Source organism: Acidovorax sp. FJL06 (assembly GCF_003852545.1).
In the GTDB taxonomy this organism is placed as follows: Bacteria; Pseudomonadota; Gammaproteobacteria; order Burkholderiales; family Burkholderiaceae_C; genus Acidovorax.
Genome location: NZ_QAJR01000019.1, coordinates 56,849 through 113,852, shown reverse-complemented (window position 1 = coordinate 113,852; position 57,004 = coordinate 56,849). Strand labels below are relative to the sequence as shown.

The 57,004-nt window shown below is 67.2% G+C and carries 49 protein-coding genes (2 of these 49 cut by a window edge); 33 read left to right on the top strand and 16 right to left on the bottom strand.

The annotated features are described in order from the left end of the window. Positions 1–1,220, top strand: the 3' portion of a protein-coding gene (locus DBV10_RS12555; protein ID WP_124513982.1) for an ATP-binding protein. It extends 688 nt beyond the left edge of the window; 1,220 of the gene's 1,908 nt are visible here — the last part of the coding sequence; its start codon lies off the left edge, out of view; the stop codon is at positions 1,218–1,220. Beyond that, on the top strand, positions 1,217–2,563 hold the full coding sequence (locus DBV10_RS12550; protein WP_124513981.1) for a sigma-54 dependent transcriptional regulator: 1,347 nt from the start codon (positions 1,217–1,219) through the stop codon (positions 2,561–2,563). The genes DBV10_RS12555 and DBV10_RS12550 overlap by 4 nt, the downstream gene beginning before the upstream one ends. A 91-nt stretch (positions 2,564–2,654) precedes the next feature. Here DBV10_RS12550 and DBV10_RS12545 read toward each other — a convergent pair whose 3' ends face one another. Continuing rightward, on the bottom strand, positions 2,655–3,983 hold the full coding sequence (locus DBV10_RS12545) for a lytic murein transglycosylase (RefSeq protein ID WP_124513980.1): 1,329 nt from the start codon (positions 3,981–3,983) through the stop codon (positions 2,655–2,657). A 184-nt stretch (positions 3,984–4,167) separates the two neighbouring features. Here DBV10_RS12545 and sbcB point away from each other — a divergent pair, with 184 nt between their 5' ends. From sbcB to DBV10_RS12525, 3 genes are all read left to right on the top strand, one after another. Continuing rightward, positions 4,168–5,613 (top strand): exodeoxyribonuclease I, encoded by a 1,446-nt coding sequence (gene sbcB, locus DBV10_RS12540; RefSeq protein ID WP_124513979.1) that lies wholly within the window; start codon positions 4,168–4,170, stop codon positions 5,611–5,613. Positions 5,614–5,766: 153 nt separating this feature from the next. After that, positions 5,767–7,014 (top strand): cystathionine gamma-synthase family protein, encoded by a 1,248-nt coding sequence (locus DBV10_RS12530; RefSeq protein ID WP_124513977.1) that lies wholly within the window; start codon positions 5,767–5,769, stop codon positions 7,012–7,014. Between the two features lie 39 nt (positions 7,015–7,053). After that, positions 7,054–8,397, top strand: coding sequence for a protein kinase (locus tag DBV10_RS12525; RefSeq protein WP_124513976.1), 1,344 nt, complete (start codon positions 7,054–7,056; stop codon positions 8,395–8,397). Positions 8,398–8,443: 46 nt separating this feature from the next. On the opposite strand, the gene DBV10_RS12520 is transcribed toward DBV10_RS12525, so the two are convergent. Further along, positions 8,444–8,914 carry a hypothetical protein gene (locus DBV10_RS12520; protein WP_124513975.1) on the bottom strand — a complete coding sequence of 157 codons (471 nt, stop codon included), beginning with the start codon at positions 8,912–8,914 and terminating at the stop codon, positions 8,444–8,446. 439 nt (positions 8,915–9,353) lie between these two features. Between DBV10_RS12520 and DBV10_RS12515 the strand changes: the two genes are divergently transcribed. From DBV10_RS12515 to DBV10_RS12505, 3 genes are all read left to right on the top strand, one after another. Continuing rightward, positions 9,354–9,860, top strand: a complete 507-nt coding sequence (locus DBV10_RS12515; protein WP_124513974.1) for a hypothetical protein — start codon at positions 9,354–9,356, stop codon at positions 9,858–9,860. A gap of 124 nt (positions 9,861–9,984) precedes the next feature. Further along, positions 9,985–10,608: a superoxide dismutase gene (locus DBV10_RS12510; protein WP_124513973.1), complete on the top strand. Its 624-nt coding sequence runs from the start codon at positions 9,985–9,987 to the stop codon at positions 10,606–10,608. A 61-nt stretch (positions 10,609–10,669) separates the two neighbouring features. Beyond that, complete coding sequence (locus DBV10_RS12505; protein WP_124513972.1) at positions 10,670–11,626, top strand: ZIP family metal transporter; 957 nt, start codon at positions 10,670–10,672, stop codon at positions 11,624–11,626. 203 nt (positions 11,627–11,829) lie between these two features. Here the strand turns inward: DBV10_RS12505 and DBV10_RS12500 are convergent, their stop codons facing one another. Beyond that, positions 11,830–14,055, bottom strand: a complete 2,226-nt coding sequence (locus DBV10_RS12500) for an EAL domain-containing protein (RefSeq protein WP_124513971.1) — start codon at positions 14,053–14,055, stop codon at positions 11,830–11,832. A gap of 325 nt (positions 14,056–14,380) precedes the next feature. Next, positions 14,381–15,610 carry a nucleoside recognition domain-containing protein gene (locus DBV10_RS12495; RefSeq protein WP_124513970.1) on the bottom strand — a complete coding sequence of 410 codons (1,230 nt, stop codon included), beginning with the start codon at positions 15,608–15,610 and terminating at the stop codon, positions 14,381–14,383. Between the two features lie 219 nt (positions 15,611–15,829). Between DBV10_RS12495 and DBV10_RS12490 the strand changes: the two genes are divergently transcribed. The 10 genes from DBV10_RS12490 (at position 15,830) to DBV10_RS12445 (ending at position 27,145) form a co-directional block, all read left to right on the top strand. After that, positions 15,830–16,543, top strand: a complete 714-nt coding sequence (locus DBV10_RS12490; RefSeq protein ID WP_124513969.1) for a YebC/PmpR family DNA-binding transcriptional regulator — start codon at positions 15,830–15,832, stop codon at positions 16,541–16,543. A gap of 75 nt (positions 16,544–16,618) precedes the next feature. Then, on the top strand, positions 16,619–16,906 hold the full coding sequence (locus DBV10_RS12485; protein WP_063460432.1) for a DnaJ domain-containing protein: 288 nt from the start codon (positions 16,619–16,621) through the stop codon (positions 16,904–16,906). Between the two features lie 8 nt (positions 16,907–16,914). Continuing rightward, positions 16,915–17,490 (top strand): hypothetical protein, encoded by a 576-nt coding sequence (locus DBV10_RS12480; protein ID WP_124513968.1) that lies wholly within the window; start codon positions 16,915–16,917, stop codon positions 17,488–17,490. Between the two features lie 2 nt (positions 17,491–17,492). Next, complete coding sequence (locus DBV10_RS12475) at positions 17,493–18,257, top strand: hypothetical protein (protein ID WP_124513967.1); 765 nt, start codon at positions 17,493–17,495, stop codon at positions 18,255–18,257. Positions 18,258–18,422: 165 nt separating this feature from the next. Continuing rightward, the gene (locus DBV10_RS12470) at positions 18,423–19,709 is read left to right on the top strand and encodes a hypothetical protein (RefSeq protein WP_124513966.1); all 1,287 of its coding nucleotides are present in this window, start codon (positions 18,423–18,425) and stop codon (positions 19,707–19,709) included. A 213-nt stretch (positions 19,710–19,922) separates the two neighbouring features. Then, positions 19,923–21,110, top strand: a complete 1,188-nt coding sequence (locus DBV10_RS12465) for a GGDEF domain-containing protein (protein WP_124513965.1) — start codon at positions 19,923–19,925, stop codon at positions 21,108–21,110. Positions 21,111–21,290: 180 nt separating this feature from the next. After that, positions 21,291–21,950: a DUF1569 domain-containing protein gene (locus DBV10_RS12460; RefSeq protein ID WP_124513964.1), complete on the top strand. Its 660-nt coding sequence runs from the start codon at positions 21,291–21,293 to the stop codon at positions 21,948–21,950. Between the two features lie 200 nt (positions 21,951–22,150). Next, positions 22,151–23,233, top strand: coding sequence for an HlyD family secretion protein (locus DBV10_RS12455; protein WP_124513963.1), 1,083 nt, complete (start codon positions 22,151–22,153; stop codon positions 23,231–23,233). After that, on the top strand, positions 23,185–26,010 hold the full coding sequence (gene rbbA, locus DBV10_RS12450; protein ID WP_370451162.1) for a ribosome-associated ATPase/putative transporter RbbA: 2,826 nt from the start codon (positions 23,185–23,187) through the stop codon (positions 26,008–26,010). The genes DBV10_RS12455 and rbbA overlap by 49 nt, the downstream gene beginning before the upstream one ends. Before the next feature lies 1 nt (position 26,011). Then, positions 26,012–27,145 carry an ABC transporter permease gene (locus tag DBV10_RS12445; protein ID WP_124513961.1) on the top strand — a complete coding sequence of 378 codons (1,134 nt, stop codon included), beginning with the start codon at positions 26,012–26,014 and terminating at the stop codon, positions 27,143–27,145. Positions 27,146–27,214: 69 nt separating this feature from the next. Here DBV10_RS12445 and DBV10_RS12440 read toward each other — a convergent pair whose 3' ends face one another. Then, a complete protein-coding gene (locus DBV10_RS12440) occupies positions 27,215–28,483 on the bottom strand; it encodes an amidohydrolase family protein (RefSeq protein ID WP_124513960.1) in 1,269 nt (422 codons plus the stop codon). 71 nt (positions 28,484–28,554) lie between these two features. Between DBV10_RS12440 and DBV10_RS12435 the strand changes: the two genes are divergently transcribed. Then, on the top strand, positions 28,555–28,914 hold the full coding sequence (locus DBV10_RS12435) for a VOC family protein (RefSeq protein ID WP_124513959.1): 360 nt from the start codon (positions 28,555–28,557) through the stop codon (positions 28,912–28,914). A gap of 48 nt (positions 28,915–28,962) precedes the next feature. Here DBV10_RS12435 and DBV10_RS12430 read toward each other — a convergent pair whose 3' ends face one another. After that, a complete protein-coding gene (locus DBV10_RS12430; protein WP_124513958.1) occupies positions 28,963–29,886 on the bottom strand; it encodes an ABC transporter permease in 924 nt (307 codons plus the stop codon). Between the two features lie 114 nt (positions 29,887–30,000). Then, the gene (locus DBV10_RS12425) at positions 30,001–31,062 is read right to left on the bottom strand and encodes an ABC transporter permease (RefSeq protein ID WP_124513957.1); all 1,062 of its coding nucleotides are present in this window, start codon (positions 31,060–31,062) and stop codon (positions 30,001–30,003) included. A 92-nt stretch (positions 31,063–31,154) separates the two neighbouring features. Here DBV10_RS12425 and DBV10_RS12420 point away from each other — a divergent pair, with 92 nt between their 5' ends. Continuing rightward, complete coding sequence (locus tag DBV10_RS12420) at positions 31,155–31,664, top strand: hypothetical protein (protein WP_124513956.1); 510 nt, start codon at positions 31,155–31,157, stop codon at positions 31,662–31,664. 31 nt (positions 31,665–31,695) lie between these two features. Here the strand turns inward: DBV10_RS12420 and DBV10_RS12415 are convergent, their stop codons facing one another. From DBV10_RS12415 to DBV10_RS12380, 8 genes are all read right to left on the bottom strand, one after another. Continuing rightward, entirely contained in the window at positions 31,696–33,270 is a 1,575-nt protein-coding gene (locus DBV10_RS12415; RefSeq protein ID WP_124513955.1) for an ABC transporter ATP-binding protein, read from the bottom strand. Further along, the gene (locus DBV10_RS12410) at positions 33,271–34,236 is read right to left on the bottom strand and encodes a 5'-methylthioadenosine/S-adenosylhomocysteine nucleosidase (RefSeq protein ID WP_124513954.1); all 966 of its coding nucleotides are present in this window, start codon (positions 34,234–34,236) and stop codon (positions 33,271–33,273) included. Positions 34,237–34,355: 119 nt separating this feature from the next. Continuing rightward, on the bottom strand, positions 34,356–35,366 hold the full coding sequence (locus tag DBV10_RS12405) for a BMP family protein (protein WP_124513953.1): 1,011 nt from the start codon (positions 35,364–35,366) through the stop codon (positions 34,356–34,358). Positions 35,367–35,611: 245 nt separating this feature from the next. Beyond that, positions 35,612–36,241 carry a uracil phosphoribosyltransferase gene (gene upp, locus DBV10_RS12400; RefSeq protein WP_124513952.1) on the bottom strand — a complete coding sequence of 210 codons (630 nt, stop codon included), beginning with the start codon at positions 36,239–36,241 and terminating at the stop codon, positions 35,612–35,614. A gap of 76 nt (positions 36,242–36,317) precedes the next feature. Next, positions 36,318–37,322, bottom strand: coding sequence for a threo-3-hydroxy-L-aspartate ammonia-lyase (locus DBV10_RS12395; RefSeq protein ID WP_124513951.1), 1,005 nt, complete (start codon positions 37,320–37,322; stop codon positions 36,318–36,320). Positions 37,323–37,471: 149 nt separating this feature from the next. Beyond that, positions 37,472–38,317, bottom strand: a complete 846-nt coding sequence (locus DBV10_RS12390; protein ID WP_124513950.1) for an enoyl-CoA hydratase-related protein — start codon at positions 38,315–38,317, stop codon at positions 37,472–37,474. Between the two features lie 167 nt (positions 38,318–38,484). Then, positions 38,485–39,309 (bottom strand): hypothetical protein, encoded by an 825-nt coding sequence (locus tag DBV10_RS12385; protein ID WP_199740094.1) that lies wholly within the window; start codon positions 39,307–39,309, stop codon positions 38,485–38,487. 170 nt (positions 39,310–39,479) lie between these two features. After that, the gene (locus DBV10_RS12380; RefSeq protein WP_124513949.1) at positions 39,480–41,027 is read right to left on the bottom strand and encodes a helicase HerA-like C-terminal domain-containing protein; all 1,548 of its coding nucleotides are present in this window, start codon (positions 41,025–41,027) and stop codon (positions 39,480–39,482) included. Positions 41,028–41,107: 80 nt separating this feature from the next. Between DBV10_RS12380 and DBV10_RS12375 the strand changes: the two genes are divergently transcribed. The 7 genes from DBV10_RS12375 (at position 41,108) to rng (ending at position 48,316) form a co-directional block, all read left to right on the top strand. Next, positions 41,108–41,827, top strand: a complete 720-nt coding sequence (locus DBV10_RS12375; protein WP_124513948.1) for a YebC/PmpR family DNA-binding transcriptional regulator — start codon at positions 41,108–41,110, stop codon at positions 41,825–41,827. Positions 41,828–42,081: 254 nt separating this feature from the next. Then, positions 42,082–43,362, top strand: a complete 1,281-nt coding sequence (gene purD, locus DBV10_RS12370; protein WP_124513947.1) for a phosphoribosylamine--glycine ligase — start codon at positions 42,082–42,084, stop codon at positions 43,360–43,362. Then, on the top strand, positions 43,362–44,333 hold the full coding sequence (hemF, locus tag DBV10_RS12365; RefSeq protein WP_124513946.1) for an oxygen-dependent coproporphyrinogen oxidase: 972 nt from the start codon (positions 43,362–43,364) through the stop codon (positions 44,331–44,333). The genes purD and hemF overlap by 1 nt, the downstream gene beginning before the upstream one ends. A 204-nt stretch (positions 44,334–44,537) precedes the next feature. Continuing rightward, the gene (gene rsfS / locus DBV10_RS12360; protein ID WP_124513945.1) at positions 44,538–45,425 is read left to right on the top strand and encodes a ribosome silencing factor; all 888 of its coding nucleotides are present in this window, start codon (positions 44,538–44,540) and stop codon (positions 45,423–45,425) included. 87 nt (positions 45,426–45,512) lie between these two features. Further along, positions 45,513–45,980, top strand: a complete 468-nt coding sequence (gene rlmH, locus DBV10_RS12355) for a 23S rRNA (pseudouridine(1915)-N(3))-methyltransferase RlmH (protein ID WP_007858784.1) — start codon at positions 45,513–45,515, stop codon at positions 45,978–45,980. Between the two features lie 84 nt (positions 45,981–46,064). Further along, positions 46,065–46,679: a nucleoside triphosphate pyrophosphatase gene (locus tag DBV10_RS12350; RefSeq protein ID WP_124513944.1), complete on the top strand. Its 615-nt coding sequence runs from the start codon at positions 46,065–46,067 to the stop codon at positions 46,677–46,679. Positions 46,680–46,825: 146 nt separating this feature from the next. Then, on the top strand, positions 46,826–48,316 hold the full coding sequence (gene rng, locus DBV10_RS12345; RefSeq protein ID WP_124513943.1) for a ribonuclease G: 1,491 nt from the start codon (positions 46,826–46,828) through the stop codon (positions 48,314–48,316). 151 nt (positions 48,317–48,467) lie between these two features. Here the strand turns inward: rng and DBV10_RS12340 are convergent, their stop codons facing one another. Then, positions 48,468–49,175 carry a TorF family putative porin gene (locus DBV10_RS12340; protein ID WP_124513942.1) on the bottom strand — a complete coding sequence of 236 codons (708 nt, stop codon included), beginning with the start codon at positions 49,173–49,175 and terminating at the stop codon, positions 48,468–48,470. A 362-nt stretch (positions 49,176–49,537) separates the two neighbouring features. Here DBV10_RS12340 and DBV10_RS12335 point away from each other — a divergent pair, with 362 nt between their 5' ends. The 6 genes in view from DBV10_RS12335 to kdpE are tightly spaced (at most 36 nt apart) and all read left to right on the top strand, a layout consistent with a single transcriptional unit that may run on beyond the window. Next, positions 49,538–49,636: a potassium-transporting ATPase subunit F gene (locus DBV10_RS12335; protein WP_124513941.1), complete on the top strand. Its 99-nt coding sequence runs from the start codon at positions 49,538–49,540 to the stop codon at positions 49,634–49,636. A gap of 1 nt (position 49,637) precedes the next feature. Then, positions 49,638–51,443, top strand: coding sequence for a potassium-transporting ATPase subunit KdpA (gene kdpA / locus DBV10_RS12330; RefSeq protein ID WP_124513940.1), 1,806 nt, complete (start codon positions 49,638–49,640; stop codon positions 51,441–51,443). A 9-nt stretch (positions 51,444–51,452) separates the two neighbouring features. Next, positions 51,453–53,555, top strand: coding sequence for a potassium-transporting ATPase subunit KdpB (kdpB, locus tag DBV10_RS12325; RefSeq protein ID WP_124513939.1), 2,103 nt, complete (start codon positions 51,453–51,455; stop codon positions 53,553–53,555). Positions 53,556–53,565: 10 nt separating this feature from the next. After that, positions 53,566–54,138, top strand: a complete 573-nt coding sequence (kdpC, locus tag DBV10_RS12320; protein ID WP_124513938.1) for a potassium-transporting ATPase subunit KdpC — start codon at positions 53,566–53,568, stop codon at positions 54,136–54,138. Between the two features lie 36 nt (positions 54,139–54,174). Continuing rightward, positions 54,175–56,943, top strand: a complete 2,769-nt coding sequence (locus DBV10_RS12315; protein ID WP_124513937.1) for a DUF4118 domain-containing protein — start codon at positions 54,175–54,177, stop codon at positions 56,941–56,943. 8 nt (positions 56,944–56,951) lie between these two features. Next, positions 56,952–57,004, top strand: the beginning of a protein-coding gene (gene kdpE, locus DBV10_RS12310; protein ID WP_124513936.1) for a two-component system response regulator KdpE. 652 nt of this gene lie beyond the right edge of the window; 53 of the gene's 705 nt are visible here — the first part of the coding sequence; it begins with the start codon at positions 56,952–56,954; its stop codon lies beyond the right edge, outside the window.

Sequence of the window (57,004 nt, the reverse complement as noted above, 5' to 3'; positions counted from 1 at the left end):
ACCAGACCCTGCAATACAACCGCCGCGCGCTCACCCCCCTGGGCATCAAGGTGCTGAGCGACCTGGACCAGGGCGCGCGGCTGGTGCGCGTGGCGCGCGAGGGCACCGAGATGGCATCCGTCTACCCCGTGACGGGCCGTTTTTTGACCCAATCGCGCGCGTTGCCGGGCACGCCCTGGACGCTGACGGTGTTCTCGCACCTGGCGCGGGTCGATGAGGCGGCGCAAAGCGATGCCTTGATTGCCACCATCGGTGCGGCCTTTGTGGCGCTGCTGGGCTTCATGCTCAACCAGCGCCGTCGCCACGAGCGTGACCGTTTGCGCGACCGCCTGGCCGCCCGCGAGGCGCTGCAGGCCGCACACGACGAGCTGGAGCGCAAGGTGCAGCAGCGCACGGCCGATTTGTCGTGCACCAACGAGCGCCTGCAGTCTGAAGTGCAAGAACGCATTCGTGCCGAAGGCACGCTGCGCGCCGCGCAGAACGAGCTGGTGCAGGCGGGCAAGCTGGCGGTGATTGGCCAGCTCTCCACCGGCGTGGCACACGAGCTGAACCAGCCGCTCACGGCGCTGCGTACCCTGTCGGGCAACAGCGTGCGGTTTTTGGATCGGGGCGATTTGCCCACGGTGCGCGTCAACCTGGAGCGCATTGCCCAGCTGGCCGACCGCATGGGCCGCATCACGGGCGAACTGCGGGCCTTTGCCCGCAAATCAACCGGCGAGCCACGGCCCGTGCCGCTGCGCGCCGCGCTGGCCAACGCGCTGGCGGTGCTGGAGCCGCGCATCCAGCAGACGGGGGCCCAGGTGCTGCTGGACATGGCCGAGCCCGAGCCCGTGGCCTGGTGCGATGGCAACCGCTTGGAGCAGGTGCTGGTCAACCTCATCAACAATGCGCTGGATGCGATGGCTGGGAGCAGCGCCTTGCGCGTTGAGATCCGCTGCGAGCAATTGGCCACAGCGGGGGCCGAGCAGGTGCATGTGCAGGTGCGCGATCTGGGCCCGGGCCTCACGGGCGAAGCGCTGGCCCATCTGTTTGAGCCGTTTTTCACCACCAAGGGTTCGGGCGACGGACTGGGCCTGGGGCTGGCGTTGTCGGCCGGCATCGTGCGTGAATCGGGCGGCACCCTCAGTGGCGCTAACCACCCTGACGGCGGCGCTGTGTTCCACTTGGCCTTGCCCGCAGCCCCCCGCCCAGATTCGGAATCAGCCCCAGACCGCCCATGACCCCCGACCTCAAGGTCCTCATCGTCGAAGACGACCCCGACATCGTGCTGGGCTGCGAGCAGGCCCTGCAGCTTGAAGGCATTGCTACCGAAAGCGCCCCCAGTGCCGAGCTGGCCCGGTTGCGCCTGGGGCGTGACTACCCCGGCGTGGTGGTCAGCGACATCCGCTTGCCCCAGATGGATGGCATGGCCTTTTTGCAAGAGCTCATGGGCATGGACCCAGAGCTGCCCGTGGTGCTCATCACCGGCCATGGCGATGTCTCGATGGCCGTGCAGGCCATGAAGGACGGCGCGCACGATTTCATCCAGAAGCCCTTTGCCCCCGAGCAACTGGTGGGCGCCGTGCGCCGCGCGCTCGACAAGCGCCGACTGGTGCTGGAGGTGCGCCAGCTGCGCAGCCAGCTCGCACAGCGCGATGCGATCGAGCGCCTGGTGATGGGCCGCGCGCCCAACATGCAGCGCCTGCGCGAGGTGCTGGCGGGCCTGGCGGCGAGCGCGGTGGATGTGCTCATCCATGGCGAAACCGGCACCGGCAAAGAGCTGGCCGCCCGCTGCCTGCACGAGGCCAGCCCGCGCAGCAAAGGCCACTTTGTGGCCATCAACTGCGGCGGCCTGCCCGATACGCTGTTTGACAGCGAAATGTTTGGCAACGAGGCCGGGGCCTTCACCGGTGCGGGCAAGCGCCGCATCGGCAAGATCGAGTATGCCAGCGGCGGCACGCTGTTTCTCGATGAAATCGAGAGCATGCCCTTGGCCATGCAGATCAAGCTGCTGCGCGTGCTGCAAGAGCGCGTGCTGGAGCGCCTGGGCTCCAACACGCTCATCCCCATCGACTGCCGCGTGGTGGCCGCCACCAAGGTGGATTTGCTGGAGCTGTGCCGCCAGGGCAAGTTCCGCGAAGACCTGTACTACCGCCTGAGCGTCGCCACGGTGGACCTGCCCCCGCTGCGTGATCGGCGCGAAGATGTGCCGCTGCTGCTGGAGCATTTTGTGATGGCTGCCGCCGCCCGCCACCAGCGCCCCGTGCCCGAGCTGCCCGCTGGCCAGTTGCACCAACTGCTGGGCTACCACTGGCCCGGCAATGTGCGCGAGCTGCGCAACGTGGCCGAGCGCGTGGTGCTGGGCATTGCCGCAGGCGCTGCGCCCTTTGTGGGGGCGGCGGGCGATGCCGGGGACGCAGCACAGCCCCAGGCCTTGGCGGCCACGGTGGAGGCGTTTGAGCGCACCCTGATCGCAGAAGCCCTGCGCCAGCAAGGCGGCAGCCTGGCCCGCACGGCCGAAGCGCTGCGGGTGGCCAAGACCACTTTGCACGACAAGATCCGCAAGTACGGCCTGGGCTCTTGATGGCCGCCGTGCCCGCTGCCCTGGCGCCAGCCTGCCTGGTAGATCAAGCCGGAGACGGGCAGGGCGCTGCGGCTGCTCCTGAAACCTGTTCTTACTTTGCAGGCGCGCCGCCCACCAGGCCCTGCAGCACCTCCAGCGTGGGGTAGCCATCGGCCACCAGGCCCCGGCTTTGCTGGTACTGGCGCAGCCCGGCGCGGGTGGCGGGGCCCAGCACGCCGTCGGGGGTGCCGGTGGCAAAGCCGCGCGCGTTCAGCGCCGCTTGCAGCTGGCGGGTTTGCTCGCGCGACAGGGGTTGCAGGCCACGCGGCCAGTCGGCCACCACGCCCGGGCCACCGTCCAGGCGCTGGGCCAGCAGGGCCACGGCCAGCGCGTAGCTGGTGGAGTTGTTGTAGCGCAGGATGGTGCGGAAGTTCTGCCCCACCAAGAACGCCGGGCCGCGTGCGCCTGCGGGCTCCAGCACGGCGGCCGAGGCCAGCGCAGGCAGCGGCTGGCCGTCCACCGTGCGCAGACCTTCGTCGGCCCACTGGGCGGCGCTTTGGCGCACATTCAGCTCGGCGCGTGCATGGCCAAAGCCTGGGGGCAGGCGCACTTCGGTGCCCCAGGGTTCCTGCGGCTGCCAGCCTGCATCGGCCAGAAAGCGGGCGGTCGAGGCCGCCACATCGGGGATGCTGCCCCAGATGTCACGGCGCCCGTCGCCGTCGGCATCCACCGCATGGGCCAGGAACACCGATGGCAAAAACTGCGTGTGGCCCATGGCCCCGGCCCAGGAGCCCACCATGGCTTCGGGGGCAATATCCCCCAGGTCGATGATGCGCAGGGCCGCCAGTAACTCGGCGCGCGCCCAGTCGCGGCGGCGGCCTTCGTAGGCCAGGGTGGCCAGCGCATCCACGGTGCGGAAGCTGCCGAAATTGCTGCCGTAGTTGCTCTCCATGCCCCAGATGGCGGTGATGACGGATGCGGGCACGCCATAGCGCGTAGCCGCCGCCTGGAGCGCGCCCTGGTGCTCGGCCCGCTTGGCCTGGCCCTGGGCGATGCGCTGCGCGGACACTGCGCCGTCGAGGTAGGCCCAGGGCGTGCGGGTGAATTCGGGCTGGTCGCGGTCCAGCTCCACCACGCGCGGTTGCAGCTGCGCCTGGGCGAGCACATGGCGCACGGTGTCGGGCCGGATGCCTGCGGCCAGCGCCTGGGGGGCAAAGGCGGCCAGCCAGGCGGCAAATCCGGCCTGTTCTGCCGTGGCGCCGGGCTGGCCTGCACCGGCGGTGCTGGCTGGGGCGGTTGCGGGGGGCGCAGTGGCCGAAGGGGCTGCCGGCGGCGCGGACGTGCAGCCTGCCACGGTGGCTGAGACGGTGATGGTGAGGGCGATGGGCAGCCACCATGCGCTGCGCGCGCGGTGGACGGGGAAGAGGTCGGTTGTCTGCATGCGCCATTGTCGTGCGATGGGCCGCGCTGAGGGCGCTCACCCCAGGGTATCCAGATGTATTACTTTGATGCTACAGAGTTGATAGCTTGTAGCGCTTGTCGCATATGCCCTGGAGGCCAAATGGACTGCAATACCGGTTACAGTTGCTGCCTCGCTTTCGCTTGAAGCCCATCGCCTGACAGCCATGCCTGCCCACACCTTCCTCTGGCACGACTACGAAACCTTTGGTGCCAACACGCGCCGAGACCGCCCGGCGCAGTTCGCCGCCATCCGCACCGATGCCGACCTCAACGAGATCGGTGAGCCGCTGATGATTTACTGCCAGCCGGCCAACGACTATCTGCCCGACCCACAGTCCTGCCTCATCACCGGCATCACCCCCCAGCTCTGCCTGGAAAAGGGCCTGCCCGAGCGTGAATTCGCGAACCGCATCGAGGCCGAGTTTGCCCAGCCCGGCACCATTGGCGTGGGCTACAACACCATCCGGTTCGACGACGAGATCACGCGCTTCATGTTCTGGCGCAACCTCATCGACCCCTATGCGCGCGAATGGCAAAACCAGTGCGGCCGGTGGGACTTGCTGGACGTGGTGCGCATGACCTACGCGTTGCGGCCCGATGGCATCCAGTGGCCCAAAAAGGAAGACGGCGCGCCCAGCTTCAAGCTCGAACACCTCTCCAAAGCCAACGGCCTGTTGCACGAGGCCGCACACGATGCGCTGTCGGACGTGCGCGCCACCATTGCCCTCGCACGCCTCATTCGCCAGCACAACGCCAAGCTGTTTGACTTTGCGCTGGCGCTGCACAAAAAAGACCGCGTGGCCGCCGAGCTGCGCCTGCCTGCCACGGCCATCACGGCGCGGCCGTTTTTGCATGTGTCGGGCATGTTTCCGGTGGAGCGTGGTTGCCTGGGCGTGATGTGGCCGCTGGCCAGCCACCCCACCAACAAGAACGAGCTGATCGCCTGGGACCTGGCCCACGACCCGCGCGAGCTGGCCACGCTGAATGTGGACGACATCCGCCTGCGCATGTTCACCCGCGCGGCCGACCTGCCCGAGGGCGTGGCGCGCCTGCCCATCAAAACCATCCACCTCAACAAGTCGCCCATGGTGGTGGGCAATGTGAACACCCTCACGCCCGCACTGGCGCAGCGCTGGGGCATCGACCTGGCCCAGGCCGCGCAGCACGCCGAGGTGGCGCGCAGCCTGCCCGACATGAGCGGCATCTGGCCCGCCGTGTTCGCCCGGCCCGCCGAGCCCGCGCCCGATGTGGACCAGGACCTGTATGGCGGCTTTGTCGGCAACAACGACCGGCGCTATTTGAACGACCTGCGCAGCATGTCGGGCGCCAAGCTGGCCACCGCCCGCACGGGCTTTGACGACCCGCGCCTGACCGAGCTGGTGTGGCGCTACCGGGCGCGCAACTTTCCGCAAACCCTCACGCCCGAAGAGCAGCAGCGCTGGGAGGCGCATCGCGCCGCCTGCCTGTTTGACGGGCAGGGCGGGGCGCGCACGGTGGAGCAGCTGTTCACCGAAATCGATACCCTGTCAGAGACTGCCGATGACGACCGCACGCAGGACATCCTGGGTGCCTTGTACGATTACGCCGAACACATCGCTCCGGAGAGGTGACTCCCCCCTGAGGCGCTGCGCGCCTTCCCCCCTGAGGGGGGACGCACCCGGTGGCCTGGCAAAGCCAGTTCCACGGGTGCGCTGGCGTAGAGGTCGCGCCAGTGTTCGTCGCCCCGCCTTGCACGTAGACCAGCAGAAACAGCGCAGATTTTTATGACGACACCGCAGAACCAAAGCTTCACCACCCAGATCGTGCATGCCGACCGCCTGGGCGGCGCCGAGCAGGGCGCTATTCACCAGCCCATCCACACCTCGGTGCAATACGGCTACGAAAAGGTCGAAGACCTGATCGCCGTGTTCCAGGGCACGGCCAAGGGCGGCTTCAACTACGCGCGCCAGGGCACGCCCACCACGGCGGCGCTGGAGGCCAAGATTACCAAGATGGAGCGCGGCCACGGCACCATCGTGTTTGCCACCGGCATGGCGGGCATCTGCGCAGTGTTCCTCACGCTGCTCAAGGCGGGCGACCACCTGGTGGCCAGCCAGTTTGTGTTTGGCAACACCAACAGCGTGCTGGGCACCCTGGCCGACCTGGGCGTGGAAGTCACCACGGTGGACGTGACCGACGCCGCCAACGTGGCCGCCGCGCTGCGCCCCAACACCCGCATGGTGTTTGTCGAAACCATTGCCAACCCCGGCACCCAGATCCCCGACCTGGAAGGCATTGGTGCGCTGTGCAAGGCGCATGGCGCGCTCTACGTGGTGGACAACACCGTGGCTTCGCCCTACCTGTTCCGCGCCTCTACGGTGGGCGCGGGGCTGGTGGTCAACTCGCTTACCAAAAGCATTGGCGGCCTGGGCGACGCGCTGGGTGGGGCCATCACCGACACCGGCCTGTACGACTGGTCGCGCTACCCCAACATCTTTGCCGCCTACCGCAAGGGCGACGCCAAGGGCTGGGGCCTGCAGCAGCTGCGCAAAAAGGGCCTGCGCGACATGGGCGGCACGTTGTCGTCCCACGCCGCCCACCAGTTGGCCCTGGGCGCCGAAACCCTGGCCCTGCGCATGGACCGCACCAGCGCCACGGCCCTGGCGCTGGCGCAGTGGCTGGAGGCCCACCCGGCCATCGCGCGCGTGCACTACCCCTTGCTGCCATCACATCCCCAGCATGCCATTGCCAGCAAGCACTTCAAGGCAGGTTCGTGGCTGCTGTCGTTCGAGCTGCGCAACCCCGACCAATGCCTGCCCGTGTGCAACCGCCTGCAGCTGCCCATCAAGGCCACAGGCCTGGCTGACACCCGCACGCTCATCATCCCGGTGGCCCACACCATCTTCTGGGAGGCCGGCCCCGCTGTGCGCGCCACCATGGGCATTGCCGACAGCATGATTCGCCTGTCGGTGGGCCTGGAAGAGGTGGAAGACCTGCTGGCCGACTTTGAGCAGGCGCTTGCCGGAGCCTGACCCGCCGCCTTCACTGCCCACCCTCGCCGGGAGCCCGCCATGGCCACAGCCACCTCCGCACCGCCCGCCAGCATCGGCAAATACCGCATCGAGCGCGAACTGGGGCGGGGCGCCAGTGGCATTGTTTACCTGGGGCTCGACGGCTTCCGGGGCCGCAAGGTCGCCATCAAGCAGACCCACGCCCACCTGCTCAAGGTGCCTGAGCAGGCCGAGCGCTACCGCAAGCTGCTGCGCAACGAGGCCGCGCTGTCAGGCCGCCTGCGCCACCCCAACATCGTGCGCCTGCTCGACGCCGACGAAGAGGCTCTGCCCCCGTACCTGGTGCTCGAATACGTGGACGGCCAGCCCCTGTCGGACTTTGCAACGCCCGATGCGCTGCTGCCCATGCCCCAGGTGCTGGACATCGCCTTCAAATGCTGCAACGCGCTGGACTACGCCTGCCGCGAAGGCCTGGTGCACCGCGACATCAAGCCCGCCAACCTCATGCTGGCGCGCGATGGGAATGTGAAGCTGACCGACTTTGGCGCCGCCCTGTCGCTGCGCAGCGATGCCACGCAGCTGGCGGGCCTGGTCGGCTCGCCGTCGTACATGTCGCCCGAGCAGGTGCGCGAGCAGGACCTCACGCACCATAGCGATATGTTCTCGCTGGCCGTGGTGGTGTGCGAGCTGCTCACCGGCCGCCGCCCGTTTGATGGCGACACCGACTTCGCCACCCTCTACAAGATCAGCCACGAAGCCCCCACGCCCCCCAGCCTGCTGCGCGCCGCGCTGCCGCCGCATGTAGACGAGGTGCTGCTGCGCGCCCTGGCCAAAGACCCCGCAGACCGCTTTGCCACTTGGCCCGACTTTGCCCAGGCCCTGCTCGCTGCCCACCGGGGTCTGCCCCGCCAGCGCTCGCAAGACACCGAGGCCGAACGTTTTGCCCGCCTGCGCGCACTGCCGTTTTTTGCCGACTTTCACGACGTGGCCCTGTGGGAGCTGATGCGCCTGGGCAGCTGGCGCCGCCTGGAGCAGGGCACCGTGCTCATGCGCGAGAACACCCCGGGCGACTCGTTCTGCATCCTCATCGAAGGCCAGGTCGCCATCAGCCGCCAGGGCTGGAACCTCAGCACCCTGGGCCCCGGCGTCACCCTGGGCGAAATGACCTACCTGCGCCCCGACAACAAGATGCGCACCGCCACCGCCGTGGCCGAAACCGAGGTGCTGGTCCTCAAGGTGCGCAACCCCGCGCTGCGCGAGGCGTCGGAGGATTTGCAGTCGCGGTTTGACAAGGCCTTTATCAAGCTGCTGGTGGGGCGGCTGATTGCGACCAACGAGCAGCTGGCGGAGTGGGAGTTGGTGGCTGCGCCCGGTGGGGGGATGCAGGAGGGGGTGGGGGATTGAGAGGGGGAGCGGCCGGTGGAGGTCCGCTCAAGCGAAGGGTCCGCCTTCAATAGCACTCAGGTGCGACACCGTCTCCGATGTAGATAAGCTGGCCGCTCTTGGTCAGCAACTGCGCACACTTCTTGTCGTATGTGGACTCGTGGTCGACAAGAAAGAACTCAACCCGTCGGTCCCTCACATCACGATACCTTACGGTATAGACGTGACCGGCTAGAAGCGTCACGGCCAGTTTGGCGTCAGCCCGGTCATGCTGTAGCCAACCGTCGTTGCGGGTGTGCAAGAGAGTCAGTTCGTGCGAACCGGGCGCAAGTAGAAGTTCCGACTTGTCGAGAAGGCCGCCTTGCCCATCTCTCGTGCTCTTGCCATCGACGGCAACCACCCAGATCTTGACATTTGGCATTCGAACTCGAGCGAGTTTCTCGGTCGGGAGAGTCGGTCCGTCATAGAACTTCGCGGGCTTCGGCGCTGCGCAGCCGGCAAGGAGCGAGAGTGTCAAGATTGCGATCAGTGGCTTCATTGGTGAACGAGGTGTGGATGATTTTGACTTGAAGGCTAACGTAACGCATCCCGCAGAACCCGCGGGTAAAACTGGACCGTGCTGGATATTCAGGATATTGATTCTTCCTGGAAGTGGCTTGCAGCCTGGGTTTGCAGGCGCGGGGCTGTTCAAACACCCAGGTATAAAAATTCCGACAAACCCGGCAAGTTTCAACCGCACAAACTATAGCTTGCGAACGGGTGGGGCCTGAGCCTTCCACGGGGCAGCTTTCGGCAGAGAGCAAGCCGGGTTGCGAGTCAATGTGGACTTCCGCCGTTTCCGAATTTGTGCGCCTATCCACCAAACCCCTGGTGCGCGACCTCCTTGGTTGGACATTGCAAATGCAAATGGTTATCATTTGATCGCCTGAGTACGCCACACCCCGTCCACCGCAAAAGGCTCCTCCAGGAGTTTTGCGATGGACCTGATGGGCACCCCCACCCACCCCCACACCCCTGACTGCGCCTCCACCTCTGTAGGCCTGCCGCCAGTCCCCGCCACCTTGCCCCAGTGGGAGCGCGCTATGCAGCGCGCCCGCGCCGCCGGGCAGATGGGCCAGATGGCCATGGCGCTGGCGTTTGAACAGCAGGCGTTGGCGCTGGCCTTGCGCCTGGTGCAGCAAACGCCCCCGGCGGGGCGTGAGGACGATTGCATTGCGGCCCTGGTGGTGTCGCACCTGAACGTGGCCGACTTGCAGGTGCAGGCGGCCGAGCCCGATGCGGCGGCGCGCTTGCTGGGCCGGGCCCATGGGCTGCTGCAGAGCCTAGTGGCGGATGGCCGGTGTGGCGCCGCGCTGCGCCAGGCGGCGTGGCGGCATGGGCGCGAAACGCATGCGGCCTTGCTCGCCCATGTGCGCAGCCATGGTCCCCATCCTGCCATTGCCCAGGCGCTTGCCGGGGGCGGGCTGGCTGGCCTGTCGTCCTGACGGCGAACCGGCCACCTCGCCGCTGTGGCCCGGCTGGCGTTGTGGCCCCTTCTTCTCGCACCGGCCAGCGTTGCCCGCGCCGGATGTTGTCCTTGCTTCCTTCTCTCAACCCGACTGAAAAACCATGCCTTACACGCTGCCTGCCTTGCCCTATGCCTACGACGCGCTGGAGCCGCACATTGATGCGCGCACGATGGAGATCCACCATTCCAAACACCACCAGACCTACATCAACAACCTGAACGCCGCGCTGGAGGGCACGCCCCATGCCGATCTGCCCATTGATGAGCTGGTGGCGCGGTTGGTGCTGCTGCCCGAAAACCTGCAGGGCGCCGTGCGCAACAACGGCGGCGGGCACGCCAACCACAGCCTGTTCTGGCGCGTGATGTCGCCCCAGGGCGGCGGGCAGCCAGAGGGCGCGCTGGCGCGTGCCATCGATACCGACCTGGGCGGATTTGCCGCGTTCAAGGATGCGTTCACCAAGGCGGCGCTCACGCGGTTTGGCAGCGGGTGGGCCTGGCTGTGTGTGGGCGCGGCGGGCCAGCTGGTGGTGGAGAGCACGGGCAACCAGGACAGCCCGCTGATGGCGGGGGCGATGTCGGGCAACACGCCCATCCTGGGGCTGGATGTGTGGGAACACGCCTATTACCTGCATTACCAGAACCGCCGCCCCGAGTACATCGCGGCGTTCTACAACGTGATCGACTGGGCCGAGGTGGCCCGCCGCTTTGCGCTCGCGCGGGCGTGACCGCCTTGCACAGTGATTCCTGTTCCTAGACCCACCTGTTGCCCACACCGGAGCCGCCGCCATGCAGATGCCGCCCAGTTCGCCCGACACCGCCTTGGAATCCCCTGCGCTCACCGCTGAAGGTGTGACCCCGCCCGCAGGGCACGCCCCGGCACTGCGCCGGCGGCAGTGGCTGGGCCTGGGCATTGTGTTGCTGGGCATCGTGGCTGCCGCTGCCCAGGCGTGGCAGTGGATGGCCAGCCAGCCAACGGTCGAGGCGGCCTGGTGGGGCGGCCTGGTGGCCGCGCTGGCCACCGCTTTGGGCACGCTGCCGGTGCTGTTGTCCCAGCGGCTGTCCGAGCGCGCGCAGGACACGCTGTTTGGTTTTGGCGCGGGCGTGATGCTGGCGGCCTGCGCGTTCTCGCTGATCATCCCGGGCCTCCACGCGGCGCGCGGGGCAGGGGCGGGCGCTTGGGGCGCGGGGGCCACGGTGGGCGGGGCCATTTTGCTGGGGGCGCTGGTGCTGCTGTGGATGGAGCGCCTGCTGCCGCACGAGCATTTCATCAAGGGCGTGGAGGGCGCCCCGGCGTCGCGCACGCTGCAGCGCACCTGGCTGTTTGTGTTTGCGATTGCGTTGCACAACCTGCCCGAGGGGCTGGCCATTGGCGTGGCGCATGCGGGCGGCGACCCGCTGCGGGCCAACGCGCTGGCCACGGGCATTGCCATCCAGGACGTGCCCGAGGGCCTGGTGGTGGCCATGGCGCTGCTGGCGGCAGGTTACCGGCGCGCGCTGGCGGTGGGGCTGGGCATGGCCTCGGGTCTGGTCGAGCCCCTGGGCGCCGTGCTGGGGGCGGCTGTCGTCAGCGCATCGGCCAGCCTGTTGCCCTGGGGGCTGGGGTTTGCGGCCGGGGCCATGCTGTTTGTGATCAGCCACGAGATCATTCCCGAGTCGCACCGCAAGGGCCACGAGGCCTGGGCCACGGGCGGGCTGATGGTGGGGTTTGTGGTGATGATGCTGCTGGATACTGCGCTGGGTTGAGTTGATTGCTATGTATTTGATAGCTATCAGGGTATGATGGTTGCGCGCAAGGGCCTGTTTTGGCTTGGGGTTTTCTGTCAGCAAGAACCGTTCGGGCTGAGCTTGTCGAGGCCTCGCGCAGCGCTTCGACAGGCTCAGCGTGAACGGTTTATGTCTTTTGAACGCATGCCGTTATCAGCGCCCGGGATGCCGATGGCAGACGCTCAGTGCGCCACGGTTTCCAGCAGCAATGCGTCGATCGGGGCGGGGCGGCCCAGGGCGTATCCCTGGGCAAAGTGCACACCCAGGCCGGTCAGCAGGTCCACGATGGCCTGGCTTTCGGCAAACTCCGCCACGGTCTTCTTGCCCATGAGGCAACCGATCTCGTGGATGGACTTCACCATGGCAAAGCTCACGGGGTCGTCGGCCATGTTCTTCACAAACTGACCGTCGATTTTGAGCATGTCCACCGCCAGCTCGCGCAGGTAGGCGTACGACGACAGGCCGCTGCCAAAGTCGTCGAGCGCGAACTGGCAGCCCCGCGCGCGCAGGGCCTGGAAGAAACGGTTGGCCGCTGCCAGGTCGCCCATGGCGGCGGTTTCGGTGATCTCGAAACACAGGCGGTCGCAGCGCACCGGGGTCTGGTCCATGGCCTGCAGCACCTGGCCCAGGAAGGCGGCGTCGCCCACCGACTGGCCCGAGAGGTTGATGCAGCACAGCTCCACCCCCTCTTGGTGTTCGGCCATCCACGCCAGGGTCTTTTTGATGACCCAGCGGTCCACACGGGCGGCCAACTGGTAGCGCTCCACGGCGGGCATGAATTCTCTGGGCGAGACCAGGCGGCCATCGGCCGTGCGCATGCGCAGCAGGATCTCGCAGTGCAGGCCACGGGGCTGGCTGCCATGTGCCGTGTCCAGGCGGGTGATGGGCTGGCCGAACAGCTCGAACCGGTCGTGCTGCAAGGCGTCCTCGATGCGGCTGACCCATTCCATGACGCCATAGCGTTGTGCCAGTGCCGGGTCGTTCTCGGCATAGACATGGATGCGGTTGCGCCCTCCGTCCTTGGCCACGTAGCACGCACTGTCGGCTGCTTGCAGCAGGGCTCCCACACTTTCCGTGGTGGCGTCAAGCGCCACCGCCCCGATGCTGACGCTCACGCTGAACACATGGTCGCGCCACGCAAAGCGGAATGCGGCCAGTTCCTGCTGCATGCGCTCTGCCACCTGCAAGGCCTGCTGCAGGTCCTGGGGCTGCAGGTGGGCCAGAAACAGATGTGCCACCTGCCGCAGTAGCTCGTCGCCTGCGGCATGGCCGCAGGTGTCGTTGATCACCTTGAAGTTGTCGAGATCGAGGTAGCACACGCAGTGGCGGGCGGCGCCATCGCGCGTGGCGGCAAAGGCCTGGGCCAGCAGGTTCTCGAATGCGCGGCGGTTGCCCAGGCTGGTGAGCGTGTCGTGCAGGGCCTGGAACTCCATTTCGCGGCTCAGCCGGCTGGCTTCGGTCACATCGCGAAACACCAGCACCACGCCGTCGGCATCCCCGCCGGGGCGCAGCAGGGGGGAGGCCGACAGGTCCATGAGCAACGGGGCGCCCGCCTGCGGCGTGGACCGCAGCTTGGAATGAAACTGGGTGCTGCCCTGTGCCAGTGCCCGGCCCACCAGATCGGGGGCTGTGTCGGTGCCGGGCTCGGTGCCCAGGCCCAGCACATCCTGGTGCCTGCGCCCGCAGGCGGCGGCCAGCGACCAGCCCGTCAGCGCCTGGGCGGCAGGGTTGAGATACTGCACCAGCCCCGCAGCATCGGTGGTGACCACAGCGTCACTGATCGATTGCAGGGTCACCTGCAGGCGCTCTTTCTGCTGCACCAGTGCCTCTTCGGCCTCGCGCCGCGCGGTCATGAAGCGCACCCGGTCCAGTGCCACGGCCAGGTGCCCGGCGGTGGCCTGCATCAGCGCGATCTGCCAGGGCTTGGGCGGCCGCACGCCTTCCTCGTCACCATAGGTGCCCATGCCCAGCGCGCCCAGGCGCTGGTCGGCCATGATCAGCGGCACGTTGACAATGGTGCGGTTGTGCAGTGTCGCCACCACGGCTTTGTTGGTGCGGGGGTCGGTGCGCGCGTCTTCCACCACCACGACGTGGGTGGCCTGCATGATTTCTTCGAGCAGCGCATCCCCCTTTACGGGGATTTTCATGGTCTGTAGCTGGCGGCTCAGGGCGCTCTCTTCGCCGCTGGTGGTGTGCGTGAGGAAATCGAGCATGCCCGAGGCTTCGTCGAAAAGCGCCAGCCAGACATGGCGATAGTCAAAAACGCTTTCGCCCATGGGTTTGACGGCTTCCAGCACGTCGGGCAAGGTCCAGGCGCGCTCCAGGCGTTTGCACAGCTGGAGCAGGGCCTCGGCGTGTCCGCGCTCTTCGGCTTCGTGGGGGGCTGCGGGGTGGTGGGGCAATGTCATGGAACGTGGTGGAGGGCGCTTTCCGGGAGCCCTGGAGCAAGGGTCAAAGTGCTGGATCGCTGCCGTGGCGCCGCTTGCGCGACCATGGGCAGAGCATAGGTACCGCCTCGGGGGGGCGCATGGTGGAAACCACGCATTGGCGTTGGTTGGGCTGCGCAGCCGACCCCGTTGCCTTTCGCCTGTGGCGCACTCAGTGCGAGCAGTGGAGGCAACGCTGAGGGGTGGCTGGTGCGCCCCCGAGAAAAAGCCAAGGCAGGATTCTGCTGCAAAATTTGTAGCTATCTGGGATTGATGGGCGGGCGGTAAGGCCTGATTTGATCCATTTTTACCCGAAAAACTGGTAACACACGGCAATGGCGGCCACCACGCCCGCCAGTTCGGCCAGCAGCGCGCAGCCCACCGCGTGCCGCGCGCGCTGAATGCCCACGGCCCCAAAGTACACGGCCAGTACATAAAAGGTGGTTTCGGTGCTGCCCTGGATGGTGGCGGCGGCCAGGGCGGCAAAACTGTCCACGCCCTGGGTCTGCATGGTCTCGATCAGCATGGCGCGCGCGGCGCTGCCTGAAAACGGTTTGACCAGGGCGGTGGGCAGGGCATCCACAAACCGCGCGTCGGCGCCCAGCGCAGCGACGCACCAGCGGATGCCGTCGAGCACATAGCCTAAAGCGCCCGAGGCGCGGAACACGCCCACCGCGCACAGCATGGCCACCAGGTAGGGCAGCAGGCCCTTGGCCACGTCAAATCCCTCCCGGGCGCCGTCGATGAAGGCTTCGTACACCGGTACCTTGCGCCACGCACCCAGGGCCACAAACAGCACCACCAGCGCAAACAGCGTGAGGTTGCCCAGCAGCGACGACAGCGAGGCCAGGGCGGCGGCGCTGAGCGTGGTGAGCAGCGCCATGAAACCGCCCAGCACCAGCGCCACGGGCAGCAGATAGGCCAGCACCACGGGGCTCCACAGCGGCAGGCGCTGCACCACGGCCACGCTCAGCAGCCCCACCAGGGTGGATGCTGAGGTGGCCAGCAGGATGGGCAGGAAGACCAGCGTCGGGTCGGGCGCGCCCTGCTGCATGCGGTACATGAAGATGGTGACCGGCAGCAGCGTGAGCGAGGACGCGTTGAGCACCAGAAACAGGATCTGCGCGTTGGTGGCAGTGTCGGGCTGCGGGTTCAGCTCTTGCAGCGACTTCATGGCCTTGAGCCCCATGGGCGTGGCGGCGTTGTCCAGCCCCAGGGCGTTGGCGGCAAAGTTCAGCGTGATCAGCCCCAGTGCGGGGTGGCCGCGCGGCACTTCGGGCATGAGCTTGGCAAACAGCGGCGCCAGCCAGTGCGCCAGGGCATCCACAAGGCCCGCCTTCTCGGCGATGCGCAAGAACCCCAGCCACAGCGTGAGCGTGCCAAACAGCAGCACCATCACCTCGACCGACAGCTTGGCCATCTGGAACAGCGCCTGCACCATGGCCGAAAAAATCTCGGCGTTGCCGCCCACCAGCCACTGGGCCAGCGCGGCCACCGCCGCCGTCAGGAAGAAGCCGAGCCACAGGGTGTTGAGCATGGGAGAGGATGGGCGAGAGGGCCGGTAAGGGTGGGCGTGTGGCTGAGGTTACACGCTGTCGGGGCGGGCCCGGGCCGGTGGCACCGGGTTTGGCCCTGCCACGACAGCCCCAGGGTTGTTCGCACGGGTGATTGCAGGGCAACGAGTAAACTATAGGGTTTTGCCGCGCGGGGCGACCCACGGCAAACACCCCCCAACCCACACACAAAGGTAACCCCCATGGGCGCGCAGTGGAAAGCAAAGGGCAAGGCACTGGTTGCCGATGCCAAGGGCAAGCTGTTTGGCAAGCTGGTCAAGGAAATCACCGTGGCCGCACGTGGCGGCGCCGACCCGGCCAGCAACTCGCGCCTGCGCCTGGTCGTCGAGCAGGCCCGCAAGGCCTCGATGCCCAAGGACACGCTGGAGCGCGCCATCAAGAAGGGCTCCGGCACCGGAGCCGATGCCGTCAACTACGAGCGCGTGATCTACGAAGGTTTTGCGCCCCACCAGGTGGCCGTGATGGTCGAATGCCTGACCGACAACGTCAACCGCACGGCGCCCGAGATGCGCGTGCTGTTCCGCAAGGGGCAACTGGGCACCTCGGGCTCGGTGGCCTGGGATTTCAACCATGTGGGCATGATCGAAGCCGAACCCGCCAACGGCGACGCCGACCCCGAGCTGGCCGCGATTGAAGCCGGTGCGCAGGACTTTGAAGCGGGCGACGAAGAAGGCACCACCACCTTCTGGACCGACCCCACTGATCTCGACCTGGTCAGCCGCGCGCTGCCTGCCCATGGGTTCAATGTGCTGTCGGTCAAGCTCGGCTACAAGCCCAAGAACCCCGTCAACCCCGCCAACCTCACGGCCGAGCAGCTCGAAGAGGTTGAAAACTTCCTGGCGGCCATCGACGGCAACGACGACGTGCAAAACGTGTTTGTGAGCCTGGGCGGCTGATACACGGTTGATACGCGGCCGCAGGCCCCTGCGGCCTGCGCCACCGCCACCGGCTCTCACACCACCCACCTTTCAATGACTGCAGACCACTACGCCGCCCTCGGGCTGGCGGCCAATGCGTCGCTGGCCGACATCAAGAAGGCCTTCCGGCAGAAGGCCTCGTTCTACCACCCCGACCGCAACGATGCGCCGGACGCGGCCCAGCGTTTTGCCCAGGTGCAAAAGGCCTACGAGGTGCTGTCCGACGACGAAGCCCGCCAGGCCTACGACGACAACCGGCGCCGCAACCTGCTGGACGATCCGCTGCAGACCGCGCAAGAGATCTGGCAGGCCTATTCGGCGCGCATTCTTTCTTCTTCCTGATCGCCTCTGTGAAACTTTCTCCCTACTTTCATGACCTGCGCTCTGCCTACCAGGCCGAGCTGGACGACCTGGTCTCCGACTCCGAAGGCAACGATGTGCTGCGCAAGCGCCTGGCAGAGAAGCGCAACGAAATTGCCTTTTTGGTGCAGATGATGGAGCTGGCCCCCGAGATGGTGGCCGTGGTGTTTCACCGGGGCTTTCGCTTCACCAAGCCCGCTGCGGTCGAGCACCTGCTGGGCCAGGCCGCCGACAGCCTGCCCGACTGGCACAGCCTGACCCATGCCATCGCGCTGGAGCCCTGGGCCACGAGCCTGGCGCAGACCGTGCTGCGTGAGCCCCAGGGCGCGCGCTTTCTGGCGGTGGCGGCCGGGCTGGAATACCTGCAGCAGCACGCGCGCCTGGCGCCTGCTGCCACTGCGCATGGCGATGGGGATGCCGAGGACGATGGTGAAGACGCGCTGGAACACGACGACGACTACAACGCGTTGAGCGCCGACGATGCGGTGGACCCGCACAACAGCCGTACGCGCGAAGAGTCCAGCGCCAACTGGCTGGCCGACGCAGGCTTTGAGCGCAAGGAATGACCATGAGCAGCAGCAACCAACACCTCGCCCTGATCACCAAAACCACCAGCCTCATTGCGGCCGGTGACATCGTGGGCGCCGAGTCGGCCCTGGCCGAGCTGGCCGACACCGACGGCGACGGCGCGCTGATGGTGGTGCTGGACCAGCTCGCGCCCAAGGACATCCTGGCCGTGATGCGCGAGTACGACGACTCCAAGGCGTCCGTGGTCAACATGCTGGTCACGCCCGAGCAGTTCGCGCGCGCCATGGTGCTGGAGAAGCAGTACAAAGACCTCACCCACACGCACCTGCGCAACATGGTCAACGCCGTGGTCTTCCGCGACGATGCCGACCCGGTGGAGTTCCTCACCGCCATTGGCGATCTAGAAGGTGGCGCCGAGGCCCTGGCCAACTACTTTGCCGAGAAGTGGAGCCGCGTGGAGGCCTTTGCGCGCACCGGCACCTTTGACGCGACCGAAGACTATGGCCTCACGCTGAGCGATGACGAGTTGCTGGCATCGGGCTACGTGCAGCCGCGCGTGGACCAGGACGAAGTGGCCGACCGCGACTGGATGCAGATGGCCTGGCTGCTGCGCTATGAATGCCGCGATCTGTTCATCGAAATGCTGCTGGTGCTGCGCGCCAAGGCCCGTGCGTTTGACCTGGGCCTGGAAGAGGGCGAGGACGCCCCCGCCGAGGAAGACGACGGCAAGTTCGAGACCAGCGAGACCGACCGGGGCAAGGCCACGCCCGCAGCCCGCGCGTCTGACGAAGAATCCGCGATCTAGAGAACATCCCCCTGTGGCGCTGCGCGCCTTCCCCCCTCTCCCGAATCACTGCGTGATTCGGGAGAGGGGGACACCGCCCTCGCTGCGGGGCGGCCCTTGCTCGGCGGTCCTGGCCTGGGGCCGCGCCAGTTGCAAAGAGCGTGAGCAACGCGATGGAGTACCTGCATGACCTTGCCCCCTACGACTGCTTCTGATTCGCCAGCGGGCGCCAATGCCCTGCAACTGCACGATGCGCGCCCTTTCTTTGAAAAGGCGCTGGTGCACGGCGTGCAGCACGGCATCCTCGGTGCGGACCGGCTCGCGGCCATCAACGCCGATGCGCCCAAGGGCATGGTGCAGATCGCGCGTTACTTTGGCAGCGAGTTTTTGCGGCCCGAGCTGGAAAAAGCGCGCGACCGCATGGTCAACCTCATCAGCCTGTACTTGCTGGAGACCACGGGCGGCGACCTGGCCGAGGCGGCCGTCTCGCTGCGCGACCACTCCTTTTTGTCTCGCTCCAAGGGCGGTTCGGACATGCTCAAGCGCCTGATTGCCATGCCCGAGAGCAGCAACTTCGGCATGGCCGGCTATGCCGATGCCGAAACCCCACTGCTGGCTGCCTGGTCGCTGCGCAGCCATGCCGACTACCGCGCCGAGCTGGCCCGGCGCAGCCAGATTGCCCAGGCCATTGCCGCTGCCGAGTGGCTGGCCGCGCAGTACGACCTGGACACCGACGAGCTGGAAACCGCCGGTGCCGACGCCGAGGCCGTGATCCGCACAGGGCTGCTGATGCAGGCGTTGAACCCCAAGGCCATGGCGGCCAGTGAGTGGCCCAGCGCCCCGGTGTTTGAAAAGCTGGTGACTGCACTGCGCAAAAAGAAGGCGCTCCTGCCGACGGCGCTGCGCCTGCCCCCCGGTGTGCCAGCAGCGTTGCGCGACGTGCTGCAAGTCCAGTGCGCCACCGTGCTGGCCGACCTGCCCAAGCTGCTGCAATCCGCTGCGCCCCTGCGCACCCTGTTGCGCCCCATGGGCGCCTTCAGGGCACGCTACTTCCTGCTGGACGACCCTCTGGCCGAAGTGGACAGCTTTCACCGCAGCCTGGATGTGCTGGAGGACGACGATGAGCCTCCACAGCCTGCCAGCAAGACATGGACCAAGGCGACCGGGGGCAACGACGATGAGCACTCGCTGCTCACGCTGTTTCTGTGCCTGGCCGCCGGCGCCCCCAAAAAGACGCTGCTGACCGAGAAAACCGCCGCCAGCCTGGTGCGCAAGATCCGCAAGACGGGCCTGCAGCCCGCGCTGGCCACCGACTTCATCCGCAGCCATGCGGCGGGCGCGTTCCAGCAGGATTACCTGGCGCTGTGGACCAGCTTTGTGCAGGACGCCCAGGCCACGCTCACCAGCGACCGGGACTACCAGATGCACGACGCCCTGGCCTTGCTGCGGCGCGAGTGCCACGTGGTGGGCTGAGAGCCTCCACAGGTTCAGCGCCACCGCCGCTGCGGTCACAGGGGGAAAGGGGCATTGGCGCGGGGCGCGCCTGCCTGCGGTGGCTGGCAGGTGGTCGCGGCTCTCGGTTAGTATCGCCAACGCCCAGCGTGCCTGCCGCCTTGTTCCGCCAAGGCCGCCCCACGCGCGGCGCCAGGACCGACCCGCCATCCTTCCACCCACTGCCGTCCCTCTGTGCACAGCCCCACCCTCGTTATCGTCGCGGCCATTCTTTCGGCGCTGGTGACAGTCGTGCTCTATGCGGTCTGGTATTTCAACCGGCACATACCGGGCCTGCGGCTGTGGATGCAGTCGTTTCTGTGTGCCACGGCGTACTGCATCAACCTGCTGGTGCGCGACCAGCTTCCATGGGCGCTGTGGGTGTCGGTGGTTCTGGCGCAGGGATCGATTGCGCTGGCGGCCTACCTGTGCTTTTTGGGCGGGCGGGCCTACATGGGGCGAGCGCCCGTGCCCCACTGGATTGCGGCTTGCACCATGGCCGGGTTGGTGGCGCTGTCGGTGTATTTCACGGAGGTGCAGCCCAATCCGGGCGCCCGCTTCGCGCTTTCAGGCCTGGTGGCCGGCGTGTTTTTTCTGTTGACCGCGCGCACCATGGCGCGGGGCGGTTTGCGCTCGGCACCCTTGCGCTATCTGTTTGCCGGTGTGCTGGGCGTTCATGGCAGCTTTGCGTTGTTGCGGCCCCTGCTGTTCAAGCTCGCCTTGCCTGCGGGGGCAATGGATCCCGAATCGGGCATGGTGGTGATGCTGTCGCAGTTTGTGGTGCTGGAGGCCATGCTGGCCCTGGTGCTGACGGCGTTTGGCGTGCTGATGCTGACCAACGAGTTCACCACCAGCGAGCTGCGCCACCTGGCCGAGGTGGACCCGCTCACCAACGTGTTCAACCGCCGGGCGTTCCTGACGCTGCTGGACAAGGCCATCAGCAACGCGCAGCGCACGCAGACCGCGCTGCCCGTGCTGGTCATGGACCTGGACCATTTCAAGAAGATCAACGACACCTGGGGGCACCGCGCGGGTGACGACGTGCTGCGCCACTTTGTGGCGCTGGCCAACCGCTGCCTGCGCAAGGAGGACGTGATCGGTCGCCTGGGCGGGGAGGAGTTCGCCATCTTTCTGCCCAACGCGGGCGGGGGCGGCGCCATTGCGGTGGCTGAGCGGCTGCGTGCCCTGGTCGAGGCGCACCCGGTGGTGACCGGGCAGCGCTCGATTGCCCTGACGGTGAGTGTGGGCGTGACCTTGTGCACCGGCGGGGAGACGGCCGACACCGCCCTGCAGCGCGCCGATGAGGCCATGTACCTGGCCAAGGAGCGGGGCCGCAACCGGGTGGAGATGCTGTCCCGGATGACCCTGGCCGCCGCTGCCTGACACTGCTTGGCGCTGTCTGCGCTGCCTGCGCTGTCTGGGGCAACGCAACGCGGTGGGGTGAGAACACCATCGCCTGTGTCGGCTGGCCGACCCCCGCGCATGATGGGCTCTGGCCTGGGGCCGGCCAGGGCTGCAGAATGCCTGCTTTCTCTTCCACTCCCTGCACGAGCGAGCAGACCCATGGCAGTGCCTCCCCCGCATCGCGCGCAGAGCGCCCCCTCCCACCCCGGTACGCCCGTCGCCCAGGGCCCTTCGGCGCAGCCCTCCGCCCCTTCGCGCCGGTCGTTTGTGCGCGCGGGCGTGGGCCTGGCGGCCGTGGGCGGCGCGGCGGTGGTGGGCGCAGGCTATTTCCTGTACCGGCCGGGCAATGACCGGCAGTTGGTGTTCGCCACCCTTGGCCAGGCCCTGCACGAGGTGGAACGCCTGAACGCCGCGTCGGTATACGCACTCGCGCCCGCCACGGCCTGGAGCTGGTCGCAGACGCTGGAGCACTGCGCGCAGAGCATCGAATACTCGCTGCAGGGGTTTCCGGCCCCCCGGTCGGCGCTGTTCCAGGCCACGGTGGGGGCGGCCGCCTTTCAGGTGTTCGCCCTGCGGGGCCGCATGAGCCACAACCTGGCCGAGCCGATTCCGGGCGCGCCAGCGCTCAACGCAACGGCCACCGATGCCAGCGCCGCCCTGGCCCGGCTGCACAAGGCCGTGCAGGATTTTGCGGCCCACACCGGGGCCCTGCACCCGCACTTTGCCTATGGGGCGCTGAGCCACGCGCAGTACGAGCAGGCGCACGCCATGCACCTGGCCAACCACCTGTCGGCCTTTGACGGGCGCACGCCGGCATAAGAACAGGTTCTAAACAAATCTCCTTGGCGGCCAGTGGGCGACCCCTGGGGGCAATCGCAGGCGGATTGATGCAAGTCAAGCGGTCATGGCGACCTGCCGGGGACGGGCCGGGGGGCTCCGCGTACCATGCCTTTGGACGGGGGGCGGCATCGCAGGCGTGGCCTGGCGTGCGCCCGCCGGCATGCCAACAAGGATGAACCATGGGCAGCAAGTGGAAGACATATGCGGCAGCGCTGGTGCTGCTGTTGCTGGGCGCGGTGCTGGTGGTGCGCTGGGCGCCCTGGCGCTCGCAGGGGCCGGGCCCCGGCTTCGTGAGCGGCAACGGCCGCATCGAGGCCACCGAGATCGCGGTGGCCACCAAGCTCGCGGGCCGGGTGCAGGACATCCTGGTGGCCGAGGGCGCGTTCGTGAAGGCCGGGCAGCCCGTGGCCCGCATGCAGATCGATGGCCTGCAGGCCCAGCGCGAAGAGGCCGTGGCGCGGCTGCAGCAGGCGCAGGTGGCCATCAGCAGCGCCCAGGTGCAGGTGGCGCAGCGCGAAAGCGACCACCAGGCCGCGCTGGCCGTGGTGGCCCAGCGCGAGAGCGACCTCGACACCGCCCGCCGCCGCTTGCCGCGCTCTGAGCAGCTGGCGCGCGAGGGCTTCTTCTCCAGCCAGCTGCTCGACGACGACCGCGCCAAGGTGCACAGCCTGCAGGCAGCCGTGCGCGCGGCCCAGGCCCAGGCCAAGGCCGCGCAGGCGGGCATTGGGGCGGCCCGCACCCAGGTGACCAGCGCCGAGGCCAACGTGCGCGCGCTGGAGGCCACGCTGGCGCGCATCGACGTGGAGCTGGCCGACAGCGAACTCAAGGCCCCGCGCGACGGCCGCGTGCAGTTCCGCGTGGCCCAGCCCGGCGAGGTGGTGGGCGCGGGCGGGCGCGTGCTGCAGCTGGTGGACCTGACCGATGTGTACATGACCTTCTTCCTGCCCGAGGCGGTGGCGGGCCGCGTGGCCCTGGGCAGCGAGGTGCGCATCGTGCTCGACGCCGCGCCCGGCATCGTGGTCCCTGCGGCCGTGTCGTTCGTGGCCAGCACCGCGCAGTTCACGCCCAAGACGGTGGAGACCGCGAGCGAGCGGCAAAAACTCATGTTCCGCGTGCGCGCGCAGATCGACAAGGCGCTGCTGCTGCGCCACCAGGAACAGGTCAAGACCGGCCTGCCGGGCGTGGCCTGGCTGCGGGTGGACCCGGCGGTGCCATGGCCTGCAGGGCTGGCCGTCAACACGGACTCCAAGGCCGCGCAGTGAGCCACAGCGCCGTCGCTGTCGCCGCTACCGCCACCGAGCCCGTGGCGCGCCTGCGCGGCGTGGGGCAGCGCTATGGCCGCACGGTGGCGCTGGACCACATCGACCTGGAGATTGCCGCGGGCCGCATGGTGGGCCTCATCGGGCCGGACGGCGTGGGCAAGTCAAGCCTGCTGGCCCTGGTGGCGGGTGCGCGCGCGGTGCAGCAGGGCCGGGTGGAGGTGCTGGGGGGCGACATGGCGCGCCGCCGCCACCGCAGCGCGGTGTGCCCGCGCATCGCCTACATGCCGCAGGGCTTGGGCAAGAACCTCTACCCCACGCTGTCGGTGGAAGAAAACCTGCAGTTCTTCGGCCGCCTGTTCGGCCACGGCGCGGCCGAGCGGCGCCGGCGCATCGACGCGCTCACGCACAGCACCGGCCTGCACCCGTTCCTGGCGCGGCCCGCGGGCAAGCTCTCGGGCGGCATGAAGCAGAAGCTGGCCCTGTGCTGTGCCCTGATCCACGACCCCGACCTGCTGATCCTGGACGAGCCCACCACGGGCGTGGACCCGCTGGCGCGCGCCCAGTTCTGGGACCTGATCGGCCGCATCCGTGCCGCGCGGCCCGGCATGAGCGTGATCGTGGCCACGGCCTACATGGAAGAGGCCCAGCGTTTTGAATGGCTGGTGGCCATGGACGAAGGGCGCATCCTGGCCACGGGCACACCGGCCGAGCTCATGGCCCGCACCGGGCACGGTGCGCTGGAGCAGGCCTTCGTGGCGCTGCTGCCCGAGGCCAAGCGCCGGGGGCACCGGCCCGTCGACATTCCGCCGCTGGACCACTCGCAGGCGGCCGAGGTGGCCATCGAGGCGCGCGGCCTGACCATGCGTTTTGGCGACTTCGTGGCGGTGGACCATGTGAGCTTTCGCATCCAGCGCGGCGAGATCTTCGGCTTTCTGGGCAGCAACGGCTGCGGCAAGTCCACCACCATGAAGATGCTCACCGGCCTGCTGCCCGCCAGCGAGGGACAGGCCTGGCTGCTGGGCCAGCCGGTGGACCCGAAGGACATGGCCACGCGGCGGCGCGTGGGCTACATGTCGCAGGCGTTTTCGCTTTACAGCGAGTTGTCGGTGGAGCAGAACCTGGTGCTGCACGCGCGGCTGTTCCATGTGCCCGCGCCCGAGATTCCCGGGCGTGTGGCCGGCATGCTGCAGCGGTTCGCGCTGCAGGAGGTGCGCGGCGCGTTGCCCATGCAGCTGCCGCTGGGTATGCGCCAGCGCCTGTCGCTGGCCGTGGCCATGGTGCACCAGCCCGAGCTCTTGATTCTGGACGAACCCACCTCGGGCGTGGACCCGATGGCCCGCGACAACTTCTGGCGCCTGATGGTGGAGCTGGCGCGGCGCGACAAGGTCACCATCTTCATCTCCACCCACTTCATGAACGAGGCCGAGCGCTGCGACCGCATCTCGTTGATGCACGCCGGGCGTGTGCTGGAGAGCGCTGCGCCGCAGGAGCTGGTGGCCCGCCGGGGCGCGGCCACGCTGGAGGAGGCCTTCATCGGCTACCTGGAGGACGCGGCGGGCCCGGGCGCTGCGGAGGCCACCGCCCCGGCCCCCCCGCCGACCTTACCGGTGCCTGCAGCGGCACCCGCCGCACCGGGCTGGCCCACCCGCCTGCGCCAGAGCCTGGCCCGCATCCACAGCACGCAATGGCGCGAATCGCTGGAGCTGCGCCGCGACCCGGTGCGCGGCGCGATGGCGCTGCTGGGCTCGCTCATCTTGATGTTCGTGATGGGCTACGGCATCAGCATGGACGTGGAGAACCTGCGTTTTGCGGTGCTGGACCGCGACCAGACCGCATTGAGCCGGGCCTACACGCAGAACTTGGCGGGCTCGCGCTACTTCACCGAGCAGCCGCCGCTGGCCACCTACGCCGAACTGGACGCCCGCATGCGGTCTGCCGAAATTTCGCTGGCGCTGGAGATACCCCCCGGCTTTGCGCGCGATGTGGCGCGGGGCCAGCCGGTGCAGATCGGCGCCTGGGTGGACGGCGCCATGCCGCAGCGCGCCGAAACCGTGATCGGCTACGCCCAGGGCATGCACCAGCAGTGGCTGGCCGAGGAAAGCCGCAGCCGCACGGGCATGGCGCCCCGGGGCCTGCTGGAGGTGGAGCCGCGCTACCGCTACAACCCCGACGTGCGCAGCCTGCCGTCCATGGTGCCCGCCGTGATCCCGCTGCTGCTGCTCATGCTGCCCGCCATGCTCACCGCGCTGGCCGTGGTGCGCGAGAAGGAGCTGGGCTCCATCATCAACCTGTACGTGACGCCCACCACCCGCACCGAATTCATGCTGGGCAAACAGCTGCCCTATGTGCTGCTGGCGCTGTTCAACTTCGGCCTCATGTGCCTGGCGGCGGTGACGGTGTTCGGCGTGCCCATCACCGGCAGCTTTGCCACGCTGGCACTGGCCGCGCTGCTGTTCAGCCTGTGCTCCACGGGCATGGGCTTGCTGGCCTCCACCGTCACGCGCAGCCAGATCGCGGCCATGTTTTTTGCCATGGTGGGCACCCTCATCCCGGCCGTGCAGTTTGCGGGGCTGATCAACCCCGTGTCGTCCATGACGGGCGCCGCGCGCTGGATGGGCGAGCTGTACCCGGCCAGCCACATGTTCACCATCAGCCGGGGCGTGTTCAACAAGGCACTGGGCCTGCAGGACCTGCAGTCCGAGTTCTGGCCCATGCTGGTGGCGGTGCCCGTCATCATCGGTGCGGCCATTGCGCTGCTGCGCAAGCAGGAGGCCTGACATGTCCTTGCGCGAGCGCGGCTCCCATATCTTGCGGCTGGGCATCAAGGAGCTGTGGAGCCTGTGGCGCGACCCGATGATGCTGTTCCTCATCGTCTACACCACCACGGTGGCGGTGTACACGGCGGGCATGGCCCAGTCCGAAACGTTGCACCACGTGCCCATCGCCATCGTCGATGAAGATGCCTCGGCGTTGTCCGAGCGCATCGCCTCGGCGTTCTACCCGCCGCAGTTCATGCGGCCCGCCATGATCGGGCCGCACCAGGTGGACCCGGGGCTGGACGCGGGCCGGTACACGCTGGTGCTGCACATCCCCGCGCATTTCCAGCGCGATGTGCTGGCAGGCCGGGTGCCGCAGGTGCAGCTCAACATCGACGCCACGCGCATGAGCCAGGCCTTTGTCGGCAACGGCGCCGTGCAGCAGATCGTGCAGCTGGAGGCCAGCGAGTTCGTGCAGCGCTACCGCGCCGTGGCCGTGCCGCCGGTGGATCTGTCGGTGCGCGCGCGGTTCAACCCCGCGCTGCAGCCCGCGTGGTTCGGCTCGCTCATGGAGCTGATCAACATCGTGACCATGCTCTCCACCATCCTCACCGGCGCGGCGCTGATCCGCGAGCGCGAGCACGGCACGGTGGAGCATCTGCTGGTGATGCCCGTCACGCCCGGCGAGATCATGCTGGCCAAGGTTTGGGCCATGGCGCTGGTGGTGCTGGTGGCCGTGTGGGTGTCGCTCACCGTGGTGATCCGCTGGGGCATCGGCGTGCCCATCGAGGGCTCGGTGCCGCTGTTCTTGCTGGGGGCGGCGCTGCACCTGTTTGCCACCACCTCCATGGGCATCTTCCTGGCCACGGTGGCGCGCACCATGCCGCAGTTCGGCCTGCTCATGGTGCTCACCATGATGCCGCTGCAGATGCTCTCGGGCGGCGTCACCCCGCGCGAGAGCATGCCGCTGTGGGTGCAGTACGGCATGGCGCTGGCACCCACCACGCATTTCACCGAGCTGGCCCAGGCCATCCTCTACCGGGGCGCGGGCTGGGCGGTGGTGTGGCCGTCGCTGGTGTGGCTGCTGGGGATCGGCGCGGTGCTGTTTGCGCTGGCGCTGGCGCGGTTCCGCAAGACCATTGCGCGCATGGCGTAGCGGTTTTCGGTGGTTTGCTATTAAAAATATAGCTTCTAGCGCTTTGTGGATAAGCGCTAGCGGCCATTTTTATAGAAAGCTCACTTTTTCGGGCCGCCCCGGCAGGTGCAGCTGCGCGGCCGGCGCGGGCTGGCGCGCCAGCAGCTTGCCGCGCCGCCACACGCCCAGGCGGGCCGCGCGCAGGCGGATCGCATCGGCCGGGTGGCGCGCGTGCAGCAGCACGAAGTCGGCAAACGCGCCGGGCACCAGGCCATAACCCTCCAGCCCCAGCAGGCGCGCGGGGTTTACCGTCACCGCGTCAAAGCACTGGCGCATCGCGGCCTGGCTGGTCATCTGGCCCACGTGCAGGCCCATGTGCGCGGCCTCCAGCATGTCGGCGCTGCCGCCGCTGTACCAGGGGTCGAGCACGCAGTCGTGGCCAAAGGCCACCGTGAGGCCGGCGGCCATCAGCTCGGGCACGCGGGTCATGCCCCGGCGCTTGGGGTAGGTGTCGTGGCGGCCCTGCAGCGTGATGTTGATGAGCGGGTTGGCCACCACGCCCAGGTCGGCCTCGGCCATCAGCGCCATCAGCTTGCTCACGTAGTAGTTGTCCATGCTGTGCATGGAGGTGAGGTGCGAGCCTGTGACGCGGCCGTGCAGGCCCAGGCGCTGGGTTTCGTACGCCAGCGTCTCGACATGGCGCGAGTGTGGGTCGTCGGACTCGTCGCAGTGCATGTCCACGCGCTTGCCTTGGCTGGCGGCCAGCTCGCACAGGATCTTCACGCTCTCGGCCCCCTGGGCCATGGTGCGCTCGAAGTGGGGGATGCCGCCCACCACGTCCACGCCCAGGGCGAGCGCGCGTTTCAGGTTCTCGAGCCCGCCGGGCGCGCGCAGCACGCCGTCCTGCGGAAAGGCCACGAGCTGCAGGTCCAGGTAGGGCGCCACGCGTTGTTTCACGTCCAGCAGCGCCTGCACGGGCAGCAGGCTCGCGTGGCTGGTGTCCACATGGCTGCGGATGGCCAGCAGCCCGCGTGCCACGGCCATGTCGCAGTACTGCAGCGCGCGCTGCACGATGGCCTCGTGCGTGAGCGTGGGCTTGAGTTCGCCCCACAGTGCAATGCCTTCGAGCAAGGTGCCGCTCTCGTTCACACGCGGCTGGCCGTAGCTCAGCGTGGAGTCCATGTGGAAATGGGCGTCCACAAACGGCGGACTCACCAGCAGGCCGCCCGCATCCACCGTCTCATGCGCGGGGGCCTGCAGGCCTTCGGTCACTTCGGTGATGCGGCCGTCTTGCACGGCAATCGACATGTTCTGGCGGCCGTCGGGCAGGGTGGCGTGGGTGATGAGCAGGTCGAGCATGGTGAGAGAGTGTAGATATTCGTCTGAACGCGCAGGCACACTGCATGGTCTCAAGAAGAAAGGGGTATCCGATGAATGCGCATGAAAAGCTGAACTATGTCGAATTTGCGGCACGCGACCTGCCGGCCACCAAGTCGTTCTTTGAACAGGCCTTTGCGTGGGCCTTTGTGGACTACGGCCCGGAATACACGGCCTTCTCGGGCCAGGGGCTGGACGGCGGCTTCTTTCAGGCCAGCCTGTGCTCCACCCCCGCCACCGGCGGCGCCTTGCTGGTGTTCTACAGCGCAGACCTCGAAGCCACGCTGGCCAAGGTGATGCAGGCGGGGGGCCGCATCGCCAAGCCGGTGTTTGACTTTCCGGGAGGGCGGCGCTTTCACTTCACCGAGCCCAGTGGCAACGAGTTCGCGGTGTGGTCGGATCAGACGGTGTGAGTGAATCCGGCGTGGCCGAGCGGGCATGGCGGGTTTATTCGCACCTTCTCAACGCTCCCCCTTGCGGTAGGGCTTCATCAGCGCCTGCGGATACGCCGCCTTGCGTGCCACCAGCACCAGCGCCAGGATGGACAGCAGGTAGGGCAGCATCAAATACACCTGGTAGGGCAGCCAGGCACCACCCGCCTGCTGCAGCCGCAACTGCAGCGCATCAAAGAAGGCGAACAGCAGCGCACCCAGCAGCGCCTTGCCCGGCCGCCACGAGGCAAACACCACCAGGGCCACGCAGATCCAGCCGCGCCCGTTGACCATGTTGAAGAAGAACGCGTTGAAGGCCGACAGCGTGAGGAACGACCCGGCCACGCCCATGAGCGCCGAGCCGAACACGATGGCCCCCGTGCGCGTGGCCGCCACCGGGATGCCCTGGCCCTCGGCCGCCTGCGGGTTCTCGCCCACCATGCGCACGGCCAGACCCAGCGGCGTGCGCAGCAGCACCCAGGCCAGCAGCGGCACCAGCAGCAGGGCCAGCAGCGTGAGCGGGGTTTGTTCCGAGAGGATGGGGATGCCCAGCCATTCCATGGGCGCAAACGGCTCGATGGTGGGCGGCGTGTTCACCTTGGGGAAGCTCACCCGGTAGCCGTAGTAGCTGAGCGCCGTGGCCAGCAACGTGATGCCGAGGCCCGACACATGCTGCGACAGCGCCAGCCCCACCGTCAGCCACGCATGCAGCAGCCCGAACACCGCCCCGGTCAGCGCCGCCACCAGCACCCCCGTCCACAGCCCGTAGCCCGCGTACACCGCCAGCCAGCCGGCGAAGGCGCCCGCCACCATGATCCCTTCAATGCCCAGGTTGAGCACGCCTGCGCGTTCGCACAGGAGCACGCCCAGCGTGCCCAGGATGAGCGGCGTGGCCACGCGCAGGGTGGCGATCCAGAACGCGGGGTTGGCGAGGATGTCGAGCAGTTCGGTCATGCGGCTGCTCCGGCATGGTTTGCTTTGTTTTTGATAGCTTCTAGCGCATGATGGATGCGCGGTAGAGGCCAATTTGGCAGGATTTTTTGGTAGAACCGGGTGTTCATGGCGCCCTCACTTCCACCGCACGCGGTATTGCGTGAGCAGCCCGGCCACCAGCACCGCAATCAACGAGGTCGCCACGATCACATCGGCGATGTAGGTGGGCACGCCCACCGCGCGGCTCATGCTGTCGGCCCCCACCAGCACCCCCGCCACAAAGGTGCCCGCCGCGATCACGCCCAGCGGGTGCAGCCCCGCGAGCATGGCGATCACGATGCCGCTGTAGCCATAGCCGGGCGACATGTCGAGCGTCACATAGCTGGTGCGGCCCGCCACCTCGATGGCCCCGGCCAGCCCCGCCAGCCCGCCCGAGAGCAGAGCCACCAGCACCACCGTGCGGGTGATGGGCACGCCCGCAAACGCGGCCGCTCGCGCATTGGCGCCTGCGGCGCGGATGTCAAAGCCTGGCACCGTGCGCGCCAGCAGCGCCCACAGCATCACAGCCAGCGACACGGCCCACAGCAGGCCCGTGTGCAGCCGCGTTTGCGGCACCAGCTTGGACAATTCGAGGTCCCCCTGCAGCGCCACACTCTGCGGCCAACCCATCGATAGGGGGTCTTTCATCGGGCCATCGAGCAGGGCGGAGACGAGCAGCAGCATGATGAAGTTGAGCAGCAGCGTGGTCACCACCTCGTCCACGCCCAGCCGCGCCTTCATCAGCGCCGGGCCCAGCAGCAGCGCGGCCCCGGCCAGGGCTGCCGCCAGCATCATCAGCGGGAAGAGCACATAAGGCGACCATTCCAGCCCCGTGCCGCCATGCATGCCGCCCACGGCCACGGCGGCCAGCGCGCCGGCATAGAGCTGACCTTCAGCCCCAATGTTGAACAGCCGGGCGCGGAAGGCCACGGCGGCCGCCAGCCCGGTCAGGATCAGCGGCGTGGCGCGGGTCAACGTCTCGGTCAGCGCAAACACCGAGCCGAACGCGCCTTGCAGCAGCAGGGCGTAGGTGCGGCCCACGGGTGCCCCGGCCCACAGCACCAGCAGGGCGCTGACGATCAATGTGAACACCACGGCGCCGATGGGCGCCAGCAGGTAGGCGGCGGGAGATGTACGGTTGCGTTTTTCGAGGCGCATGGGCGGTTGACAGATTGGATGGGTGTCAGTGGTTGTGCTGGCTGGGGTGGTGTTCGAGAATGCGCGCAGCCCATTGCCCTTTGAATTTTTTCATGAAGCACCTCGCCATTGTTTTTGCCTTCATCGCCTCGGTGTGGGGCGCGGGCTTTGCGTGGGCTGCCACGGGCGATCCGGCGCTCTCGATGCCGCCGCCCACCCAGGAGGAATTGGCGCGGACGGCCGAGATCAACGCATGGTTGGACGAGAAGCGCGCCGCGCAGGAGGCGTCACGGATACGGCACCGATGGGTTACGGCCGGGGTGGCCTTGGGTCTTACCGTGGGCTTCATCGCACTGGTGAGGCGAACCTGGCGCAGCGGCCGGTCTTTGGCGTTCAAGTGCAGCCGTGTGCTGCTTTGGGCGCCATGCTTCTTGTTGGCCAGCGTGTGGTGGTTTCCGCCATCCCTTTGGGTGGCATTCGCGTGGGCGCCTGCACTGGTGTGGGTGTGGTGGAAGAGGGCGCTGTCGTGGTGGGAGCTGGGCGTGGCTTCGGCGCTGTACCTGTCCGCTTTGGTGTTCACGTGGCTGGTCTTCAGAACCTTGGCCGCTATGGGCGCCGGGTAAGGGGCCGGGCGCTGCATGGGCGCCTGCGCGCTCACGCGGTGCCCTCCGCACCTTGTGCCGCCCCTGCCATGGCCAGGCCAATGGCTTCGCGGCTCCAGGCCTCGGCAGGCTGGGCGGGGGTGAGATGCCCGTCGTGCATCACCGCCACGCGGTCGCCCAGGGCCAGTACCTCGTCCAGGTCGTCGGAGATGAGCAGCACGGCTGCACCGCTGTCGCGCGCATTGATGAGCTGCTGCTGCACAAACATCACCGCGCCAATGTCCAGCCCCCAGGTCGGCTGGTGGGCCACGATGAGTTGGGGGGCGGGTGCTGTGTTGCCCGCACCGTTCAGCGGCGGCATCAGCGCGCGGCCCAGGATGAGCTTTTGCATGTTGCCGCCCGACAGCGACCGGGCTGGGGCATCCGGCCCACCGCCACGCACATCAAAGGTCTCAGCCACCCGCTGGGCATGCTGGCGCGCGGCGCGGCGCTGGACCCAGAAGGCGCGCCACCACGGGTGCGCAAACCAGGGGCCGCGCAGGCGTTCGGACACGGCGTTCTCCCACACTGGCAGGTCGCCCACCACGCCCACGGCGTGCCGGTCTTCGGGGATGCGGGCCACGCCCTGGCTGACCAGCCACGCGGGCCGGGCTTGCAGCGGCGCGCCACGCAATGTGACCTGCCCGGCGGTGGCCGCACGCACGCCGCACAGCAGGTCGGCCAGCGCCACCTGGCCATTGCCGCTGACGCCAGCGATGGCGACGATCTCACCGGCGCGCAGGGTGAGGGACACGCCCTGCAACCGGTCGCGGCCGCTGGATGCGGTGCTCGCGTTGCTGAGGGTGCAGACGGGCTCACCCACGTTGTGTGCTGGGCGGCGCTCGGCGGCTTCGATGGCATGGCCCACCATCCACTGCGCGAGTTGCCCCTGGGTGGTGCCCTGCGCAGGCGCCTCGGCCACGAGCTTGCCCTGGCGCAGCACGGCCACGCGGTGCGACACGCGCAGCACCTCGCCCAGTTTGTGGCTGATGAAGATGATGGACAGGCCCTGCGCCACCATCTGCGCCAGGGTGTCGAACAGCGCCTCGCTCTCCTGCGGGGTGAGCACCGCGGTGGGTTCGTCCAGGATCAGAATGCGGGCGCCCCGGTACAGCGCCTTCAAAATTTCGACGCGCTGGCGCTCGCCCACCGAGAGGCTGCCTACGCGCGCATCGGGGCTCACCGGCAGGCCAAACTGCTGCGACACGGCCAGCAGCTTGGCGCGTGCCTCGCTGCGGCGCGAAAAGGGCTGCCACAGCGGCTCGGTGCCCAGCAGCACGTTGTCCAGCACCGTGAGGTTGTCGGCCAGCGTGAAGTGCTGGTGCACCATGCCAATGCCCGCCGCCAGCGCCGCGCGCGGCTGGCCGGGCGGCAGGGGTTGGCCAAAGACTTCGATCTGCCCTGCGTCGGCCACGTAGTGCCCGAACAGAATGGACATCAGCGTGGACTTGCCCGCGCCGTTCTCGCCCAGAAGGGCCAGCACCTCGCCGCGCGCTAGGGTCAGGCTGATGCTGTCATTGGCGACAAGTTTGCCGAAGCGTTTGGTGATGTCTGACAGGCGCAGGACGGGGGCGGAGTCTTGTGTCATCTACTTCCAGGCCGCCAAAAACGCCCGCAGCACCTTGGCCGAATTGGCCGCCGCCAGGCCCATGAAGGTGCCCATTTCGTTCTCGCCTTCGCCCCCGCCGGCCAGGTCGCTCAGCGACCGGAACGCAATGTAGGGCACGCCATTGCTGTGCGCCACCATGGCGGTGGCGGCGGTTTCCATGTCGAGCACGTTGGCCTCAAAGGTCTTGAGCGCGTATTCGCGGAAGGCCTTGTTGTCCACAAAGGCCTGGCCCGACACGCCGTTGCCGCCGACCACGAGTTGGGGGCGCTGTTTCAGGCAGGTGGCGGCCAGGCAGTGTTCCAGGCCCACGTTCTGCAGGCTGCGGGCGGTGGCTAGCATCTTGGGGTCGGCTTCGAACCAGAACTTCTTGCTGAGTTGGGGGTTGGCGGCAGAGCGCACCTCCACCGGGCGCGGGTGCATCATGCCGAAGGCGGGCAGGGTCAGCTCGCTTTTCATCCATGCGGGGGCGCTGTACTGGCCGGGTTTGTCTTCACGCGCCATCAGCCATTCCATGTACTGGCCCCACTGCGCAGGCACCGTCACGTCGCCAATGTGCAGGCCGGGGTTCACGCCGCCGGCAATGCCGCTGAAGACCACGTGGCTCACGTGGAAGCGGTCCAGCACCAGTTGCGTGTTCATGGCCGCGTTGGTCATGCTGATGCCCGAGAGAAACACGACCACGGGCTTGCCTTCGAGCGTGCCGGTGGTGAACTCCACGCCGTTGATGCTGTGCTTGGCGGGTTGCTGCACCTGGGGCAGCAGCACCGTCAGTTCGGGCGCAAAGGCGGAGAGGACGGCGATGCGGGGCGTCTCATCCAGCCGCACGGCCGTTGTGCTGGGGGCCGTGGCGGCGCAGCCAGCGACCACGGCGGCCAGGGCCAGCGCGGCCAACAGGCGCGAACACCGGGAGATCAGCGAGGGCTTTGCGGTGGGGAGTGAAGGCATGGTGGATGTGCCTCTTCAGGGGGCAAACGGGTGGTGGGCAAAAACAAACAGGCCACCGCGTTGCTGGGGTGGCCTGTTCACTGAGAGAAAGCGGGCTGGGCGCCCGCCGCACCCGGTGTTTACTTGGCCGTGGACTTGGGCTGGCTGTCGTCCACCTTCACGGTGAACTTGCCCGCCAGGATGTCGGCCTCCCGGGCCTTGACCTTGGCCAGGATGTCGGCCGGCACCTTTTTCTCGAACGTGCCCAGGGGCGCGAGTTCAGAGCCCTTGTGCTTCATCATCGAATACGGGCCGTAGTCCTCGGGCGTGAATTTGCCTTCTTTGACCAGCTTGAGCGCGCGGTCGATGCTGGGCTCCATGTGCCACAGGGCCGAGGCCACCACGGTGTCGGGGTACTTGTCCTGGGTGTTGATCACGTTGCCGATGGCGAGCTTGCCCTTTTCCTTGGCCGCATCGCTCACGCCAAAACGCTCGGCGTAGAGCACGTCGGCGCCCTTGTCGATCATGGCAAAGGTGGCTTCCTTGGCCTTGGGCGGGTCAAACCAGCTGTTGATGAAGGTGATGGTGAACTCGACCTTGGGGTTGGTCTCTTTGGCGCCGGCCATGAAGGCGTGCATCAGGCGGTTGACCTCGGGGATGGGGAAGCCGCCCACCATGCCGATCTTGTTGGATTTGGTCATGCCGCCCGCGATCATGCCGGACAGGTAGGCGGGCTCCTGGATGTAGTTGTCGAACACGCTGAAGTTGGGTGCTTGCGGCTTGCCCGAGGAGCCCAGCAGGAAGGAGGTCTTGGGGAAGTCCTTGGCCACCTTGCGGGCGGCGGCTTCCACCGCAAAGGCCTCGCCCACGATGAGCTGGTTGCCGCCCGTGGCGTACTCGCGCATCACGCGCTCGTAGTCGGCGTTGCTGACGTTTTCGCTGGCCTTGTATTCGATCTCGCCACGCGCTTCGGCGGCCTTGAGGGCCTTGTGGATGCGGCTGACCCATTGCTGCTCGAAGGGCACCGTGTAGATCGCCGCGACCTTGAGCTTGGCTTGTGCAAAAGCGGCGCTGGGTGCCAGACCGACGAGGGCGGACAGGGCCAGTGAGGTGGACAGCAGATGGCCAGTGAAGACGCGGCGAGAGCTCATGGGGTGGTTCCTTCAGTCGGTTCAGTCAGGCAAAAGGGGGTTTGAGGGCCCGGCAAGCCGGTGCATGCACACAAGCAATTAACGCGCCAAAAGCGAGGGCTGGGCCTGCCGCAGTCTGCCAGAGGATTGGACCAAGTGGTAAAAATTTTGCGTTGGGCGGGTGGTGCGTCGCCACGGGTTGACGGGATGGGGTGGACACAAAAAAGCCGCCCGAGGGCGGCCGCTGCTTACCAGGCGGGGGGCACTTACTTGGTGCCAAAGATCCGGTCGCCCGCGTCGCCCAGGCCCGGCAGGATGTAGCCGTGGTCGTTGAGCTCGCGGTCGATGGCGGCGGTGAAGATCGGCACGTCGGGGTGGGCTTTTTGCAGCGTGGCCACGCCTTCGGGCGCGGCCAGCAGGCACACGAACTTGATGGAGCGGGGGTTGAGCTTTTTCAGCCGGTCCACACACGCGGCGGCCGAGTTGCCGGTGGCGAGCATGGGGTCGACCACGATGATGTCGCGCTCGTCCATCTCGGACGGCATCTTGAAGTAGTACTCCACCGGCTGCAGCGTGGCCGGGTCGCGGTACAGGCCGATGTGGCCCACGCGCGCGCCGGGCACCACGTTGAGCATGCCATCCAGAAACCCGTTGCCCGCGCGCAGGATGGAGACCAGCACCAGCTTCTTGCCATCGATCATTTGGCCGGTCATGGTCTCCAGCGGGGTTTCGATCTGCACGTCCGAGAGCGGCATGTCGCGCGTGACTTCGTAGGCCATCAGCGTGGAGAGTTCGCCCAGCAGGCGGCGAAAGCTGTTGGTGCTCGCGTCCTTCTTGCGCATCAGCGTGAGCTTGTGCTGGACGAGGGGGTGGGTGATGACGGTGACGTTGCTCATAGGGAACCTGAATGAGGGGCCGAGGGGGCCGCGCCGGTGCGCAGCCCTCTTCGGCCTGACTGTAAAAAAGTGGGGGCTAGTCTGCCAGAAACCGGGCCAGGCGCGGCAAATCGACGTTGCCCCCGCTCACGATCACGCCCACGCGCTCCCCCTGCAGCAGCTTGGCGCCGTCGTCTTCGCCCGAGAAAGTCTGCACGCCCGCAAAGGCCAGGGCGCCCGTGGGCTCGACGACGACCTTCATGCGTGCTGCAAAAAAGCGCAGGGCTTCGATGAGCTGCTGGTCGCTCACGGTGACGATGTCTTCGACATGGTCGCGGATGATGGGGTAGGTGAGTTCGCCCAGGCTCGGGGCCTGCGCACCGTCGGCAATGGTGTGCGGGTTGGGGATGCGCACGATGTGGCCCGCGCGCAGCGACTGCTGGGCGTCGTTGGCGGTCTCGGGCTCGACGCCGATCACCTTGCACCGAGGCGCCAGCACCTGCGCGGCCAGCAGGCTGCCCGAAAGCAGGCCACCGCCGCCCAGGCTCACGAAAAGGTAGTCCAGGTCGGGCACCTCCTGCAGCAGCTCCAGGGCGGCCGTGCCCTGGCCCGCAATCACGTGGGGGTGGTCGAACGGGGGGACCAGCGTCATGCCGCGCTCGCGCGCCAGCTGGCGGCTGATGGCTTCGCGGTCTTCGGTGTAGCGGTTGTAGGTGACGACCTGGGCGCCGTATTCGCGCGTGGCGGCCATCTTGGAGGCGGCGGCGTCCTCGGGCATCACGACGAGGGCCGGCATGCCCAGCAGCCGGGCCGACAGCGCAATCGCCTGCGCGTGGTTGCCGGCCGAGAAGGTGAGCACGCCGTGCTCGCGCTGCGCGTCGCTGAACTGGGCCAGGGCGTTGTAGGCGCCCCGGAACTTGAACGCGCCCGTGCGCTGCAGGTTTTCGCACTTGAAGAACAGCTTGGCGCCCAGCCGCTCGTCGATGGTGTTGCAGCGCATCACCGGCGTGTGGTGTGCCACGCCCGCCAGCCGCCGGGCAGCGGCGGCCACGTCGTCATGGGTAGGCAGGCTCACGGGGTGGGGCTGGCTGGGCTCGGTCATGGTGGTGTCCTCGCTGCGGGGCGTGGGCCGCCCCGGGTTACCACATGATAGCCCCTTGGGCCCAGTATTGGCATGCAAATAGCTTCCAGCGCGCTATGGATAAGCGCTGGAAGCTATGAATTTTGTAGTGTTGGGTGCGTTTGAGGGGTCTAACCCTGTTCGCTGAACCGGACCAGCGGCGTGAGCGCCGGGAACTCGCCCGTGCGCTTTTGCTTCATCGCCGTGACCGACTCCATCACATGCCGATTGCTCCAGATGGTGCCCTGCAGCCAGCCCATCTGGCGCAGGCTGTCTTCCACGCTGTGGTCGCGGGCGTAGTTCACGGCCTGCTTGGTGCCCCAGATGGCCACGGGGGGCTTGCTGGCGATCTCTTGCGCGCATTGCAGGGCGGCGGCCACCATGGCCTCGGGTGTGTCGAACACCTCGTTGACCAGGCCGTAGCCCAGGGCCTTTTGTGCGCTCAAGCGGCGGCCGGTGTAGGCCAGTTCCTTGACCACGCCCAGCGGGATGAGCTTGGGCAGGCGCTGCAGCGTGCCCACGTCGGCCACCATGCCGATGTTGATTTCCTGGATGCAGAAGAAGGCGTCGGCCGTGGCGTAGCGCACGCAGGCGGCCGTGACCATGTCCACCGCGCCGCCGATGCAGCCGCCCTGGATGGCCATGATGACCGGGATGCGCAGGCTCTCGATGCGGGTGAAGGTGGCCTGCATGTCGGTGAGCAGGTCAAAGATGGCGGCCCGGCCCTCGGGGCTCTGGTCGTCCATGGTGATGGCGCCGCCAAAGGTTTCGAGCGCCATGCCCGCGCTGAAGTGCTTGCCGGTGCTGCTGACGACCAGGGCGCGCGCCTCGCCGCTCTTGTTCAACGCAGCCAGCACCTCGTCCAGCTCGCGCCAGAACGTGGGGTGCATGGTGTTCATGGCCTCGGGGCGGTTCAGCACCAGGTGGGCCACGTGGTGGGTGATGCTGAGGGAAAAGCAGGTGGGGGTGGTGTTCATGGGCCGTCACTGTAGACCGGCTGCGCCCTGTGGCGTCGTCGCCTGGGCGACTTTGGGGTGCTTGAGGTGTTTTGAGGCTCTAGGGCTTGTCTGTCAAGCGCTACAAGCTATGAAAAGAGGAGTGATTGCCGGGGGCTGGCTCGGGGCGATTTCCCCGGGGGCATGGCTCAATCGCCGCCGCCGCCACCACAGCCCCCGCCGCCATCTCCTCCTCCATCTCCGCCGCTGCTGTCGCCACCCCCGCCATCCGAACTCTCGGCCCCGCCAAAGTCACCCGCACTGCCGCTGTAGCTGCCGTCCGAGAAGCTGGTGCCGCAGTAGCTGTCGCCGCCACTGCCGCCTGCGTCACTCTTGCGGGCGATGTCAGAGCAGTCGGGCACGTAGGTGAAGCCCCCGGCAATGGCGAACTTGGCATCCAGCGCAAACAAAAGGGGCAGGCGGCTGGGGGCCTTGGGGTCGATGGATTCTTCCTTGCACACCCAGTACCAGCAGCGGCGCAGGCCGTCGTTGTGGCGGGCTTTCTTGCCCAGCGCCTCGGCCGGGGTGTGGTGCAAAAAGAAGCCCAGGGCGTTGTGGCACCACAGCTTGTAGGCCTGGGTGTGCAGGATGAACTCGTGCCACAGCGCATCCACGGCCCTCGATGGCATGGCCACAAACTGCTTGTTGCCACGCAGGCAGGCCATGAAGAACTGGCGCAGGCCGCGTTCGACCAGTTCACAGTCGCGGGGGCTCAGGTGGGGGTAGGTTTCGCGCAGCTTGCGCTGCAGAAATCGGGGCAGGGGGGCTTCGCGGATGGTGCGCTCGCGCACGGCGGTGGTCCAGCGGATCAGCAGCGCAGTGATCGCGACCGTGACAAACACATACAGCACCCAGGTCCATTGCGGGCGCCACGCACCGGCAAACACCCCGATGAAAATCAGCACCCAGAGGAGGATGGCCGCCTGGACCACCTTGTTGCCCCAGCGCACCAGGGCGTGTTCGACGCGTTGCATGGTGTCCCTCCTTGTTGTCGTGGTCTGTTTCGGCCATTCCACCGCTGAAATATGACCAAAACATGACAAACACATGGCATTGTCGCCAGGCGGTCACAAGGCCGCCACATCCTGGAGGGCCGGGCTTGGCGACGGGCGGACGCCGTTCGGCCCCGCCACCGCCGCCGCGTTCAGCGCCGCTTGCTGCCGCCCCCGAAGATGCCGCCCAGCACGCCGCGCAGGATCTCCTTGCCCACGCTGGTGCCCACGGTGCGCACGGCCGACTTGGCCATGGTCTGCACCAGGCCGTCCTTGCGTCCGCCGCGCGGGCCGGTGGTGCCAAACAGCAGGTCGTTCAAGAAGCTGCTCTCCTGCGGCTGGGCCCCGCCTGCCGCCGTGCCCACGGGGCTGGCGCCGCCCGCTGTGCGGCTGGCAGGCGTGCCCGCCGGTGCGGGCGGGGCGTTTTCGGCGCGGCCCTTGAGTTTTTCGTAGGCGGATTCGCGGTCCACGGTGGTTTCATACACACCGGCCACCAGTGAGCTGGCCATCAGCGCCTGGCGCTGCAGCGGGGTGATGGGGCCCAGCTGGCTGCCGGGTGGCAGCACAAACACGCGTTCGGTCACGCTGGGGCGGCCCTTGGCGTCCAGAAAACTCACCAGCGCCTCGCCCACGGCCAGCTCGGTGATGGCGGTTTCGATGTCGAGGCCCGGCTTTTGCCGCATGGTGGTGGCCGTGGCCTTCACGGCCTTCTGGTCGCGCGGGGTGAAGGCGCGCAGCGCATGCTGCACGCGGTTGCCCAGCTGGGCGAGCACGCTGTCTGGGATGTCGAGCGGATTTTGGGTAACGAAGTAAACCCCGACGCCCTTGGAGCGCACCAGGCGCACCACCAGCTCGATGCGCTCGATGAGCACTTTGGGCGCCTCGTTGAACAGCAGGTGGGCCTCGTCGAAGAAGAACACCAGTTTGGGCTGCTCGGGGTCGCCGATTTCGGGCAGTTGCTCGAACAGCTCCGACAGCATCCAGAGCAGGAAGGTGGCGTACAGGCGCGGCGAATTCATGAGCTTGTCGGCCGCCAGGATGTTGACCACGCCGTGGCCGTCCACCGTCTGCATGAAGTCCTGGATGTTGAGCATGGGCTCGCCAAAGAACTCGCTGCCGCCCTGCTGCTCGATCTGCAGCAGGCCGCGCTGGATGGCGCCCACGCTGGCGGCACTCACGTTGCCGTATTCGGTGGTGAACTCCTTGGCGTTGTCACCCACGAAGGTGAGCATGGCGCGCAGGTCCTTCAGGTCCAGCAGCAGCATGCCGCTGTCGTCGGCGATCTTGAACACCATGTTCAGCACGCCCAGCTGCGTCTCGTTCAGGTTGAGCATGCGGCCCAGCAGCAGCGGGCCCATGTCGGAGATGGTGGCGCGCACCGGGTGGCCCTGCTCGCCGAACACGTCCCACAGCGTGGTGGGGCAGGCCAGGGGCGTGGGCAGATCCAGGCCCCGCTCCTTGAGCACGGCGGCCAGCTTGTCCCCGATCTTGCCGGGCTGGCTGGCGCCCGTGAGGTCGCCCTTCACGTCGGCCATGAACACCGGCACGCCGATGCGCGAGAAATTTTCGGCCAGCGTCTGCAGCGTCACCGTCTTGCCGGTGCCCGTCGCGCCGGTGATCAGGCCGTGCCGGTTGGCCAGGCCGGGCAGCAGGTGGCATTCAATGGTGTCGTGCTTGGCAATCAGCAGGGGTTCGGCCATTTGGGGTTTCCTCGGGGGTACGGGTCAGGCAAAAAGTAAAATCGCGCTCAGTAGATTAAATCAATACAAAAGGATCTCTCGTGGCAGGACACAGCAAATGGGCGAATATCCAGCACCGCAAAGGGCGCCAGGATGAAAAACGCGGCAAGATCTGGACCCGCATCATTCGCGAAATCACCGTGGCCGCCCGCTCTGGCGGCGGCGACCTGTCTGCCAACCCCCGCCTGCGCCTGGCGGTGGACAAGGCCAAGGCGGCCAACATGCCCGCCGACCGCATCAAATACAACATTGACAAGGCCACGGGCAACGCCGAAGGCCTGACCTACGAAGAAATCCGCTACGAAGGCTATGGCATCGGCGGTGCGGCCATCATGATCGACACCATGACCGACAACCGCGTGCGCACCGTGGCCGAGGTGCGCCATGCGTTCAGCAAACACGGTGGCAACATGGGCACCGAGGGTTCGGTGGTGTTCCAGTTCAAGCACTGTGGCCAGCTGATTTTTGCCCCCGGCACCAGCGAAGACAAGGTGATGGAAATCGCCTTGGAAGCCGGAGCAGAAGACGTGGTGACCGACGAAGACGGCGCGGTAGAGGTGCTCACGGCCCCGGCCGACTTTGAAGCCGTGAAGAATGCGCTGGAGGCCGCAGGCCTGACGGCCGAGGTGGCGGGCGTGACCATGCGGCCCGAAAACACGATCGAGCTGACCGGCGAAGACGCCGCCAAGATGCAGAAGCTGCTGGATGTGCTGGAAGACCTGGACGACACGCAAGAGGTCTACCACAACGCGGCATTGTGAAGCTCCCCCTGAGCGGCTTCGCCGCTTCCCCCTCTCTTGCTGCGCTGCGCTTGCGGGAGGGGGACGCCACCAGCGCACGGAGCGTTAGCGACACGGAAGTGTCTGGGCGGCCCTTGCGCGGTGGCACTGGTCTGGGTCGCGCCAGTTTTGGCGGTTGTGGGTGTCGCACCCAGCGCGATTGGTTGCTGAGATAGTTTTTTTATGAGCCCCTGGGCTTCGGCGTTGTGCCGGGCAGGGGTTCACCAAAGGTTCCTATGAAAGTACTTGTGATTGGTGGCGGCGGCCGTGAACACGCGATGGCGTGGAAACTGAGCCAGTCCCCCAAGGTGACCAAGGTGTATGTGGCGCCCGGCAACGGCGGAACGGCCTTGAACCCCAAGCTCGAAAACGTGGCGATCTCTGACGTGCGCGAGCTGCGCACCTGGGCCCAGGCCGAAAAGATCGCACTGACGGTGGTGGGCCCCGAGGCGCCACTCGCGGCCGGTGTGGTGGACGAGTTCCGTGCCAACGGCCTGCGCATCTTCGGCCCCACCAAGGCTGCGGCCCAGCTCGAAAGCTCCAAGGCGTTTTCCAAGGCTTTCATGCGCCGCCATGGCATTCCCACGGCCGACTACGACACCTTCACCGACCCCGCTGCGGCCCACGCGTTTGTGGATCGCCTGGGCGCACCCATCGTGATCAAGGCCGACGGCCTGGCGGCTGGTAAGGGCGTGGTGGTGGCCATGACCCTGCAAGAGGCCCACGATGCCGTGGACTTCATGCTGGTGGACAACAAATACGGCGTGACGCACAACGAAGGCGGCGCGCGCGTGGTGATCGAGGAGTTCCTCGAAGGCGAAGAAGCCTCCTTCATCGTGCTGTGCGACGGCAAGAACGTGCTGGCGCTGGCCACCAGCCAGGACCACAAGCGCCTCAAAGACGGCGATGAAGGCCCCAACACCGGCGGCATGGGCGCTTATTCGCCTGCCCCCGTGGTCACGGCCGATGTGCACGCCCGCGCGATGCGCGAAATCATCCTGCCCACCATTCGGGGCATGGAAAAAGACGGCATTCCCTACACCGGCTTCCTGTATGCGGGCCTGATGATCGACGCCAAGGGCCATCCCAAGACGCTCGAATTCAACTGCCGCATGGGCGACCCCGAGACGCAACCCATCCTGATGCGCCTGAAAAGCGATTTCAGCGATGTGATGGGCGCTGCGGCCGATGGCAAGCTCGACCAGATGGAGCTGCAGTGGGACCGCCGCACCGCTTTAGGCGTGGTCATGGCCGCCCATGGCTACCCTGAAAACCCGCGCAAGGGCGACTCCATCACCGGTCTGCCCGCCGAGGCGGACGATGCCGTGGTGTTCCACGCGGGCACGCAGCTGAAAGACGGTGTGGTCAGCGTGACCGGTGGCCGCGTGCTGTGCGTGACGGTGCTGGCCGACAGCGTCAAGCAGGCGCAGCAGCGTGCCTATGACGTGGCACGGGGCATCCAGTTTGATGGCGCTCAGTACCGCCGCGATATTGGCTTCCGCGCCCTGAAAAACTGATGGCAGACGCGCAAAACCTGAACACCGCAGACACGGTGGCCCGCGTGCGCGGTTACCTGCAGGGCCTGCAGGCCCGCATCACCGACGCGCTCGAAGCTGTGGAAGGCGAGGGCGGTGCGCGCTTTCTGGCCGACGCCTGGAACAAGCCGCCCGGCGAGCCGCTGCAGGGCGACGGCATCACCAAGATTCTTGAAAACGGTCGCGTGTTCGAACGCGCGGGCTGCGGTTTCAGCCATGTGCGCGGCCCGCAGCTGCCGCCCTCGGCCACGCAGCACCGGCCTGAGCTGGCGGGTGCGCCGTTTGAGGCCATGGGTGTGTCGCTGGTGTTCCACCCGCGCAATCCCTATGTGCCCACGGTGCACATGAATGTGCGCATGATCGCCGCTGGTCACCCCGGCCAGGTGCCGACCTGCTGGTTTGGCGGCGGCATGGACCTCACGCCGTACTACGGCTTCGAAGAGGATGCGGTGCACTTTCACCGCGCCTGCCGCGATGCGCTCAGCGCCTTTGGCGATGACAAGTACCCGCGTTTCAAGCAGTGGTGCGACGAGTATTTCTTCCTCAAGCACCGCAACGAACAGCGCGGTGTGGGCGGCGTGTTCTATGACGACTTCTCGGAGTTGGGCTTCGAGCAAAGCCTGGCGATGACGCAGTCGGTGGGCGATGCGTTCCTGGAGGCCTACCTGCCCATCGTCGAAAAACGCCAGGGCACGCCCTTTGGCGAGCGCGAGCGCGACTTCCAGCTCTACCGCCGGGGCCGTTATGTCGAGTTCAACCTGGTGTGGGACCGGGGCACGCACTTTGGCCTGCAGTCGGGCGGGCGCACCGAGTCCATCCTGCTGTCGATGCCGCCGCTGGTGTCCTGGTCGTACCAGCGCACCGAGGCCGCCGATTCGGCCGAAGCCGAGCTGGCGCAGCGTTTTCTGGTGCAGCGCGACTGGCTGGCCTGCGGCGCTGCAGCAGCGTCCTGATGGGTCAAAAAGCGCAAAAGCTATAATTTCAATAGCTGTCCGCGCTTTTTGCACCAGCGCAAGAGGCCAAAAACACCCCAAGCCGCCGCCGCGCCACGCTGCAGCACCGGCAGGGCAACAGCGCAACACCCAAGGCGCAGCCCTATTGGTTGCACGCCGTGTTGCGCGCTATATTGATTCCATTCCCTCTCTAATCACCGCCTGATGACCACCTCCACCAAATCGGAAACCGCCGCCAAAAGAGACGTTACCAAACTCCAGCGTGCCATCGTCGATGGCCTGGAAGACGTCAAGGCGCAAGACATCCAGGTCTTCAACACCGAGCATCTCTCGCCGCTGTTTGAACGGGTGATCGTGGCATCGGGCACCTCCAACCGCCAGACCAAGGCCCTGGCCGCCAGCGTGCGTGATGCGGTCAAGGAAGCCGGCTTCTCCAAGCCGCGCATCGAGGGCGAAGACAACGGTGAATGGATCATCGTGGACTGCGGTGCGGCCGTGGCGCACATCATGCAGCCCGCCATCCGCCAGTACTACCGCCTGGAAGAGCTGTGGGGCGACACCCCGGTGCGCCTGAAGCTGGGCGCCGCCAAGCCCGTCTCCAGCGCCGCCACCGCGCTGGCCGAGAAGAAGTCGGCCCAGAAGGCCGCCAAGTCGGGTGCGAAGGCCGCCGGCAAGGCCCCCGCCAAAAAGGCAGCGGCCCCCACGGTAGCCGCCCGTTCAGGCAAGGCCACGGTCAAGGCCGTTGCCAAAACTGCGGCCAAGACAGCTGCCAAAACGGTTGCAAAGCCTGCCGCCAAAACCACAGCCAAGGCCACACCGGCCAAGGCAGCAGCCAAGACCAGCACCAGCAAGCCGGCCAGCAAGACCACCGGCACGGTGGCGGCCAAGAAACCCGCAGCCGCCAAGACGCCTGTCAAGACGGTGGTGGTCAAGCCCGTGGGCGCCAAAAAGCCTGCGGCCAAGAAATCGCCTGCGACCAAGGCCCCCGCACGCGCTGCAGCCAAGCCAGCGCCGGCAGCGGCACCCAAGGCGGCAGCCAAGCCTGCTGCCAAGAAGGCACCGGTGCGCAGCAGCACCGGCAAGAAGGCCTGATTCCCAAGGCACTGTGCGGGTTCCGGCTGGGCCGGGCCCGCTGGCCGACTTCTTCATTTCCCCTGAACCGAACAGCGCGTATCCCCCATGAAGCTGCTTATCGTGGCAGTCGGGCAACGGGTGCCTGACTGGGCACAGACGGCTTACGACGACTACGCCAAACGTTTCCCGCCCGAACTCAAGGTCGAACTCAAGGCCGTCAAGACCGAACCGCGCGGCTCCAAGACCCTGGAGACGCTCTACGCCGCCGAGCGCGAGCGCATCGAAGCCGCCATCCCCCGGGGCACCCGCGTGGTGGCGCTGGACGAACGGGGCACCAACCTCACCACCAAGGCCCTGGCCGAGCGCCTCAAGGGCTGGCAGTTGGGGGGCGATGATGTGGCGCTGGTGATTGGTGGCCCGGACGGGCTGGACCCGGCTTTCCGCCAGGCCGCGCACGAACGCATCCGCCTGTCGGACCTGACCCTGCCCCACGCCATGGTGCGCGTGCTGCTCATCGAGCAGTTGTACCGGGCGTGGTCGGTGAATGCCGGCCACCCCTACCACCGCGAATGATGCGGACCTGCGTTACTATCGTTTTAATAGCTGCTTGCGCTTGATGGACAGGCGCTGGAGCTGGTTTTTATTCAGAATCCGCCCATGCCCGACTTCATCTACCTCGCCTCCCAAAGCCCGCGCCGGCGCCAGTTGCTCGAACAGCTGGGCGTGCGCCACGAACTGCTGCTGCCCAACGTGGACGGCGACGAGGCCGAAGACACCGAAGCCATCGAGGTGGTGCTGCCCGGCGAAGCGCCCACGGCCTACGTGGAGCGCGTCACGGCGCTCAAGCTCGATGCCGCCGTGGCCCGGCGCGCCCGCCGGGGTTTGCCGGATGCGCCCATCCTGTGCTCCGACACCACCGTGGCCTTGGGCCGCACCATCTATGGCAAGCCCGACGACGCGCCGCATGCCGTGCGCATGCTGGCCGAGCTGGCGGGGCACGAGCACCGCGTGCTCACCGCCGTGGCGCTGCAGGTGGGCGCCAAGCGCCTGGCGGCGCTGTCGGTGTCGCGCGTGACCTTTGCCGCCATGACGCCCGCGCAGATCGACGCCTACGTGGCCACCGGCGAGCCGCTGGGCAAGGCCGGGGCCTACGGCATCCAAGGCCGGGCGGCGGCGTATGTGGAGCACCTGGCGGGCAGCTATTCGGGCATCATGGGTCTGCCCATGTACGAGACAGCGCAACTGTTGCGCGCAGCGGGCTTTCAGATATGACGCCCCCCTGAGTCGCCTGCGGCGCCTTCCCCCCATGGGGACGCCGCCAGGGGCCTGGCAAAGCCAGTTCCCCGGCGGCACGGGCCTGGCGCAGCGGTGTTTCCACGGGCAGCGAGAACGTTACCGATTCGAGAAAAGAAGAAGCCATGCAACAAGACATCCTGATCAACTGGTCGCCGCAGGAGACGCGCGTGGCCGTGGTGGAGCACGGCGCCGTGCAGGAGCTGCACATCGAGCGCACGCTGGAGCGGGGCCTGGTGGGCAATGTCTACCTGGGCAAGGTCTCGCGCGTGCTGCCCGGCATGCAGTCGGCCTTCATCGACATCGGGCTGGAGCGCGCGGCCTTTTTGCACGTGGCCGACGTGTGGCAGCGCCAGCCCGACGGCGAGCCGCCCGCCTTTGCGCGCAAGACCGAACCCCAGGTGCCCATCGAAAAGCAGGTGTTCGAAGGCCAGGCGCTCATGGTGCAGGTCATCAAGGACCCGATCGGCACCAAGGGCGCGCGCCTGTCCACGCAGATCAGCATTGCGGGCCGCTTGCTGGTGTTTCTGCCGCAGGATGACCATGTGGGCGTGTCGCAGAAGATTCCCGGTGCCGAGCGCGACGCGCTGCGCGCGCGCCTGCAGGCGCTGGTGGGCGACAAGGCCTCGGGCGGCGGTGGCGGCTTCATCCTGCGCACCAACGGCGAGGATTCGACCGATGCCGAGCTGGCCGAGGACATCGCCTACCTGCGCAAGACCTGGGCGCGCATCAAGGAGGCCTCGCTCAAGCTGCCCGCCATGTCGCTCTTGCACCAGGACCTCGATTTGCTGCAGCGTGTGCTGCGCGACCTGGTGGGCGACCACACGCAGACCATCCGGCTTGATTCGATGGAGCAGTTCCAGCGCCTGCGCGCGTTCGGGCAGGAGTTCATGCCCGCCGCGGCGGGCAAGCTGCAGCACTACAAGGGCGAGCGGCCCATCTTCGATCTGTACTCCATCGACGAAGAGGTGGCCAAGGCCCTGGGGCGCCGGGTGGAGCTGAAATCGGGCGGCTACCTCATCGTGGACCAGACCGAGGCGCTGACCACCATCGACGTGAACACCGGCGGTTACGTGGGGGCGCGCAATTTCGACGACACCATCTTCAAGACCAACCTGGAGGCCGCACAGGCCATTGCGCGCCAGCTGCGCCTGCGCAACCTGGGCGGCATCATCATCGTGGACTTCATCGACATGGTGCGCGATGACCACCAGCAGGCCGTGCTGTCGGAGTTCAAGAAACAGCTCGCGCGCGACCGGGTCAAGACCATGTCGTCGAGCGGCTTCTCGCAACTGGGCCTGGTGGAGATGACGCGCAAGCGCACCCGAGAATCCCTTGCCCACATGCTGTGTGAGCCCTGCGAAGCCTGCCAGGGCAAGGGCAGCGTGAAAACCGCGCGCAGCGTGTGCTACGACATCCTGCGCGAGATCCTGCGCGAAGCCCGCCAGTTCAACCCCCGCGAGTTCCGCGTGGTGGCCTCGGCGCGGGTGGTGGAGCTGTTCCTGGACGAGGAGAGCCAGCACCTAGCGGGTCTTTCGGACTTCATCAAGAAACCCATCTCGCTGCAGGCCGAAAGCGCGATGGGGCAGGAGCAGTACGACATCGTGCTGCTGTAGGTCTCTGAGCCGCACCAGCCCTCAGGGGGCTGGGATCTGCATTCACAAATATCAATCCGCCCCGCGCGGCAGCGCATAGAGGCATTGTCCCCGGCCGGAGCACCCATGTGTCCTGGCTTCTCTCCACGCTGCGTGGGGCGCAATCGGCCGTTCAGAGCGTCTTGGTGAGCGTGACGATCACGCGCGACTTGTTGACGGGACCGAAGTAGTCCTTCTTGTTGGCGCCCACCACGGCAGCGCCCAGCGACACGCCCGAGCCGAAGTCGTAGGCACCGCCCACGCTGTAGTCCATGAAGTTGGGGGCCGTGATGTCGCCACCAAAGCGGGTGAAGCCCACCGAGGCCTTCAGCGTGATCTTGGGGGCCACTTCCTGGGCGAATGCCAGGTTCAGGTAGCCGGTGTTGCGGCCCTTGCCGGAGCCGGCGTAGTCGAAGTAGTCCTTGGACAGGGTGTGCGAGTACTTGGCCGTCACGGGGCCGAAGGTGGCTGCGCCATAGACCTCGGTGGTGTTGCCTTTGCTGTTGCCGGGGTAGATGTAGGTCAGGGCGCCCACGTCCAGGTCCACGTCGCCGGCCTTGAACTTGTAGCCGCCGTAGACATCGGATTCGATGGAGTTGCCCGACAGCCAGTTCACGCTGGAGTTCCAGTTGCCGACGTAGAAGCCGGTTTCGCCGAAGGCGTAGTCAAAACCGCCTTGCAGCGCAGGCTTGACGGCTTTGACCTTGGAGGCGTCCTGGTCCTGGCCCCGGAACTTGTAGTTCGTGGTCAAGCTGACATTGCCGGTGAGCTGGGCACTGGCCAGCAGGGGCAGTGTGGCGAGCAGGGCGGCGGCGAATACTTTGGAAGACGAGCAATGCATGGCAGCAGGTTTTGAGAAAAAGACAAGGGCTCAAGCGTAGAAAAGCCCGCGTATAAAGTTCGCAAAAATTGCGCCCCCTTGCGTCAATGTTGCGCAAGTCTGTAGCTGCCACGCGCGGTGGCTTGTGAAGCGCACCCCCCAACTCCACCCTGGCCGGGCCCGCGTTTTTACGCCGTTTTTACGGCGCCCCCCACAGTCTGTGCACACTTTTTACGGCCACCTTCTCAGAATCAAACACCTGTACTGATGCAGGAGTTGTCGATGGACGTGATATGGATGGCCGCCCTGGCGGCGTTGTGGGTGGTCATGGCCGAGGCCGTGGTTTTGCTGGGCAAATATGGCCCGGCCAAGGGTGGGCGCTCATGATCGGCATGGAAATGCTTTATGGCTTTGGCGCGATCGTGGCCCTCGTTGTGCTGGCCTATCTGGTGTTTGCGCTGATCTGCGCGGAGGAGTTCTGACATGAATGCCTCTGCCTGGAGCCTGCTCGGGCTCTTCTTGATCGTACTGGGCGTGCTGGCGTGGCCGCTTGGCAAATGGCTGGCTGCAGTCTGCGATGGCCGCTTGCCTGGGTGGATGCATGCCGCCGAAAAACCTTTGTACAAACTGGCCGGGGTGGCGCCCGACCAGACGATGCAATGGCGCAGCTATGCGCTGGCGCTGCTGGCGTTCAATGCCATCGGCGCTTTTGCGGTGTATGGCCTGCAGCGTTTGCAGCACCTGCTGCCGCTCAATCCGCAGGGCATGGCGGCCGTGTCTGGCGATTCTTCGTTCAACACCGCCATCAGCTTTGTCGCCAACACCAATTGGCAGGGCTATGCGGGCGAGGCCACGATGAGCTACCTCACGCAGATGCTGGGTTTGTCCGTGCAGAACTTCTTCTCGGCCGCCACCGGCATTGCTGTGGCGTTTGCGCTGGCCCGTGGCTTTGCTGCACGTCGCGCCGATGGCCAAGGTTTTGTGGGCAACTTCTGGGCCGATGTGACGCGCATCACGGCATGGGTGCTGGTGCCCATCGCCTTTGTGATTGCCATCGTGCTGGCCGGGCAGGGGGTGATCCAGAACTTTGACGCCTACAAGGATGTGGCGACGCTGGAGTCAACGGCGTATGAAGTGCCCAGGCTTGACCCATTGGGCCAGCCGGTGATGGGCAGCGATGGCGCTCCGGTGATGGAAGCCAAAACCAGCAGCACCCAGACGCTCGCCATGGGCCCGGTGGCATCGCAAGAGGCCATCAAGATGCTGGGCACGAACGGTGGGGGCTTTTTCAACGCCAACTCCGCCCACCCCTATGAGAACCCGACGGCGTTGTCCAACTTGGTGCAGATGCTGGCGATCTTCCTGATCCCTGCCGCGCTGTGCTTCGCCTTTGGCCGGGTTGTGGGGGATCAGCGCCAGGGCTTCGCCATCCTGGCCGCCATGGCGGTGATGTTCGTCGTGGCGGTGGTGGCCGTGGTGGCTGCCGAGCAGGCAGGCAATCCACAATGGGCCGGGCTGGGTGTGGACCAGGCTGCGGGCGCCCTGCAGGCTGGGGGCAACATGGAAGGCAAGGAGGTGCGTTTTGGCATCAGCGCGTCGGCGCTGTTTGCTGCCGTGACCACCGCGGCCTCCTGCGGTGCGGTGAACGCCATGCACGACTCCTTCACGCCCTTGGGCGGCATGGTGCCGCTGGTGCTGATGCAGCTGGGCGAAGTGGTGTTTGGCGGCGTGGGCACGGGCCTGTACGGCATGCTGGTGTTTGCCATCCTCGCCGTCTTCATGGCGGGCCTCATGATCGGCCGCACGCCGGAGTACCTGGGCAAAAAGATCGAGGTGCGCGAGATGAAGCTCACCTCGGCGGCCATCCTGGTCACGCCCCTCCTGGTGCTGGTGGGCACGGCCATTGCCGTGGCCACGGAAGCGGGCAGGGCGGGCATCGCCAACCCGGGCGCGCATGGGTTCACGGAGATCCTCTATGCGCTGACCTCTGCCGCCAACAACAACGGCAGCGCCTTTGCAGGCCTGTCGGCCAACACGCCCTTCTACAACGTGCTGCTGGGCTTGGCGATGTGGCTGGGCCGTTTTGGCGTGATCGTGCCGGTGCTGGCCATTGCGGGTTCGCTGGCCGCCAAGAAGCGCCTGCCGGTCACGGCGGGCACCTTGCCCACACACGGGCCGCTGTTTGTAGCGCTGCTCATCGGGACCGTGCTTCTGGTGGGGCTTCTCAACTATGTGCCCTCCCTGGCCCTGGGGCCGGTGGTGGAGCACCTGGTGCTCCGGGCTCAGTGAGGTTTGGCAATGACCAAGAAAAAATCTCTTTCTTCCGTTTCGCTGCTGGACGCGGCACTGATCAAGGCCGCACTTTGGGGCGCACTGGCCAAGCTCAGTCCGTTGGTGCAGTGGCGCAATCCGGTGATGTTCATCGTGTACATCGGCAGCATCTTCACCACGCTGCTGTGGCTGCACGCGCTCAATGCGCCGCAGGATGCCAGCACGCGCCCGGCCTTCGTGCTGGCCATCACCATCTGGCTGTGGTTCACCGTGCTGTTCGCCAACTTTGCTGAAGCGCTGGCGGAGGGCCGCAGCAAGGCGCAGGCCGCATCGCTGCGCGGGCTGCGCAAGGAGACCTGGGCCAAGAAGCTCAAGGAGCCGGTGCACGGTGCTGCGTTTTTGCCCGAGCTGGCCACCAACCTGCGCCGGGGCGACGTGGTGCTGGTGGAGGCGGGCGATGTGATCCCGCTGGATGGCGAGGTGATCGAGGGCGTGGCCTCGGTGGACGAAAGCGCCATCACCGGCGAATCGGCCCCCGTGGTGCGCGAATCCGGTGGCGATTTTTCTGCCGTCACCGGGGGCACCCGTGTGTTGTCCGACTGGCTGGTGGTGCGCGTGGCGGTGAACCCGGGCGAGTCGTTCCTCGACCGGATGATCGGCATGGTGGAAGCCGCCAAGCGCCAGAAAACGCCCAACGAGATCGCGCTGACCATTTTGCTGGTGGCGCTGACCATCGTGTTCCTGGTCGTCACCGTGACCCTGCTGCCGTTCTCGATCTTCAGCGTGCAGGCGTCGGGCGCGGGCACCGTGGTCTCGCTCACCGCGCTGGTGGCCTTGCTGGTGTGCTTGATTCCCACCACCATCGGCGGGCTGCTGTCTGCCGTGGGGGTGGCCGGCATGAGCCGCATGATGCAGGCCAATGTGATCGCCACCTCGGGCCGTGCCGTGGAGGCGGCCGGTGATGTGGATGTGCTGCTGCTGGACAAGACCGGCACCATCACCCACGGCAACCGCCAGGCCAGCGCGTTTCTGCCCGCCCCGGGCGTCTCGAAGGACCGCCTTGCGCGCGCCGCGTTGCTGGCATCGCTGGCGGACGAAACCCCCGAGGGCCGCAGCATCGTGGAGCTGGCCCGCCGCGCTGGCGTGGACGGCCAGAACCCGCCGGGCGTGAAGCTGGTGCCCTTCACGGCCCAGACCCGCATGAGTGGTGTGGACCTGCCAGCCGGCGAGGGGCAACCGGAATCTGCGGCCACCCTGCTGCGCAAGGGGGCGGTGCTGGCACTGGCCAAGCATGTGGAGGCCCTGGGCGGCAAGATGCCGCAGGAAGTCCTGAGCGCGGCCGACCAGGTGGCCCTGCGGGGCAGCACGCCCCTGGCGGTGGCCGAGGGCAGCCAGGTGCTGGGCATCGTGGAACTCAAGGACATCGTCAAGGCCGGCATCCAGGAGCGCTTTGCCGAGCTGCGCCGCATGGGCATCAAGACCGTGATGATCACGGGCGACAACAAGCTCACGGCGGCGGCCATTGCGGCCGAGGCGGGGGTGGATGATTTCCTGGCCGAAGCCACACCCGAAGACAAGCTGGAGCTGATCCGCAAATACCAGGCCGAAGGCCGCCTGGTGGCCATGACCGGCGACGGCACCAACGATGCGCCTGCACTGGCCCAGGCCGACGTGGCCGTGGCCATGGGCAGTGGCACGCAGGCCGCCAAGGAGGCCGGCAACATGGTGGACCTGGACTCCAACCCGACGAAGCTGCTGGAGGTGGTGGAGACCGGCAAGGCGCTCTTGATGACGCGCGGCTCGCTCACCACCTTTTCGATCGCGAACGACGTTGCGAAGTACTTTGCCATCGTGCCCGCCATCTTTGTGTTCACCTACCCGCAGCTGTCCGCGCTCAACGTCATGCAGCTGGCGAGCCCCTCGTCCGCCATCCTGTCGGCCGTGATCTTCAATGCGCTGGTGATCGTGTTTCTGATTCCCCTGGCACTGCGCGGTGTGCGCTACCGCCCGGTAGGGGCTGCTGCACTTCTGCGGCGCAACCTGGCCATTTACGGGCTGGGCGGGCTCTTGGTGCCGTTCGTGGGCATCAAGCTGATTGACTGGATACTTGTGGCCCTCGGGCTGATCTGAGGAGATTCTGATGAAAAACATTCTTCGCCCCGCGCTGGTGCTGTTTGCCTTGTTGAGCGTGCTGACCGGGCTGCTTTACCCGCTGGCCGTGACGGGCGCTGCCCAGGCCGTGTTCCCCAAGGAGGCGGCTGGCAGCCTGGTACAGCGCAATGGCCAGACCATCGGTTCGTCGCTGATCGGCCAGAGCTTTACCGACCCCCAGCATTTTTGGGGGCGTCCATCCGCCACGGCGCCCATGCCGTACAACGCATCGGCGTCCGGGGGCTCCAACCAGGGGCCGCTGAATCCGGCGCAGGCCGATGCCGTGAAGGCGCGCGTGGAGGCCCTGCGCGCGGCCGACCCCGGCAACATGGCACCCGTGCCTGTCGATCTGGTCACCGCCTCAGCCAGTGGCCTGGACCCGCACATCAGCCTGGCTGCGGCGCAGTACCAGGCGGCGCGCGTGGCGCGGGCCCGCGGCTTGCCGGTGGCCCATGTGAACGCCGTCATCGGCGAGTTTGCAGAACAGCCGCTGTGGGGGCTGCTGGGCGAGCCCCGGGTGAACGTGCTGGCGCTGAACCTGGCGCTGGATGGCCTGCGCTGACCATCACTGAAATTTGGCACCGATACTCGTTGATGCATGACTGACATCCAGCGCCCCGACCCCGATGCCTTGATTGCGCAACTGCGCGCCCAGGAGGCGCAGACGCAGCGGGGCAAGCTGCGCATCTACTTCGGTGCCAATGCCGGGGTCGGCAAGACCTGGGCCATGCTGAGCGCCGCGCAGCGGGAGCTGCGCGACGGCCACGACATCCTGATCGGGGTGGTGGAAACCCATGGCCGTGCGGAGACCGCCGCGCTCGTGGCTGGGCTGGAATCCTTGCCCCTGCGGGAGGTGGAGTACCGGGGGCGCCGCCTGTCCGAGTTTGACCTCGACGCAGCCCTGGCCCGCAAGCCCGCCATCTTGCTGGTGGATGAGCTGGCGCATTCCAACGTGCAGGGTTCCCGCCACGCCAAGCGCTGGCAGGATGTGCAGGAACTGCTGGCCGCCGGCATCGACGTATGGACCGCGCTCAACGTCCAGCATCTGGAAAGCCTCAACGGCACGGTGGGGGCCATCACCGGCGTGCGCGTGCACGAAACGGTGCCCGACACCGTGCTGGACGATGCCGACGAGGTGGTGCTGGTCGATGCCACCCCGGACGAACTGATCGCCCGCCTGGGCGCAGGCAAGGTCTATGTGCCCCAGCAGGCCGAGCGTGCGGCGCAGAGCTTCTTCCGCAAAGGCAACCTGATCGCCTTGCGAGAGATCGCCCTGCGGCGCACGGCCGAACATGTGGAGGACGATGTGCTGGGCTGGCGGGTGGAGCAGTCCGGCGCTTCCGGTGGCCGCGTGGCCGCCGCCTGGAACACGTCGGGCAGCCTCCTGGCTTGCGTGGGCCCCCACGAGGATGCCGCGCAGACGGTGCGCACGGCCGCCCGCCTTGCGGGGCAGCTCAACGTGAAATGGCATGCCGCCTACGTGGAGACCCCCCGGCTGCAGCGCCTGGATGCCGCCCGGCGCGACAGGATTCTGGCCGTGTTGCAACTGGCGCAGGAGCTGGGGGCCGAGACAGCCGTGCTCACGGGCGACCGTGTGGCGCCCGCCTTGGCGGCCCAGGCGCTGCATTTGAATTGCGCCACGCTGGTGCTGGGGCGTCCCGCAATGCGGGGGGGCTGGCGCTGGCCGCTGACCGGCAAGGGCACGGCGCGGGAGCTGGCCGAGCTGGCCCCGTCGCTCGACATCGTCGAGGCCGCGCATGCGGGCAGCTCGCGGCGCTTGCCGCAGGCGCTGTGGAACCGCAGCGTGGGCCTGGATGCGGAGGACGCTGGCGAGCCGGGCACCGGGCACCATCGTTGGCGGGGCTTTTTGTGGGCGCTGGGCGCCAGCATTGCCGTCACTGTGCTGGCGACGCCGCTGCATGGGCTGCTGGAGCTGACCAACATCGTGATGCTGTACCTGGTGGGCGTCGTTGCGGTGGCCATCCGCCTGGGCCGGGTGCCTGCCGCGATGGCGGCGCTGCTCAACGTGCTGGCGTTCGACTTTTTCTTCGTTTCGCCGCGTCTGTCGTTTGCGGTGAGTGATGTGCAATACGTCGTCACTTTTGCCGTGATGCTGGGCGTGGGGCTGCTGGTGGGGCAACTCACGGCAGGGCTGCGGTTCGCCGTCGGGGTGTCGATCAGCCGGGAGCGGCGGGCCCAGTCGTTGTTTGAGCTGGCGCGCGAACTGTCGGCAGCGCTGGAGACCAGCCAGGTCATCGAGATCGGTGCTGCGGCGGTTCAAGGGCATTTTGGTGGCCGTGCCGTGGTGGTGGCCATGGACGCGTCAGACGGTCTTCAATACCCCGCAGACCTGCCAGAGGGATTCGACAAAAGCGTGGCCGACTGGACGCTGCGCCAGGGCCAGAGCGCCGGGTTGGCCACGGGCACGCTGGCCGCGCAGGCTTGGCGCTACGTGCCCCTGAAAGCGCCCATGCGTGTGCGGGGCGTGTTGGCGCTGGAGCCCGCCCATCCCCGGTGGCTGCTGATCCCGGAGCAAGCCCAGCAACTCGACACGCTGGCCCGGCAGATCGCCATTGCCCTCGAACGGGTGCACTACGTGAACATTGCGCAGCAGGCCGTGGTGGACATGGAGTCGGAGCGGCTGCGCAATGCCCTGCTGGGCGCGGTGTCGCACGATGTGCGCACACCGCTCACGGCCTTGATCACGATTGCCGAGTCACTGCAGAGCACGCCGCCGCAAGAGATCGGCGCTGCGACCCAGGCCATCGTGCGCCAGGCGCACCAGCTCAATGCGCTCGTCAGCAATCTGCTGGACATGGCGCGGCTGGAGAGCGATGTGTCCGGCCAGAGCGTCAGCTTGCGGCGCGACTGGCAGTCGGTGGAGGAGGTGGTCGGCTCCGCCATCCGCGCTGCCAAGCCGGCGCTGGGCGACATGCCCGTGCGCACGGAGTTGCCGGCTGATCTGCCGTTGGTGGAGTTCGACCCCGTGCTTATCGAGCGCGTGCTCGTCAACCTGCTGGAGAACGCGGCCAAGTACGGCGCTCCACCGATTGTGGTGGCGGCCTCTACCACCGAGAGCATGCTGGTGCTCAAGGTCAGGGACCATGGCCCCGGCTTGCCGGCCTCGGTGCGTGGCAAGGAGCACACGCTGTTTGAAAAGTTCACCCGGGGGCAGGCGGAATCCGTGACACCGGGCGTGGGCCTGGGCCTGGCAATCTGCAAGGCCGTCGTGCATGCGCATGGCGGGACGATCTCCGCTGCCAGCGTGGCGGGGGGCGGAGCCGAGTTCACGGTCACCCTTGTGCGGCGCGAACCGCCTCCCGACCCCGGTTTTGATGATGTGGAGCGGGGCGCATCCGCCCCTTGAAGAAGACGATGCAGATACGTACCGTTTTGGTGGTCGAGGACGAGCCCCAGATCCGGCGCTT

Excerpts from the sequence above, each read along its gene's own strand:
- DBV10_RS12395 (WP_124513951.1), bottom strand. The coding sequence starts at position 37,322 with ATGACCGAGCCCAGCCAGCCCCACCCCGTGAGCCTGCCTACCCATGAC.
- DBV10_RS12385 (WP_199740094.1), bottom strand. The coding sequence starts at position 39,309 with ATGCAACGCGTCGAACACGCCCTGGTGCGCTGGGGCAACAAGGTGGTC.
- DBV10_RS12485 (WP_063460432.1), top strand. The coding sequence starts at position 16,619 with ATGACTGCAGACCACTACGCCGCCCTCGGGCTGGCGGCCAATGCGTCG.
- DBV10_RS12350 (WP_124513944.1), top strand. The coding sequence starts at position 46,065 with ATGCCCGACTTCATCTACCTCGCCTCCCAAAGCCCGCGCCGGCGCCAG.
- DBV10_RS12460 (WP_124513964.1), top strand. The coding sequence starts at position 21,291 with ATGGCAGTGCCTCCCCCGCATCGCGCGCAGAGCGCCCCCTCCCACCCC.
- DBV10_RS12340 (WP_124513942.1), bottom strand. The coding sequence starts at position 49,175 with ATGCATTGCTCGTCTTCCAAAGTATTCGCCGCCGCCCTGCTCGCCACA.
- DBV10_RS12515 (WP_124513974.1), top strand. The coding sequence starts at position 9,354 with ATGGACCTGATGGGCACCCCCACCCACCCCCACACCCCTGACTGCGCC.
- DBV10_RS12420 (WP_124513956.1), top strand. The coding sequence starts at position 31,155 with ATGAAGCACCTCGCCATTGTTTTTGCCTTCATCGCCTCGGTGTGGGGC.
- DBV10_RS12475 (WP_124513967.1), top strand. The coding sequence starts at position 17,493 with ATGAGCAGCAGCAACCAACACCTCGCCCTGATCACCAAAACCACCAGC.
- DBV10_RS12380 (WP_124513949.1), bottom strand. The coding sequence starts at position 41,027 with ATGGCCGAACCCCTGCTGATTGCCAAGCACGACACCATTGAATGCCAC.
- rng (WP_124513943.1), top strand. The coding sequence starts at position 46,826 with ATGCAACAAGACATCCTGATCAACTGGTCGCCGCAGGAGACGCGCGTG.
- upp (WP_124513952.1), bottom strand. The coding sequence starts at position 36,241 with ATGAGCAACGTCACCGTCATCACCCACCCCCTCGTCCAGCACAAGCTC.
- DBV10_RS12335 (WP_124513941.1), top strand. The coding sequence starts at position 49,538 with ATGATCGGCATGGAAATGCTTTATGGCTTTGGCGCGATCGTGGCCCTC.
- kdpA (WP_124513940.1), top strand. The coding sequence starts at position 49,638 with ATGAATGCCTCTGCCTGGAGCCTGCTCGGGCTCTTCTTGATCGTACTG.
- DBV10_RS12390 (WP_124513950.1), bottom strand. The coding sequence starts at position 38,317 with ATGAACACCACCCCCACCTGCTTTTCCCTCAGCATCACCCACCACGTG.
- sbcB (WP_124513979.1), top strand. The coding sequence starts at position 4,168 with ATGCCTGCCCACACCTTCCTCTGGCACGACTACGAAACCTTTGGTGCC.
- DBV10_RS12430 (WP_124513958.1), bottom strand. The coding sequence starts at position 29,886 with ATGACCGAACTGCTCGACATCCTCGCCAACCCCGCGTTCTGGATCGCC.
- DBV10_RS12505 (WP_124513972.1), top strand. The coding sequence starts at position 10,670 with ATGCAGATGCCGCCCAGTTCGCCCGACACCGCCTTGGAATCCCCTGCG.
- DBV10_RS12550 (WP_124513981.1), top strand. The coding sequence starts at position 1,217 with ATGACCCCCGACCTCAAGGTCCTCATCGTCGAAGACGACCCCGACATC.
- DBV10_RS12425 (WP_124513957.1), bottom strand. The coding sequence starts at position 31,062 with ATGCGCCTCGAAAAACGCAACCGTACATCTCCCGCCGCCTACCTGCTG.
- hemF (WP_124513946.1), top strand. The coding sequence starts at position 43,362 with ATGGCAGACGCGCAAAACCTGAACACCGCAGACACGGTGGCCCGCGTG.
- DBV10_RS12490 (WP_124513969.1), top strand. The coding sequence starts at position 15,830 with ATGGGCGCGCAGTGGAAAGCAAAGGGCAAGGCACTGGTTGCCGATGCC.
- DBV10_RS12415 (WP_124513955.1), bottom strand. The coding sequence starts at position 33,270 with ATGACACAAGACTCCGCCCCCGTCCTGCGCCTGTCAGACATCACCAAA.
- DBV10_RS12445 (WP_124513961.1), top strand. The coding sequence starts at position 26,012 with ATGTCCTTGCGCGAGCGCGGCTCCCATATCTTGCGGCTGGGCATCAAG.
- DBV10_RS12410 (WP_124513954.1), bottom strand. The coding sequence starts at position 34,236 with ATGCCTTCACTCCCCACCGCAAAGCCCTCGCTGATCTCCCGGTGTTCG.
- DBV10_RS12455 (WP_124513963.1), top strand. The coding sequence starts at position 22,151 with ATGGGCAGCAAGTGGAAGACATATGCGGCAGCGCTGGTGCTGCTGTTG.
- purD (WP_124513947.1), top strand. The coding sequence starts at position 42,082 with ATGAAAGTACTTGTGATTGGTGGCGGCGGCCGTGAACACGCGATGGCG.
- DBV10_RS12525 (WP_124513976.1), top strand. The coding sequence starts at position 7,054 with ATGGCCACAGCCACCTCCGCACCGCCCGCCAGCATCGGCAAATACCGC.
- rbbA (WP_370451162.1), top strand. The coding sequence starts at position 23,185 with ATGGCCTGCAGGGCTGGCCGTCAACACGGACTCCAAGGCCGCGCAGTG.
- DBV10_RS12500 (WP_124513971.1), bottom strand. The coding sequence starts at position 14,055 with ATGACATTGCCCCACCACCCCGCAGCCCCCCACGAAGCCGAAGAGCGC.
- DBV10_RS12530 (WP_124513977.1), top strand. The coding sequence starts at position 5,767 with ATGACGACACCGCAGAACCAAAGCTTCACCACCCAGATCGTGCATGCC.
- DBV10_RS12470 (WP_124513966.1), top strand. The coding sequence starts at position 18,423 with ATGACCTTGCCCCCTACGACTGCTTCTGATTCGCCAGCGGGCGCCAAT.
- DBV10_RS12510 (WP_124513973.1), top strand. The coding sequence starts at position 9,985 with ATGCCTTACACGCTGCCTGCCTTGCCCTATGCCTACGACGCGCTGGAG.
- DBV10_RS12315 (WP_124513937.1), top strand. The coding sequence starts at position 54,175 with ATGACTGACATCCAGCGCCCCGACCCCGATGCCTTGATTGCGCAACTG.
- DBV10_RS12495 (WP_124513970.1), bottom strand. The coding sequence starts at position 15,610 with ATGCTCAACACCCTGTGGCTCGGCTTCTTCCTGACGGCGGCGGTGGCC.
- DBV10_RS12440 (WP_124513960.1), bottom strand. The coding sequence starts at position 28,483 with ATGCTCGACCTGCTCATCACCCACGCCACCCTGCCCGACGGCCGCCAG.
- DBV10_RS12435 (WP_124513959.1), top strand. The coding sequence starts at position 28,555 with ATGAATGCGCATGAAAAGCTGAACTATGTCGAATTTGCGGCACGCGAC.
- kdpB (WP_124513939.1), top strand. The coding sequence starts at position 51,453 with ATGACCAAGAAAAAATCTCTTTCTTCCGTTTCGCTGCTGGACGCGGCA.
- DBV10_RS12520 (WP_124513975.1), bottom strand. The coding sequence starts at position 8,914 with ATGAAGCCACTGATCGCAATCTTGACACTCTCGCTCCTTGCCGGCTGC.
- kdpC (WP_124513938.1), top strand. The coding sequence starts at position 53,566 with ATGAAAAACATTCTTCGCCCCGCGCTGGTGCTGTTTGCCTTGTTGAGC.
- DBV10_RS12405 (WP_124513953.1), bottom strand. The coding sequence starts at position 35,366 with ATGAGCTCTCGCCGCGTCTTCACTGGCCATCTGCTGTCCACCTCACTG.
- rsfS (WP_124513945.1), top strand. The coding sequence starts at position 44,538 with ATGACCACCTCCACCAAATCGGAAACCGCCGCCAAAAGAGACGTTACC.
- rlmH (WP_007858784.1), top strand. The coding sequence starts at position 45,513 with ATGAAGCTGCTTATCGTGGCAGTCGGGCAACGGGTGCCTGACTGGGCA.
- DBV10_RS12545 (WP_124513980.1), bottom strand. The coding sequence starts at position 3,983 with ATGCAGACAACCGACCTCTTCCCCGTCCACCGCGCGCGCAGCGCATGG.